The organism is Cardiobacteriaceae bacterium TAE3-ERU3 (assembly GCA_019218315.1).
Classification (GTDB): domain Bacteria; phylum Pseudomonadota; class Gammaproteobacteria; order Cardiobacteriales; family Cardiobacteriaceae; genus JAHUUI01.
In genome coordinates, this window is sequence record JAHUUI010000001.1 from 1 (window position 1) to 57,671 (window position 57,671).

Here is a 57,671-nt window from a genome sequence, read left to right on the forward strand (position 1 = left end):
GCAATAGGCAATAGGCAATAGGCAATAGGCAATAGGCAATAGGCAATAGGCAATAGGCAATAGGCAATAGGCAATAGGCAATAGGCAATAGGCAATAGGCAATAGGCAATAGGCAATAGGCAATAGGCAATAGGAGCTTATCGCCCGTTTTGCCCTTGAGAAAACCACCCACCCAATCGCGATAATGCTTTATCAAAGCAAGGTATTTTCGCTAAAATAGCGGGTTCACCCGACCTCTAGGAATGACTCATGCGCAAAACCCTGCTGCTTCTCGCAGCACTGCTGTTTACCTCGCTTTGCCTGACACTATCAGGCCATGCGCAGCAAGCGCAATACGCGGCTCCCATCGTAGATACCTCAGCGCAAATCGATACTTTGCGCAGCAGCATCAAGCAACGCGAAGAAACGCTAAAAAAGGAGCGAGAACAACTCGCCGCCCTGCATGAGGAAATCAAAGCGGGTATTGATATAGGGCAAGTCGTTTCCCAGCAAGCACTCAGCCAACAGCGCAGCCAACTTGAAGAAGCACAGGTTCATGGCGACAATCTACGCCTGCGCCTGCAAGAAATCACTAAGGACATTGAAGCCAACCGTCAATCACGTGAAGAACTCGATACGCTACTGCAAAAGCAATCCAACCCACTGGCATCCGGTGAAGGCAGTACTGAGAACGATATCGCCAATACCCGCCGTGATATCCAGCGCAACGAAACCTACGCCGCACTGCTCGTCACCCAGCTCACCCAAATCAATCAAGCCATTGAGCTCAATGCCGCATGGAAAGAAGCCCTGGGCCAACGCTATCGCGCCTACAACGAACACTACCTCGAACAAAACAGCACCGAAGATGGCCAACGCCCAGCCAAACTTAACAATACCGAACAACAAGCAGCGCTGACAGCCGAACGCAACCGGCTCACGGCACGGCTTGAGTCCGGCAACATGAACACCAAGGCGCGCCTCGAAACCAACATCGCGATTGCCATCATTAACAAACAAATCCTGTTTAACCGTCTGCTACGCGAAATTGACGGTATCGACAGTCGCCTGCAGGAAATGCAATTCGTCGATTACAGTACCGTGTCACTAGAGCGTATTGAGCGTGTACAGCAAGAAATCATCGACACCAGAGCACGCCTCTCCAGCGCCGACGCACAAATTGAACAAAACTACAGTGTCATCACCGAGCAATACGGCATGCTCACCAACCGTCAGGAAGCCATCCCGGAAAAGATATCCAACCGCTATACCGCAATGGAAAATCAATACCGTGATCTAAAAGAAGAAATCGAGCTCACTGTATCCAACCTCGATTTGCTTGCCAATAAAGTTGATAGCCAATATACCGAGCTGTCTGCCAATTACCTCAAGCAGCGCTTTGCATTCGGCGGCAATATTGACGGAGTCCTCGACATTGCCGCGAACATTGGCGAAGCGTATGGTCTATTTGCCGGTCAGTACGTCGTTTCACTATCAACACTGAGTAATGCATTGCAGGACATGGAAAGCTTGCATTGGGCCATGCTGATCATCACCATGCTGATTGTCCTTGCAGCGACGATCCTGCTTACCATATGGATGAACCGCATTGTGCGCCGCTATCGCCAAGACAGCCGCCTCGGTTTCACCAAGCGCCTATTGCTGTTCCTATTCGGCATGCTCAAATACAACCTCCCTTATATTGGCTTTTTCTGCCTCAGCTTGCTGCTGGTTTCCATCACCTCACTGCCTTCACCAAGCTACGGCTTGCTTTTACTGCCATCAATCGCCTTGCTGATGGTCTCGATTCCCTACTTTGCAATGCGCATTCTGATTGACTCACGCCTGCTCGAAACCACAGATAACCTGCGCATTATCAACATCGTCGGTATTCTATCGGGCATTGGCAGTTTGCTATTCGTTCAAGTCATGCTCGCACAGTGGATTTTAAACGACAGCAACACCATCGACGCTTTCCGCTGGGTATTTGGTGCTTATATCGCTGCCATCAGCATTCCGATGTGGCGATCTGTGATTAAGATGGTGCGCTTCCTCAATGAATATTATGCAGACTACTACGCCTACCGGATTCTACGCGTGGTCATCTTCATCATTCCAATCGGCACAACATTTTTTGGTATCGCCAGCCTGTTTGGCTACCTCAACTTCGCCTGGATCAACGCCGAATTTCTGCTTTATTTCTTGCTCATATCAGTAATTTGGATCGGCTTGCTTGCCGCCTTCAAAGATGCGTCACTGTGGGCAAAACGCTATGCCCTGCTCAATACCAATAACGGCGTTTTTTGGGCGCAAGACGTCATCAATCCGCTACACACGCTGCTGCGCTACACCAGCCTAATTCTGCTCATTGAGCTACTGCTGTATATTTACGGCTGGAACAGCAATACCCCACTGATCAGCGATCTGCTTACCCTGCTCAACGATCCATTGCTCTCAAGCAGCAAAAACACCCAGTTTACCCTGATGAACTTCATCATCATGGGCGTCTTTATTTACTTCTCCTTCCGCATCGGCATTTGGATCAAATCCTTCGCCTACCGTCTGGTTTTCGGCAAAATTGCTGATCTCGGTATTCGGAACAGCCTTGCTGTATTCGGGCAATATGCCGTCGTCACCCTAGGGCTTTTGATCGCCTTACGCGTCATTGGCATCGACTTAACCGCCTTCACCGTCTTTGCTGGGGCGCTCGGTGTCGGGATTGGTTTCGGCTTGCAAACCATCGCCAATAACTTCATCAGCGGCATTATTTTGCTCATTGAGCGCCCGCTGCGCAATGGGGACATTATTTCTGTTGGCGGCTACGACGGTACAGTGGAGCGGATTGGTATGCGCTCTTTGACCATGACCACATTTAACAACGAAAGCGTCATACTGCCAAACTCGGACTTCGTCACCTCTGCCTTTAAGAACTGGTCACATACTGACCAAATCGTACGCGTCATTCTCTACTTTGACGTCAACTACCGCCATGATCCGGATCAAGTTGAAGCGGCACTCACCGCTGAGCTCACCGCCATGGTTGCCGCAGGAGAATTGTCGGAAATACCACCGGATATCATTAATCGCGCTTTTGCCTACAACTGTAGCGAACGCGGCATAACCTACCGTATTCAATATTACTTCCACCTGCTCGACCACGACTTTTTTGGCACGCGCCATCAAGTCATCCGCCGCATGTGGGATGCCTGCCATAAAAACGGCTTCGAGATTGCTTATCCCAAGCAAGATCTCTTCTTCCCAGACCACCCGGATCAACTCGCGCATAGTGTACGCAGCTTGCCCGATTTTCGCGGCCATGACGGTGGTCATCCGGGCTAAAAAAATGGCACATTGGAATAACCAATGTGCCATATCTTGTTGCTGACAAGCAGAACTATTTTTTCTGCTTTTCTTTACGCTTTTTCTTGACCACTTTTTTCGCTTCCGATACTTGCAAGCGGCCTGAAATAAAGTCGAAGATCACATCACGTTTATTCCAGAAAAGGTTCTGCATCTTTTCTTCGGAATAAAGCTTTTTGACCATCATCGGCAAGCCGGCATGAATCATCTTCGCCACTTCGTTATTGTGCACTTCAATATCCATAGCCTCTTTTAAGGTCAAGCTATGCTTATTGAGATAGCTGTGCAGCTGGGTGCGTACACCCGGATTTATATCAAACTGCTTCATCATGGTTTGCTCCTCCTTGAGCACAAGAATACCGGCAACAGGTAAGCTATTGCCGGTGATCACTTAATGATCTGTCGCCAGCGCCGCAATTTCACCGAGTACTACAGAAAGTGTGGCAAGATCAGTGTCATCACGATGATCCAGTTCCGTGACGGCACTATCCACGCGCTTGAGTAAACTACTGCGCGTTTCAGCCCAATCCTCGACCGGATGATCGCTCTCCTTCTCAAGCAGATTTTGTGCAATGGTACGCAAAGTCGCATAGAAGCTGTTCAGCAATGCACCACGTGCGCGGCGCTCCCAATAATTGCTCGCCGGCAATTGATTGATTTGCGCAAGTAGCCATTCACCGTTGAGGCGTCGCTGTACACTGAAATACACTTCTGCGACGTGCTCAAGTGATTGACCACTTTGCTCCGCAATCAATACCACATCAAGCGCAGAGACAAATAACGGCAACGAGGCCAGTGCTTTAGCATTTTGCTCAGAAAAGCCGGCCTGCTCGAGCTGCTCTTGCTTGTCTGCAATCCGCTCAGCAAAATGTGCTGCAAGAGGGCCATCATCGCGAATCAATTGCTCAACACAGCCTTTAAAGCGCTCTGTCATCGCTTGAACGTCTATTGGTGTATTTAGGTTGCGTAAGAACCAGAAAATGGCACGTTCCAATACCTGACGCACACTGATCTCAGCCTCGATCTGAAGCTCCGCATCAACTTGATTGTCCATTGCCTCGATCATCGCCCAGTAGCGACGAGCATGGAATACTTCGCGTGCCAAAGCATAGCAGCTGGCAATGACCGCAGCACCTTCACCTGTTTCTTCCACTGCACGGAAGACAAAACTGATGCCCATGCGATTAACCAGACTATTGGTCAGGTAAGTCGAGATAATCTCACGATGCAAGCGGTGATCCGGCATCACATCTTTAAAGCGCTCGCGCAGCGTTTCTGGGAAATAGCGCGGTAGTTCATTGATGAAATAAGGATTATCTGGCAGCTCAGACGCAAGTAAATGATCGTATACCCACATTTTTGCGTAGGCGAGCAGCACAGCCAACTCTGGATTGGTCAGGCCCTGATGATTTTTCAGGCGCATTTCTGCGTCGCTATCATCAGGCAAGTACTCAATTGCACGGTCAAGGCGCCCTTCCTGCTCAAGCTGGCGAATAATACGCATGTAATCGGCCAGTTTCTGCGGTCGGTACGCACTCACTTCAATGGTCTGCGGTTGCATGTAGTTTTGGCGCAGTACTAATGCCGCCACTTCATCAGTCATACTCGCCAGCAATTCATTGCGCTGCTTTTGGGTCATATCACCCTGTTCAACGATTTTATTGAGCAGAATTTTGATATTGACCTCATGGTCCGAACAGTTCACACCACCAGAGTTATCAATAGCATCGGTATAGACACGACCACCGTTAAGCGCGTATTCAATGCGCCCACGTTGGGTCATGCCGAGGTTACCACCCTCACCAATTACCTTCGCACGAATATCGCAACCATTGACACGCAGCCCGTCATTGGCACGGTCACCAACTTCGCTGTTTGCTTCCTCGCTGTGCTTAACGTAAGTACCAATACCGCCATTCCAAATCAGATCAACCGGTGCTTTGAGTAAGCGATTGATCAGCTGATTTGGGGTCAGTTTGTCTTCTTCAATGGCAAATGCTTCTTTCATCTCCGGCGTAATCGCCACGGATTTATCCTGACGTGAGAACACGCCACCGCCAGCACTAATCAGGCTCTCATCATAGTCAGCCCAGTTTGAGCGCGGCAATGCGAACAGGCGCTCACGCTCGGCATAAGAGGCTTCACAATCCGGATTAGGATCAATGAAGATATGCAGGTGGTTAAATGCGGCTTGCAAGCGGATTTTACGCGACAGCAACATACCGTTACCAAAAACATCGCCGCTCATATCGCCGATACCAACCACGGTAAATTCATCCTGTTCCTGGATATCTTTGCCCATCATGCGGAAATGGCGCTTGACCGATTCCCACGCACCGCGCGCAGTAATACCCATGGCTTTGTGGTCGTAGCCTACCGAGCCACCAGATGCAAACGCATCATCGAGCCAAAAACCGTATTCTGCTGCGACGCCATTGGCGATATCAGAAAATGCTGCCGTGCCTTTATCAGCAGCGACAACCAGATAAGGATCATCCTCATCGTGGCGTACGGTATTTTCTGGTGCAACAATCTCACCTTCTACGAGGTTATCCGTAATATCGAGCATGCCGCGAATGAAGGTTTTATAGCAGGCTTTACCTTCTTCCATAAATGCTTCGCGGCTGTCAGTCGGAGTTTTGACGATAAAGCCACCCTTTGAACCGACCGGTACGATTACCGCGTTTTTAACCATCTGCGCTTTGACCAAACCAAGAATTTCCGTACGGAAATCTTCCATCCTGTCAGACCAACGCAGGCCACCACGGGCAACCTTACCACCACGCAAATGCACCGCTTCGACTTTCGGTGAATAGACGAAAATCTCGAACATTGGTCGTGGCTTAGGAAGTTCTTCAATCGTTGATGCGGCAAATTTGAATGACAAGCGATCTTTGCGGCTACCATCTTCTTCGCGCTGATAGAAATTGGTGCGCAATAGCGCATTGATCAGATTCAGGAACCAACGCAGAATACGGTCTTCATCGAGACTCTTGACCTGTGCAAGCTGGTTTTCAATATCCTTACAAACTGACTTCACGGCTTCCTCGCGCCCTGCGCTTTGCTCAGGATCCATGCGCAAGTGGAACAGCTTGACCAGCGCAACTGTAATATCCCGGTTTTGATTTAGCGTTTGCTGAATGTACTCGCTTGAAAATGGTGCGCGCGCCTGCAGCATATAGCGCGACAAAGCACGTAAAATAACGACATCATCAACATTAAGCTCAGTAGTCAAAACCAATTCATTAAAGCGATCGCTCTCAACTTCACCATTCCAGACTCGGTGTAAGCTTTCTTCAACTTGGCTACGCACCATAGCCATATCCACAGCTTTGGCATTGCGCAGATACAGATCGTATTCCTGCATCCACAGTTTATGCCCATCTTCAAGATTGAATTCATAAGGGAATGCGGCTGACACAGCAACGCCGAAATCTTCAAGAATCGGCAACACATTAGACAGCGAAGCTTGCTTGCCATAACCATACATTTTGAGGTGCAACTGATCGCTGCTTTCCCCAGCTGACTGATAGAGGTACAAAGACAACGGCTCTGCTTCATTGAGCTGGTCAAGCCTGCATGTGTCTTTAACTGCGGTGCGCGTCGAATAAGTATCACGATAAGCCGCTGGCAATGCATCAGCAAAGCGGCGCAGCAAGCGATTTCCTTCAGCCTCACCCATCGCTTCGATCATATCTTGCTGGTAATCGTCATTCCAGTCGTGCATTGCTTCAATCAAGCGCTCTTCAAGTGCCTGATTATCAAACTGCTTGATCGCACCTGGCGTAGTGCGTACATGCACATGGAGGCGTGCGTGATGCACTTCGTTAAACTGAGTCGAAAACTCTGACGAAATACCACCAAAGGCATCCAGTAAAATTTCTTGGAATTTCAGGCGCAATTGCGTATTGAATTTTGCCCTTGGCACGTAAATCAAGCACGAAACGAAGCGCTGATAATGGTCAATACGGGTAAACAGGCGCAAGCGCTTTTTATCGTGTAAATGCAAAATACCCATTGCCATTGGATAAAGCTCATCAATATTAGCCTGGAATAAATCATCACGCGGCAACGTATTGAGGACATGAAGCATTTTTTTATAAGCATGGCCATTTTTAGGCAAACCTGCACGCTCCAATACTTGATCGGCTTTTTCACGCAAAAGCGGAATTTGATTGACTGTCAGCTGGTAAGCAGATGCGGTCAGCAATCCGATAAAGCGGTACTCGCCAATAACGTTACCCTGATCATCAAAACGCTGAATGCCAAGGAAATCCATATATGCAGCACGGTGAACTGGTGAAATATGGCTTGATTTGGACAACAACAATACCTGAGGCTCAAGCAACATACGCTTGAGTTCTGAAGGCAGCTCACTAAAACTCTTTGAGCGCTTGTCTTCACCATCATCCTCAAGCATGCCAAGCCCACTACCACCGGCGATATACAATTCCAGATCATCCTGATTGTGCTCAACACGGTACTCACGGAAGCCTAGGAATGTGAAATTACCGTTGAGGATCCAGTCAATAAAAGCAAGTACTTCACCTTTATCAAAAGACTCATTAGGCAAATTAGAGTGTTCGAGCTCCTTTTTGATGGCTTCAAGCCGATCATGCATAGGCTGCCAATCACGAACCACAACATCGAGAAGGTTAATTTTCTCAAGAAGCTCACGCTTGATCGCACTCAGCTCTTTTTCATCTATCTGGCGATCAACCTCGCAATACATTACTGACAAGTACTTTGCATCACTACTCTGTACAGAATCGATACTCATCAGCTCGCCATGCTCATCACGCTCTACATGGACGATGGTATGTAACAAGCGATGCATGGCCAATCCACGAGCTTCCAAGCACATCATCAGCGTATCAACCAAAAACGGACGATCGCGCACAACCATTTGGATGACAGTGTGTGGCGTATGGAAATGCTCTTCTTCGACTGAAGGATTAAAGACGCGAATTTGAGGTGCGCTGCCATCGTACGCCTTGACCAAGGCAAAATGGGTCAGCAGTACACCAGCAAGATCAACATCATTCATGCTATCTGCTTGATCGTCAGGCAATTGATCAAGATATGGATGAGCAAAGTTTTCCAAAAGTCCCAAATCTTTTTTAGGCACATATTTCCCAGCTTGCGCAACAATCGCCGCAAACCGTTTTTCAAATGACTCGGACATAATTTCTCCCATAAATCTTGATCTATTTTTGGTTGCCTAAAGTGCTGCGCAACCTACCGCAATAAACAAACGCCGTAGCTGAAACTGCTACATCTACAAAAGGATTCCGGCTATCTTTTAATAGATGACAGCAGTATAAAATAGTGCGTCACCGCAACCGATTTGATAGCCCTATCATCCGTGGATATATTCTAGCACTGACATTATATTTATGTATCCTTGCGGCCTTTCCTCACAGTAAATTAAAGCCTTCCAAAGCAACGCCACCATACGCACAACAGCGCAATGAAGAGACGATACTAAAAATATCCTGTTGTTTTAAATAAAATAACCAAAATAAAAGTTGATTAACGCTACAAATATCAACGGTCTTTTTGGGGTACTAGATATATATACCGTCATAGAAAGCAGCATTAAGATACCCTGCTAACAAAATCGGCCTGCAAAAGCAGGCCGATTTTGTATCCAAACCAGTCCAATCACACTATATTAACTTTCAAGGATCGCGTCATCAGAACGGTTTTTTCATATCCCGACAATTTTTGAAGCCAGAACGCCGCATCTGTATCTCAGTTACCAGTAATTGCCTGAACCCCATACTGAGTGAGCAGATTGGCATCTTGATCACGACCAGCCGCGCGCAATGATGAAATCAGCTTTTCAAGTGCCGCTGCAGATTTTTCACCATTTGGTGCTTCACGTAAGTATTGCCCCAAATAACGGTTAGCCAAATCAAATTGGCGCTGGTTGTAATAAGCATCGCCTAGCCAGTAACGTGCAAGATTCAAGCGGCTGCTATCTCCACTGCCACCTTGATTGATGTATTGCTCAAATAGCGTGGCTGCATTAGCCAAGTCACCGGCGCGATACACAGAAAGTGCCTGGTCAAAGCCATCAACCTGACCAGCAGCTTCTCGAATTGGCTGATCATCATAAACGCCGCTACGACGCTGCGAAGGAATTGCTGTGATGCCGGTTGGGACGCGAATCCCACTACTGGCAACCTGCTCGCCAAGTGCCTGCTGCTGAGCTTCAAGCTGTGCAACACGATTACTTAACGCCCGCAACATATCGCTGTTGGACTGCAATTGAGCCATTTGTGCATTATTTGCACCACACCCCGACAACAATAGCGCAAGAGAAAGTCCTGATATACGCAAAAACATCATATCTCCTTAATAAATTCCGTAATTAATAAATAATTACTGCACGACGGTTACGCGCATAACTGTCTTCATCCGAGCCCCATACTGCCGGGCGTTCTTCGCCATAGCTCAGTACACGGATCTGATCCACACCAACACCAGCCTGCTGGAAAACATCCTTGACAGAGTACGCACGGCGCTCACCAAGGCCGATATTGTATTCACGGGTACCACGCTCATCAGTGTGCCCCTCAAGAACAACCATAGTTTGCGGATGTTCGCGCAAATACTTGGCGTGCTCACGGATCACATTCTCAGAACGCTGGTCGATGCGGCTACTGTCATATGAGAAATAAATCACGCGATCTTTTTCACTTGCCTGAGGGCCACCGATGACGTTGACGCCATACGCTGGATCATCATAAAAATTACCATAGCCACTGCTTTGGCCGCCATAACTGCCATAGCTTCCAGTGCCATAGGCATCACTGCCATAAGCACCAGCTTGTCCGGCCGCAGCATTAGGATCCACTTCATATGGCTTGCTACAAGCACTCATGACTGCAGCCAAGCCAACCATTATCAGCACAGTTTTCTTATCCATACTTTTCCTCAAAAATCGTTCAAAATCTTAATTGCCGCGCAAATCCGGACCCCATGCCGGATCGCGAAGTCTCCCTGCAGGATCGCTCAGCGTCATCGCCTCGCCCCCTTGCGTATTGATCACTTTTAATACAGAACGGCCATTTTCACGCGTTGCGTAAAGAATCATCTGTCCATTAGGCGCAAAACTCGCCCCCTCATCCAACCTACCTGAAGTCAGCACGTCAAAGCGGCCACTTGCAAGATCGTATAAGCCAATTTGATAACCGCCACCGCTGCTGCGAGTCAAGACCAGCGATTTACCGTCCGGCGACAAGTCACCATTGGCTGAAAAGCCGTTACCAACCACAGCACGCTCCGCACTACCCCCTTGTCGTGCAACGCGATAAATCTGCGGGCTGCCAGCACGGTCAGAAGTGAAGTACACGTAGCGACCATCCGGAGAGAAGAATGGTTCAGTATCAATACCTGCATGATTGGTCAGGCGAGTTTTTCCGCCACTGGCCAAATCAATAATGTAGATGTCCGGGTTGTTGTTGCTCGACTGCACAAAAGCCAGACTACGGCCATCAGGAGAAAATGATGGTGCAGAGCTGATGTCATCACTCTCTGCAATCACGCGACGTGAACCACTGGCAATATCCTGCACCACAATCTGCGAGCGATTATTGGCATAAGTCATATACGCCAAGTTACGACCATCTGGCGACCATGACGGCGACAGAATTGGCTGATTACTGGCAAAAACTTCGCGGCGGTTCGCACCATCTACATCCGAAATCATCAGCGAGTAACGGCGTGCACCATCTTTTTCCTGCTCAAGGACGTATGCGATTGGTGTAGCAAAAGCACCACGCTGACCAGTCAATTTTTCAATAATACGATCTGCAATTTCGTGTGCCAGCTGGCGCTCACTGCTCGCCGTAATGCGGTCATTACTCAGCACACTGGCTGCTTTAACGTCACTCAGCACTACTTGTGCTGAATTACCACCCTGCAAGCGGCCAAGCACAAGATAGTCTGCCCCAGTCTGGGCAAATGCTGGATAATCAACTTCATTTGGCGCTGCTGGGCGCATACCAATCCGCTTTGGATCAAGAGGCTGCAGTAAGCCACTTTTCTGCAGGTCGCTCGAAATCAAGAAGTCCAACTTACCACTATTGTCACCCTGAAAAGGCAAAACAACAATTGGTTGAGCTGCGCGCTGAGCACCACTGACATCAACCACCACTTGCGCCTGTAGCGCTGACATCATGAGGCATGCTGCGCTCATGATTAAACCCCGCATTACTGTTTTCACCATCATCTACCTCTTATGATTGTCTTGTGCCTATGATAATCAAGGCAAAAAAATAAACCAATAAATTCATTTATAAATTACGTACAAAATCACAGCGTAAAGTTGAACAAGATGCCATCTTTGATGGCTGCATCACGCAGCGCCGAATTTGATGGCAGTGGCAAAGGTGATGCAGACATAATTGCATTACGCGCACTACTGTCAAACAATGGATAACCGCTGGACTTCGATAACTTCACATCCGTTACCTTACCTTGAGCATTAATCTTAATCACAAATTTAGCACTAAGATTGCTCGGAATATTTGCCGGAACACTGTAATAACGTTTGACAACGGAAAGTAGCGTTGCCGAATAAGCATCAACATCGCCCTGACCATAACCGGGAACAGCTGACTGCAAGCCATCCAAAGAAGGTGTGCCGACGTTAAGGCTGGCAAGCTTGGCCTCCGCTTCACGCGCTTCTTTGGCTTTACGCTCAGCTTCTGCTTTGGCCTTTGCCTCTGCTTCAGCCTTGGCTTTGGCTTTGGCTTCCACCTCAGCTTTCTTCTTCGCTGCTTCTTCCTCAGCTTTCTTTTTCGCAGCCGCTTCGGCTTCTGCTTTGCGCTTCGCCTCTTCGGCCTTCTTGCGCTCAGCCTCTTTTTTGCGCTCTGCTTCCGCAGCAGCTTTTTGCTTAGCTTCTTCAGCGCGGCGCTGCTCCTCAGCCTTCTTGCGCTCTGCTTCCTGTTTGGCCTGTTCTATCTTGCGTTGTTCTTCGGCTTTGCGTTTTTCAGCCTCAATACGCTTCGCCTCAGCCGCCTTTCTGGCCGCTTCTTCTGCTTGCCTTTTGGCTTCAGCCTTCCGGCGAGCCTCTTCTTGGCGACGCAGTTCCTCACGCCGTTTTTCTTCTGCAATTCGGCGCAAACGCTCTTCTTCAAGGCGCTGCTTTTCCTTCATCTCAAAATCAATATTATTCATTGTGAGATCAAGTGATGCTCCGTCAATCGCATACACACCGGATGTTGGCAATTTCTGGTCCGTTTCCGTGTATTCAGCCTCAACAGGCATCACCGGATTAGCAGACAAATCCGGCTCGGGAAGTGACTCAGGATCTTCTGTCACTGCGCTACTCTCAGGTGTTGGCTGTGCAGCCGATGCCGGTAGTCCGATCATGGACATATCGACAAAGCGGCCAAGCAGGAAAATCAACGCCAGCAGCAATAACCCCAGCAGTGCAAACGCACCACCGATAATGTTTTCCCAAAAATGGCGAAACGCTTTGCGTTTACTCATTGCTCGCCTGCATCAGGAGAAGTCGCTATACCCACAGCTTCGATGCCGTTTTTGCGCAATTCGAGCACCAAATCAAGTAAAGCATCATACGTCACACGTCGATCACCGCGCACAATGACTGGCAGTTGTGGGTACTGTTGGCGCAAAGTTGCTGCACGCAATACAACTTCAGTCTCACTGCGCCCTTCATCACTACCATCATTAATAAAGTAATTGCCGTTTTCATCAATCGTCAGCACTAATGGCTGTTGGCCTTCAGGCAGCCCGTCCGGCATTTCAAATGCTTCTCCTGGCGCAACCGGTAACTGCACTTCGACCGTCTGATTAATTAGCGGTGCCGCAATCATAAAAATAACTAAAAGCACCAGCATGACGTCGATATACGGCACAACGTTCATCTCTGCTTTTACTCGCCGACCACGCCGGCTACGACGCAACTTCATCATGGCTTAGAGAGTTTTTCGCGGGCGGTAAGGATTTGGCGCTGCAATACATTGGCAAATTCTTCAATAAAAGCCTCGTATTCAACGGCCAAGCGCTCGGATTTACCAATAAAAAAGTTATATGCCAACACTGATGGAATTGCTGCCAACAAACCAATTGCTGTCGCGATCAAGGCCTCTGCAATACCCGGTGCAACGCTGGCAATGCTTGCCTGCTGATTACTCCCGCCAAGAGCAATAAATGAATTCATGATCCCGTAGACCGTGCCTAACAAACCAATATAAGGCGCAGATGAGCCAAACGTGGCGAGCATATTGAGTGATTTTTCTTGTCGCGTACATTCGCGAGAATAAGCAGCTTCCATCGCGCGGCGACAATTACCCACAATCACATCAGGCTGATTCAGATGGCTTGATTTAAAATGTTTGAACTCACGGAATCCTTCCGTAAACATACGCTCAATGCATTCCGCATCACGCTCAAGATAATGCTCATAGAGCTTTTGCAAATCTTTACTGTGCCAGAATGCCTGAGTAAAGCGCCTGACCTTGCGTTGCAAGCGATCAAACTGAACCCATTTTTTCCCGGTAATGAACAGCGTCAGTAAGAACATGCCAAACAGCACTGCCATCAGCACCTGCACAAACAGGCTGGCCTGACCAATCAAATGAGGAATCGATAATCCGCTGTGCAAAGTGAACTCCCTGATCTACGGATAAAGGGAGTATTATACGATACGCATGGCAAAAAACGAGCCAGCGTACATGGCATTTTTTTCACCTCAATCGCTATCGCGCTCAGGTGGCGTCAAACCAAGGTGTTGATAAGCACGTGCAGTTGCCATGCGCCCGCGCGGCGTGCGCTGCAGAAAGCCATTTTGAATCAGGTATGGCTCAACCACATCTTCCAGCGTACCGCGTTCTTCGCCGACGCTTGCCGCCAGCGTATCAAGGCCCACCGGTCCGCCGGCAAAGTGATGAATAATGCGCTCGAGCAAACGGCGGTCAAGCTCGTCAAAGCCCAGCGCATCAATGGCCAACAGTTGCAAGGCTTCATCCGCACTTTGTTTACTGACCACACTATTGGCGCGCACCTCGGCATAATCCCGCACCCGACGCAGTAATCGGTTAGCAATACGTGGCGTACCGCGTGAGCGCTTGCCAATTTCCGCTGCACCAGCAGGTTCAATCGGCACACCAAGCAATTTTGCAGCACGCATAACGATACTGGTCAGTTCTTCATCACTGTAAAACTTGAGGTTCTGGGTAATACCAAAGCGATCGCGCAACGGTGCAGTAAGCAAGCCACTGCGCGTGGTTGCACCAACCAGCGTAAATGGTGGCAAATCAAGCTTGACTGAGCGTGCCGCAGGACCTTCACCGATCATGATGTCAATTTGGAAATCTTCCATCGCTGGATAGAGTACTTCTTCTACCGCAGGAGAAAGACGGTGAATTTCATCGATAAACAGCACATCGTGTGGCTCAAGGTTGGTCAGAATAGCGGCAAGGTCGCCCGCTTTATCAAGAATAGGGCCAGATGTCTGACGCAAGCTTACGCCCAACTCACCGGCAATGATCCCCGCTAATGTGGTTTTGCCCAGCCCTGGTGGACCAAAGAGCAACACATGATCGAGTGCTTCACGCCGCGCCAGAGTTGCTTCGATAAAGATACCAAGCTGTGATTTTAGCGTATCCTGCCCAATGTAATCTGCAAGACGCTTGGGACGCACTGCACGCTCAATGGCCTGCTCGTCATTACCAAGAATATCGCCTTGTAGCAGGCGGTCAGATTCGATCATTGACTACCCCGTGGCAATTGCTTTTTCAATACAGCACGCAGTAATTGATCCGTACTCGGTGCTTCACCATCGGTAAAATCACGCAAAGCTGTTTCAACCATAGTCGCAGCGATATTGGATTTATAGCCCAAAGCAACCAGCGCTTCTTCAGTTTCCAATGCCGCACCACCATAAGGCGTATGCGCCATATCTGCGTCAGTACTGCCAATATCACTGACTGAAACAGCCGCAAATTGTTTCCCGACACGGTCATTGAGCTCAATCAACAGGCGTTCGGCGGTCTTCTTGCCAACACCGGGCAGCTTGACCAACGCTGCACTATTTTGCTCACGCACCACGCGCACAAAGGCCTCGACGCTGAATCCAGACAGGATCAACAAGCCGATTTTTGGCCCAATACCACTGACACGGATTACTTCACGAAAAAGCTGGCGCTGCGCCAATGAGTTGAAGCCATAGAGATAATGCCCATCTTCGCGTACAGCATGATGGACGAATAGCGCTGCTTCCCGCCCTTCTCCGAGTTGCTCAATGACAGATACGGGTACGCTCAATTCATAACCGACACCACCCGTCTCCACAATCACCATATTCGCCTGCTTGACGACCACTGTTCCGCGTAAATAACCAATCATCTCAAGCCTCCCAGGCCGTATTCAAGCCACCGCGCTGTTGTCTGCGCGCAGTTTGCAAGTGATGCGCATGGGTCACGGCCACCGCCAATGCGTCTGCGGCATCACTCTGAATTTTTCCACTACGCCCGAGCAGGATTTTCACCATATGCTGCACCTGCGTTTTGTCCGCGCCGCCTTTACCAACCACAGCCTGCTTGATGCTTTTCGCTGCATATTCGCTAACTGGCAACTGCGCGAGCACCGCAGCACAAATCGCCACACCGCGCGCCTGCCCCAGCTTTAATGCCGAATTCGGATTTTTATGCACAAAAATCGCTTCTATCGCAAATTCCTGCGGGCGGTATTGGCGTACCAATTCTTCAATGGCCTGATGAATCATCATCAAGCGCAATGGCATCTCTTCAGATGCCAAACGCACGCAACCACTATCGACATAGCTCACCGTCGAACCACAGACATCGACAATACCGTAGCCGGTAACGCGTGAGCCGGGGTCGATGCCGAGAATACGGCGCGTGGTTGCTGTCATGATTTAGCCGTTAAAATCTTCAGGGAAGTCAGCGTTGGTGTAAACGTTTTGAGTGTCATCCAATTCTTCAAGGCGATCAATCAAGCGCATCACTTTCTCAGCGTCGTCGGCTGATACTGGCGACAGATTTTCTGCACGCATGGTGACTTCGCTGTCATCAGGGACAAAGCCAGCTTTTTCCATCGTTTCATACACTGCGGCGTAATCTTCTGGTGTGGTCAGTACTTCAGCCGTACCATCTTCAAATTCAACGTCTTCTGCGCCGCCTTCGAGTGCCGCTTCCATCAGTGCATCTTCATCACTAACGGTTTCGTAAAACAACACACCGCGCTCGCTGAACTGGAAGGCTACCGAACCGGACGTGCCGAGGTTGCCACCTGCTTTTGAAAAGGCATGGCGTACTTCACTCACGGTGCGGTTCTTGTTGTCGGTCAAGCAGTCGACCATTACCGCAACGCCGCCCGGGCCGTAGCCTTCATAGCGAATTTCATCCATCTGTTGCCCATCAAGTTCACCAGCACCGCGCTTGATCGCACGCTCCATGGTGTCCTTAGGCATGTTTTCAGCCTGTGCTTTGGTGATCGCGAGGCGCAGACGTGGGTTGCTGTCTACATCAGAACCGCCTGCACGCGCTGCCACGGTCAGTTCCCGGATTAAACGGGTAAAGACCTTGCCGCGCTTGGCATCTTCTTTGGCTTTTTTGTGTTTAATGTTGGCCCACTTACTGTGTCCTGCCATAAAGTCTCTCCATTGTTGTTATAACTGCTACGCGTTGCGCGCGAAGCACTGCCTGAAACGGCAAATCGCGCATTTTAACCTGAAAAGCGGTTATTTGTCCGCATCAAACGATGGATTATCCGCTACTTCGTCATACTGAGCGACCAACATTGCGCTGAGCATAAAGCCACTGCCAAGCAGCATCAGCGGTGTAACCAGCTCACTGAGGAACAACCAGCCAAACAGCAAGGCAAATACCGCTTCGAGCGACAAAATAATCGCAGCATGCGCAGCAGGCACACGACACTGCCCAACTGACTGCATAAAAAATGCCAATGCTGACGAACCAATACCGGTAAACGCCAAATCCCACGCAGTAAAGTGCAGTAATTCAAAATCCAATACACCGCTGATACCGCTTTGTGACAATACCCCGATGATGCTCAATACTGCTACCGTACCAATCTGCATCACTGAAAAAGCAAGAATGTCGCAATGGCGCACCGCCAGCCCCGTCCACAGTACTTGTAGCGTCCAGCACACAGTGCCAATCAGCGTCACGCTGTCGCCGATGTTCCAATTCAGCGCTGCACTGTCACTGCGAATACCAGCAAAGCAGTACAGACCAATCGCGGCGAGTATCACCGCAGCAACCGTTGCTTTACCGGCACGCATACCAAACAACAAGCCAACGACCGGCACCAACACCACATACAATCCGGTCAAAAAACCCGACTTACCCGCGGTTGTATGAGCCAATCCCCACTGCTGCGCCATCATGCCACCAAACATCAGCAAGCCACCGACGATTCCGAACAGTGGGAAACGGCCATGGCTTGCTCGCGGACGAAGCTGCTGTAAAACAAACCAGCACGCGCCTAAAAACAGAGTCGCAATACTAAAGCGCCACGCATTGAACCACAGCGCTGTCGTTGCTTGCGCGGCGTGGCGTTGAAAAATAAATGCCAGACCAAACAGCATTGCTGTCAGCAATAAAGCTGCGTGTCCACGATTGTAATTAAGCACTTTCATGATGTTGCCTATAAAAAATAAAGCGGCTCAAGCTGCGCCATATTGCCACAATCTTGAGCCGAATTGAGTCTGAAGCAACCGAAGTGGCTTCATATTTCTATGATACGTTACGGCAGTTCATCAACAACTTCCTTCTGCTTCGGTAACAAATCTTCATGGCGTACCCCAAGGGTATCAACCAATGAACTTGCCACGAAAATAGACGAATACGTCCCGAAAACGACACCAAAGATCAGTGCAGCTGCAAAACCAAACAGTGTTTCGCCGCCAAAGATCAGCAGTGCCAATACCGCAAGCAATGTGGTCAAGCCAGTGACGATGGTACGCGCCAAAGTCTGGTTCACCGAGATATCGATGATATGACGCGGCGTCTCATTACCAAGCTTGAGAAAGTTTTCACGAATACGGTCATAGACGACCACCGTATCGTTAACCGAATAACCAAGCACTGCAAGCAGCGCGGCGAGTACCGTGAGGTCAAATGTCCACTGCGTCAGTGCAAACAAGCCGGCTGTAACGATAACATCGTGAATCTGTGCGACCACGGCACCAACAGCAAACTTCCATTCAAAGCGCAAGCTCAAGTAAACGATCATACCGATACTGGCAAAAATGAACGCCGTGATGCCTTTCTCAATCAGCTCAGCTTTATACTGACCACCAATTTTTGCTTGCCCAAGTAGTTTGATTTCTGGCTCTTGTGCACGCAAGGTAGAGACGATCTCACCCATCGTGTCGTCACTGCTGATGCCTTCTTTCTCGGCAAAACGGATCTGTACATCACGAGATGAACCGTACTGCACCACAGTTGCATCAGGGTGGATCTCATCAACCATACGGCGAATTTCTGGAATATTGGCCGTGTTTGGATATTGCAGCTCAATGGTGGCACCACCAGTAAACTCAAGACCAAAATTAAAACCACGCACCAAAATCAAGATGATACATGCAGTCGTCAGGATCGCCGAGAATAGCAGGCCTTTGCGGCCATACTTCATAAACGGAATAAATGGCAGATTAAATTTCATCTCGGCCTCACATCTTTAATTTAGGCTGTTCTTTGCGCAGCATGAAAAATTCAACCAATGCTCGAGTGACGTAAATCGCTGAGAACATCGAGGTAATGACCCCAACTGACAGCGTCACCGCAAATCCCTTAATCGGGCCTGCGCCAAAGCTAAACAGCAAAATAGCGACAATCAACGTGGTCACGTTCGCATCAACAATGGTAGAGAATGCGTTATCAAAGCCGCAACGCACCGCTTCTTTTACACTCATCCCTTCACGCAACTCTTCTCTAATACGCTCATATATCAGCACGTTAGCATCAACAGCCATACCCAAAGTTAGAATAATACCGGCGATACCAGGCAAAGTTAGGGTTGCACCAAGTGCAGACATCAGCGCCACCAATAAAATAATATTCGCAGCCAGCGCTATATCAGCAAATACGCCCATTTTTCGGTAATAAATCAGCATGAATAACGCAACCAACATTAACCCGAGCATTGAAGCCTGCATACCCTGCTCGATATTTTGCTTACCAGCACTCGGGCCAATGGTGCGTTCTTCAACGATATACACGGGCGTTGTCAATGAACCAGCACGCAGTGTTGCAGCCAGTTTATTGGCACGTGATACAGGCTCAACGCCAGTAATCTGGAAGTTCTTAGAGAATTGCCCTTGAATCGTTGCCGAGTTAACGACAAATTCTTTCTTTTCAACCGTAGTTTCCGTGCCACCATCAGCAGTCGCCTTGGTCACCGGCAAGTATTCGACATACATGGTTGCCATTGGCTTCTTCAGGTTCTCACGGGTAATGCGCGACATGATTGCGCCACCAGCGGAATCTAGAACAACGTTAACTTGTGGACGACCGTCCTGCCCGTAACCAGCACTGGCATCAACGATATGCTCACCACTCATGATCACACGGCGCTTGAGCAAAATTGGTTGACCATCTTCAAAATAGGCAAGCTTGGTACCGAATGGTGCACGCCCCGTGTGTACTGCTTTAGCAAGGTCACCTTTTTCATCAACCAGATAGAATTCCAGTGTGGCTGTAGAGCCGAGAATTTCTTTGGCACGAGCAACGTCCTGAATACCGGGTAATTGAATCAGAATGCGGTCATCACCAACCACCTGAATTGACGGCTCGGCAACGCCAAGGCTATCAACTCGGCCAGCCATCTGCATGCGGTTTTGCTCTGCCGCTTTACGCTTGGCTGCAGCAATACCTTCATCCGTGTAGCGCAAGTCAATGCCATACAAACCATCAGCTTCTGTATCAATACGTTCGACATCAGCAGGCAAAACAGCAAATAGCGCATTGAGTGCTCGGCTGCGTGTCGCATCATCTGCGAAATACAACACAGCGCCACCTTGTGGTGCCACCTCATGGCGGTCGATATTGATGCCTTCATCACCCAACGTTGAAGTAGCAAGATCAATCAATTCGGCACTTTTCTGCTCAAATAATTGCTGAGAATCAACCTGTAACAGAAAAGACACCCCACCGCGCAAGTCCAAGCCAAGGTTCATTGGCGTTAAGCCCGCATCTTGCATCCACTGCGGTGCATCTGAAAGCAAGTTAATCGCCACCACGGTATCTGGATAAGCTTCGCTTAAGCGATCACGTGCAGCAATTTGCTTGTCCGTATCGGGGAATAGGAAAGAAAGCGTTTGGCCATTTTGCTCCCAGCGTAATGGCGAAAGATTCTCTTGCTCGAGTGTTTGGGTAATGGCCGTCACAGAAGAAGCAGCTTCCTCAGTCGTTTCAAACTGCATCTGAACAGCCGGGCTTTTGCCGAACCAATTCGGCAAGGCAAAAAAGAGCCCCGCCACGAGTACAACCGCAATCAGTGCGTACTTCCAGCGTGCAAAGGGTTTAGGCATGGGGAAATCCTGACAATAGTATCAACAAAAAAGAGGCAATCAGAATACTCTGCTTGCCTCAACATATCAGTGATCAGTACTGACCACTGCGTGTAACCGACAAGCGTTAATCTTGTACCGTCTCGTCATTACTCGCCGCTGGAGCAGACAAGCTGGCTTTAATGCTGCCCTTAGGCAGAACCTGAGTCACGAAGTTACGCTGAATACGAACAACTGTATTTTTAGCAATTTCAAGATCAACTGCTTGCTCATCCAGAGCAACGATACGCCCCATCAGACCACCACCAGTCATGATCTCATCGCCTTTACCCAGTGCTTCAACCATCTTGCGGTGCTCTTTGACACGCTTTTGCTGTGGGCGGATCATCAAAAACCAAATGATTGCAAATAAACCAACCATCATCACCAGCTGAATCATACCACCACCAGCTTGACCAGCTGCGGCTTCTTGAGCGTGAGCTTCCTGAATAAAAAACATTTGTATCTCCTAAATAAACAATCAAAAGGCGCATTATATACCTTAACGCCACCGGTAACCATGCTCGCCCGCATGACTAACTATATAGACGCTAACTATGAACCACGGCGTAATTCATAAAATTCTTTGACGAACGTCGATAGTTGTCCTGCTTCTATTGCGGCACGAAGCTGATGGATTAAGCGTAGGTAATAGCGCAAGTTATGGATAGTATTAAGGCGCGAACCGAGCATTTCATTGCATTTATCCAAATGATGCAAATAAGCGCGCGAATAATGCTGACAAGTATAACAATCACACCCTTCTTCGATTGGCTCAAGGTCATTCTTGAACCGTGCGTTGCGGATTTTGAGTGTACCAAAGCGAGTAAACAGATAACCATTACGCGCATTACGCGATGGCATCACGCAATCAAACATATCTACACCACGCAATACGGATTCAACGATATCTTCAGGTCGGCCGACGCCCATCAAATACCGGGGTTTGTCCGTCGGCATCATTGGCAGTGTAAACTCAAGCGTTTCATTACGCTCTTCCGGCGGCTCGCCAACCGCAAGCCCACCAACGGCATAGCCCGGCAGATCCAGCTCTCGCAGACCTTCAGCCGATTCACGGCGTAAGTCTTCATACACGCCACCTTGAACGATACCAAATAAATTATTTGGGCTGTCACCGTGAGCCGCGACACAACGCTTAGCCCAACGCAATGACAAGCGCATAGAGTCTGCTGCTTCTTGGTGGGTCGCCGGGTATGGCGTGCACTCATCAAACTGCATGACAATATCACTATTTAAATCACGCTGTACCTGCATCGAGCGTTCAGGCGTCAAAAAGACTTCACTACCATCAATTGGCGAACGGAAACGCACGCCCTCTTCGCTGATTTTCCGAATTTTCGCCAAGCTAAATACCTGAAATCCGCCCGAGTCAGTCAGAATAGGTTTATCCCAATGCATGAATTGATGTAAGCCACCATGGGCTTTGACGATATCCTCGCCTGGGCGCAACATCAAATGGAAGGTATTCCCAAGAATAATCTCGGCGCCAAGTCTGTTCAATTCTTCGGGAGACAACCCTTTGACCGTACCCAGCGTACCAACCGGCATAAAAATTGGGGTTTCGACTACTTTTCCATTATCAAAAGTGATCCGACCGCGCCTTGCTGCGCCATCTTGTGCAAGTAATTCATATTGAAGCATATCATTCCACCACCGCGTTCATCATCTTCGCGCAAAAAGCGAAGATTATAGCTCAAGCTGTACACAAGCAATAAAAAAGGAAGGCCGAAGCCTTCCTTTATATTGCTATGACAAAATTCAGATCAACGATTGATACCTAATGAATCAAGTGTTTCCATAGTCACGCCACCAACACCAAGGTTGTTATCACGCTGGTATTTTTCTAGTGCACGGGTTGTTGAAGGGCCTAGAGCGCCATCAACCACACCAGCTTTGTAACCTTGAGCATTCAGAGCACGCTGAACTTCTTCAATGGTGCCCTTGTTTACAGTATTTTCACACAGAACTTTCTCCCAACGCATTTGCGCATCGGAAATCTTATCGTAAACAGTCACTTCTGCATACTCAGCAGGGATCTCTTTACGAACTTCCTCGGCTTCTTTAACCAGCTTCTTGACGCGAACAGTTTCATATTCAGCTTCATAAGGAACTTTCTTAACTTCAGCTGGTTGATCAATAACCTGCTTCTGTACAGTCACGTATTTTGCTTCTACAGGCGTTTCTTTAACTTGAACGTCTTCCTGAACAACGTGCTTGGTAATGGTGCTGTTTTCTGCAGGCACTTCAACCAAACGCAGGACTTCGCCACCATTACCAGCTACGCCACCAGTTGCATTCTGTGGTGCCATATAAGCTGGCTTGGAGAGTACTTCTTCTGTTACTTCAGCAAACTGCGGTTCAATAACTTCTTTCTCAACGACTGCTGGCTCAATTTCGATTTCTTCTTCGATGGTTTTATAGGTTGCAGGAACAACTTCAAGGCGCTCACCAGCTGGCTTGATCATGACCTGCTCTTCAACCCATTCATACTCGGCAGGGATCACTTCAATCGTTTCAGAAGCTTCTTTGACAGTTACTTGCTCAGTTTTTGCTTCAAACTGGGCTGGCACGATAACCAACGCTTGACACTCACCAGCTGAGGCTTGAGGTACGCTCAAGGTATTGAGGGTATCATGACGCTCAGAATTTTGGGCTGAAACTGCAGCATCAGTCTCTTCATTAGCCTGGTTTTCGTTCTGCGTCTGTGCGTGAACCAAAGTTGTAATTGCACCGGCTACTAAAAGTGCCGACATTTTACGCTTCATCATAAACAGCTTCTCCTGTTCTTGTGTATATCTCAAAAGAGCGGCGTCCGTTAATTGGGCGCCATTCAACTTATAATCGTTGCTAATTTTACCGTATCAGCGGACAACCATCACAGTTTTATTACTGTAACGCGAAACCCTTGCAGCATTAGGCCCTAATCCGCCCCCACTACCTGGCTTGGTCGCATTAATCACGATCAAATCCACTTCTCGCTCATCAGCAAGACGATTGATTTCCTCATAAATCGTCCCGTGAGCAATGATGTGCTTGACTTTTGCATCTTTTGGAAAATGCGTTTCACTGAATTCATGCAGCTTTAGTCTTGCTGCTTCAATCATTTGTTTATCATAATCTTTTGGCAAAAACGAAGACACGAAGCCCGCACTAACCGGAGGTACGACACTAACCAGCTGATACTGAGTATTTTCATCACCAATACTCAGAGCCATAGCCACAACTCGGGCTGCACGGCTTTCATGCATCAAGTCCACCGCAACCATTATTTTCTCAAACATTTCTATATCCTTATTTAATGAAGCAGAAACAAATTATTAAGCCATTACAGCTGTTTTTTCTCTGCGGCGAATACGCTTTCTTTGCCACCATGCCAATAGCAGTAATAAAGCGATACCAGGAATATACATCCACTCTTTAGCTAAGTTACCACGTACAGGTAGTGTTGCGCCAAGTAACTGCTGATCCCAATCAAGGCCAACGTCTTGAGCTGGAGAATCGAACGCAACATCATCTATCGTTAAGGCTTTATCGTAAGTCTCACCGTCAAACGTTACTGAGTGAGGATCATCTAGCAGAGTAAGACCAAGCTTCTCCATACGCTCTTCACCTGTCGCACCCTCAGGAATTTCCAGCTTGGCATAGAAAGAAATTTCTTTGCCATATGGACTAACCCCTTTGACATGCAACATCAAATCATCTCCAACCGGCGCCTTAGCAACATCCTGAACCAAATTAACTGGCTCGACTTGCTTGGTACTTGGCGAAATATAATCCATGAAGAAACCAGGGCGGAACAGCATGAAGGTTGCGAGCAATAAAAGCAGTGTTTCCCAAATGCGGTTCTTATCAAAGAACCAGCCCATGGTCGCGGCTGTAAATGCCAGCATGGCTATCGTTGCAACCACAAAAATCAGCATCCCATGCCAGAAATCGACGCCGATCAACAGCAAATCTGTATTAAAGATGAACAAGAACGGCAATAAAGCAGTACGCAGGCTGTAATAGAAAGCAACCAACCCCGTCTTGATCGGGTCACCTCCAGAAACTGCGGCTGCGGCAAATGAGGCCAAACCAACAGGTGGGGTCACATCTGCCATGATACCGAAGTAGAACACAAACAAATGGACGGCGATCAAAGGTACAACCAAACCATTTTGACGCCCCACTTCCACAATAACTACAGCCATCAAAGAAGAGACCACGATATAGTTTGCGGTAGTTGGCAAGCCCATACCCAAAATCAAGCTAAACACCGCCACCATACCGAGCATGATGATCAAGTTACCGCCAGAAAGAGTTTCAATGATATTGGAAAGCTGAACGCCAAAACCGGTCAAAGCAACAACGCCGACGATGATACCTGCAGTTGCAGTCGCGATACCTATGCCGATCATATTGCGCGCGCCCATCTCAAGTCCTTGCTTAAGGTCACACAGCCCTGACTTGAAGCCCTGCTTTAACTCACCGCTTCCACGGAAAAAGCTGATCAATGGACGCTGGGTCAGCTGAATCACGACCAAAGCCATCGTCCCCCAAAATGCTGAAAGGCCTGGCGACAAACGCTCAACCATCAGACACCAAATAAGCACGACTACCGGCAGCAAATAATGCAGACCCGCATTAACCGTCGGCTTGACCGATGGCAGCTTGACCATTTCTTCATCCGGGTCATCCATATGTAGATCCGGGAATTTGGCCACACGCCAAATCAGGCCGACATAAACCACAGCAAGGAAAGCGCATACGATGGTAAATGCCGCATCAGGCGCAACGTCTTTAATCCAGCCAAGGCCATATTTAACTGCAAAGTAAATCAGGCAGATGGCGATGAACGTCCCAATTGCGCGCAATAACGACACCAACAACGGATTTGGCTTATCAGCACGAGGCAAGCCGAGTAGATTTTGCTTACATGCTTCAAGGTGAACGATATAAACCAAAGCAATATAAGAGATAACAGCCGGCAAGAATGCGTGCATGATCAATTCGTTATACGGCATCCCGACATATTCAATCATCAGGAATGCGGCCGCCCCCATAACTGGCGGCATAATTTGTCCGTTTACCGAAGAAGCAACCTCAACTGCACCGGCTTTTTCGGCCGAAAAGCCAACGCGCTTCATCATTGGAATGGTAAATGTTCCGGTGGTAACCACGTTTGCAATCGACGAACCGGAAATCAAGCCAGTCAGCCCTGACGCAACTACGGCTGCTTTTGCAGGCCCTCCACGGAAGTGCCCCAGATATGCGAAAGCCGTTTGGATGAAATAGTTACCAGCGCCTGCTTTATCGAGCAATGCGCCGAATAGGACAAACAGGAAGACGTATTTTGTCGATACGCCCAAAGCAACGCCAAATACCCCTTCGGTGGTGATCCATTGCTGATTGATAATTTGGCTGATTGAACCACTCTTATGCGCAATCATCCAATCAAATGGCAAAAACTGACCAAAGTAGTTATAGAGCAAAAACAGTGTGGCAATGATAACCAGTGGCAAACCCAAGCTACGACGCGTTGCTTCAAGTAAGAGCAGCAAGCCCAAGCAACCGACGATCAAATCCTGCGTATTAGGCGCACCAACACGACTAACGATGCCGTCATAGAAGAACAAGTAATAAGACGCCAGAAAAGTGCCAACAATAGCAAGCAGCCAATCTATACCGGGAATACGGTTTTTAGGCGAGCTTGCGAATGCTGGATACGAAAGAAATGCCAGAAACATGGCAAACGCCAAGTGAATTGAGCGCGCGCGCGTATCATCAACCACCACATTGATGTTATTCAAGCCGGCATGATTAAGCCAGCCCTGGAAGGTAAACGGCAATGGTGATGCATAGTATATTTGGAAAAGTGACCACAAGATCGCCACCCATACAATTACCTGCCGAGCAATCCCGGATGGATTTCGCCCCCCTGTATCCGTCGATGCGACCAAATCTTCCAGATCAGGGACTTGCGTCTTCTGTGTCATGTTCGTTTCCTTAATGGTTTGTTATTATTTACTGTTTCATGCTGGCTGCTTGATTAGAAGCAGTATCTGCGCCTAATCAAGCAGCCGGACAATGCCGGCTGCCAAATCTCAAGATTTCAATCAAAATTGAAATTATTTGATCCAACCTTGCTCTTTGTAGTAACGCTCAGCACCCGGGTGCAGTGGAGCTGAAAGTGCATTACTGATCATTTCTTCCTGCTTGAGGTTTTCAAATGCTGGGTGGAGCTTCTTGAAGCGATCAAAGTTTTCAAATACCGTCTTGGTGATTTCATAAACGGTATCATCAGGTACGTCTGCAGAAGTGACCAATGTCGCATATACACCAAATGTTTCTGTGTCATCAGGTGTACCGTCGTACATGCCACCTGGAATAGTTACCTTGGCAAAATAAGGATTGTCAGCGACGAGCTTGTCAACACCTTCACCTGTCACACTCACCAAATGAGAAGCACAAGAAGCTGCTGCTTCTTTGATTGCACCTGAAGGGTGGCCAACAGTGTAAGAAATGGCATCAAGGTTATTGTCACACAGTGCTGAAGCCATTTCAGCTGGCTTTAACTCAGACGCAACAGCAAATGGGTTTTCGCCCCAATCATTTGCTTCGACCAATACGTCCATAGTCGTACGCGTACCTGAACCAGGGTTACCGATATTAACGCGCTTACCTTTCAGATCATCAAAAGAGCTAATGTTCGCGTCAGTACGCGCTACAACGGTAAACGGCTCTGGGTGTACAGAGAAAACTGAGCGCAGATTTTCGTTTTTCTTGCCCTCAAACTCACCCTCACCATTGTACGCACGGTACTGTGAGTCAGATTGAACGATGCCCATTTGGCGTTCGCCAGCTTCTAAAGCATTGAGGTTATCAACTGAACCGCCGGTAGATGGCGCATTACACTTGATGCCTGTTTCTTGGGTATTGCGGTTAACCAGCTTACAAACTGATTGACCAACAACATAATAAACCCCAGTTTGACCACCAGTACCAATGGTAACGATCTGACCTTCTTGAGCAACAGCGGTATAGCTCAGTGCTACAGCGGAAGCGAGCAGACTGGCTTTAAAAAAATGACGCATAATATCTCCTACTTGGTTAATCGGCGCGCACCGCATTATATTCGCAATACGTTGCACTATTTTTTGTTTTACCATTAAGCAATCACGTCACGCAAGTATCAATACTACAACAACCATGTATTCACCCACCCCTACAGTATCTAAATATATTGGTCGGTTTGCGCCAACACCTAGTGGCGCACTACATTTTGGCTCTTTGATTGCGGCGCTTGGCAGCTATCTTGACGCACGCGCCCACCATGGACAATGGCTACTGCGCATTGAAGATGTTGATCGTGTGCGCAGCAGTATGCGCCATGCCATAGACATCCAAGCCACTCTTGCTGCGTTTGGGCTCACTTGGGATGGTGAAATCCGCACACAAAGCAGGCATATTGATGAGTACTTAACAATCCTTGAAACACTGAAAGATCAGCTCTACCCTTGTGGCTGCAGCCGTAAAATGTGGCATGCAGTCGCAAAAATGGGCGAACTCGGCCCAATTTACCCGGGGACTTGTCGCCAACATCCATTCACTACCCTATCACCACAAGACGCAGCTATCCGCCTCAAGCTACCAGCTCAAACAATCACTTTTTACGATCGGCTTCTGGGTAGCTGCCAATATCACCTGCAAGATGACATTGGCGACCCAATACTGCGTCGCCGTGATGGTGATATTGCTTACGCACTTGCCGTCACGATAGACGATGCTCTCCAAGGCATTACTGATATTGTACGAGGGCAAGACCTTACTGCAGCAACAGCCATACAGCTGTATTTACAGCAATGCCTTGGCTATAAGACCCCACGCTATCTTCATCTACCTCTGGCACTAGACGAACACGGCAGAAAACTCAGCAAACAAAATCACGCCCACCCGGTGGACAGATCAGACCCGCTGCCTGCGCTACAATCTGCGTTAACTTTTTTAGGGTTGGAAACGGCACCTTACCGAAATACCAATGACTTATTAAAATGGGCCACCGTGCACTGGTACGAAAAATACGCCAATAGGGATTCTCAATCCTACAATTAAGAGTATCGCTTCATTAAGAGCTTATAAAGCAGCGCAACTCATAGCCATAAAAAATACTAATAATTACACTTTTATCAATTCAAAGACATAGAGTGTACCTTTACTACGCCCCCTGCTTTTGTAAAGCAAAGCGCCCTTGCGCTTGTCCTCTCAGTCAACTATATTAACCTGATACTATCAATCTGACTGAATCTACCTAAATCATGGAGGCTATGATGGCAGAATTACAAAAGTGCTATGAAGTACCGGCTGAATTTGTTGAAAAAGGACACATCGACGCAGCTGCCTACGAAGAGCTATATCGCTATTCAATTGAGCATCCAGACAAGTTCTGGGCTGAACAAGCCGAGAAGCGACTGAGCTGGTATAAAAAGTGGGACAAGGTACACAACAGTGATCTGAAAGAAGGCCGTATCCGCTGGTTTGAAGGTGCTGAACTCAATGTAGCTTATAACTGTATAGACCGCCATCTGGAAGAACGCGGCCGCCAGACCGCTTTTATTTTCGAGCACAATGAAAAAGGCAAAGCTTATAGCGTCAGCTATCGTGAGCTACATACCCAAGTGTGTAAATTTGCCAACGTACTTAAAAGTATGGGGGTTAAAAAAGGCGATCGCGTGTGCATTTATATGCCAATGATTGAGGAAGCAGCCGTTGCCATGCTGGGCTGCGCACGCATTGGCGCAGTGCATTCTGTCGTATTTGGTGGATTCTCACCCGATGCACTCGCAGACCGTATCGAAGATGCGCAGGCCAAAATCGTCGTCACCTCGGATGCTGGTTACCGCGGCAATAAGTTCACCCACGTTAAGCGCAGCGTTGATAAAGCACTGCGTAAAACCAACATCGTTGAAAAAGTCATCGTCGTACAAGTGAACAAGGAAGAGATCTATTGGCAAGAAGGCCGCGACGTGTGGTATCACGAAGTCATGCGTAATGCTTCGGCCGACTGCCCTTGCGAACCAATGGATGCCGAAGACCCTCTTTTCATCCTCTATACTTCCGGATCAACCGGTAAACCAAAAGGTGTGCTACACACCACGGGCGGCTACCTGCTCTATGCAGCGACCACGTTTAACTACACCTTTGACTACCATGAAGGTGACGTTTATTGGTGTACTGCTGATATTGGGTGGATCACCGGCCACAGCTATTGCGTCTATGGTCCACTTGCCAATGGCGCGACTTCGCTGATCTTTGGTGGCGTCCCAAATTACCCGGACCCAAGCCGTTTTTGGCAAGTTGTCGACGACCACAAAGTTAATATTTTCTACACCGCACCAACCGCCATCCGGGCATTGATGCGCGAAGGTGATGAGTTCGTCCAAAAAACTGACCGCAGCAGCTTACGCATCCTCGGTACAGTGGGCGAACCAATCAACCCGGAAGCATGGCATTGGTATCATGAAACCGTCGGTAATGGTAACTGCCAAGTCATCGATACATGGTGGCAAACAGAGACTGGCGGCCATATGATCACCCCACTTCCCGGCGCGACGCCACTCAAGCCCGGCTCGGCATGCAAACCATTCTTTGGCATTGAGCCTGCGCTCGTTGACCAAGAAGGCAAAGAGCTCGAAGGTGCTGCAGAAGGTATTCTCATCATCAAACAAGACTGGCCCGGCATGATGCGCACTATTTGGGGCGACCAAGAACGCTTTGTACAAACCTATCTTTCAGCCTATCCGGGTAACTATTTCACGGGCGACGGTGCACGCCGTGATGAAGACGGTTACTACTGGATCACTGGGCGCGTTGATGACGTACTCAACGTCTCTGGCCACCGACTCGGAACGGCCGAAATCGAAAGTGCGCTCGTATTGCACAAAGCCGTTGCTGAAGCAGCAATCGTTGGCTATCCACACGACGTCAAAGGCCAAGGTATTTACGCTTACGTGACCTTGATGAATGATGCCGATCCATCTGACGCGCTCAAAAATGAACTGGTCAAATTTGTGCGCAATGAAATGGGGCCAATCGTCAGCCTTGATGTCATCCAATGGGCACCATCGCTACCGAAAACGCGCTCTGGCAAAATCATGCGCCGCATCTTGCGCAAAATCGCAGCCAATGAAGTGGACAGCCTCGGAGACACCTCAACCCTTGCTGAGCCGCAAGTCGTTGATGATCTCATAGAAAACCGAGCTAATCGCTAGTCAAATCTTCCGTCATTTTTTACATTAACCCGAAGCAGATCGACGCAAAATCGATCTGCTTCATGCTATGATCACATGACAATCTCTCAATGTGAGCTTTGCCATGCGCTTTTTATCTGCCGTTTGCTTTTTAGCCCTTTGTACGACATCTGCAACAGCACTTTCTGCGCCCACGTGGAATGCTACGACACTCTCTGACAGTAAAAATAACACCATCAGCGCCATCAATCGCCTGATAGAAGGTGAGAATCCTTGGGCAAGAAATGGCATGTCTCAAGAAGAAGCAAACGAGATCCGCGCTCAAATGGTATTTTCCGGCCAAGCACACACTTTTGACACACTCGATAATCGTACTGAAATACTTGCGCAGCTCAGCGAATCCTTACGCTGGACGGATGAACGCATCCCACTGTTATACCTGATCAGCCAAGCCTACAATGGCAATGACGCACGATCAGAACTCAACTTATACCAAGCCATTCTTGAAAATGACCGCGACAGCGCCGCCTATGCTTTTGCTCAGCTTGATCAGCTCAATCAGTCATTTAATGGCGCACTGACTGACAACATCGCGCAGTTATGGCAATACCATGGTTTCACACTGCGTGATATTTACATTGACCACGGGCAAGATCGCCCTGATATCTGCCTTGATTTCAGCCAACCTTTACGTGGCTTACCGGCAGGCAATTGGCAGCAATCAATTGAAATATCACCAGCGCCAGTAAGTGAAGGCCGCTATCTCGGCGATCAAATTTGCTATCGAGGCCAATACCAGCAAACCTACGACGTCACGATTAATGGCGCTCTCGAAAGCAATAATGACCTCACTCTTGGCGACAGTGAAACCCGCACCATCAATACCGGCGACCGCGATCCGATGATTCGCTTCGGCGAACGCGGCAAAACCCTGAGCAACCTCGCCAATGCACAAAACATCGCCATTGAAAGCAGCAATGTTGACCGTATCGACGTTGATCTATGGCTCATCCCGCAAACGAACTTGAGCAATACCGACCTAACCGACGCTATTGAACATCCACAGGACTACGGCAATTTTCGCTCACCTTCATTCCTCGACAAAAATGCCAGCAAACTCTACAGCGGCTTCTTCACCGTAAGCGGTGAACCCAACACCATATCGAGCAGCAATATCGCTTTCACTGATATGGTCGAGCCAGAGCAACGTAAGCCCGGTGTTTACATCCTGCGTATCAACAACCCTGCTGAAGAATACAGCGACGCACAAATCATCGGCTTTACCGTCAGTGATTATGGGCTAACCGCCTATTCCAGCGACACTGGCCTGTGGATCGACATGCGCCGCCTCGATAACGCCAAGCCTGCAACCGGACAAGAGGTTATTCTCTACGCTTACAACAACAGCGAACTCGGCCGCGCTACCACCGACGACAACGGCATGGCGGCATTCACCCAAGCACAAATCAGCGGCACAGAAGGCGACCGCCCCAGCCACTTGGTCAGCAGCGACGACAGCCAACTCACCTACCTCAATTTACGCGACAGCGGCTATGACCTTTCAGACAAAGGCCTCGATGGCAAAATTGACACCAGTCCACTGCCATCATGGGCGTGGATCGAACGCGGCATCTACCGCCCGGACGACACCCTGCATGCACTGTGGCTGGTCAAAAATCCAGATTTCACCCCGTATCAAAGTACTCCTCTGTGGCTCACTTTGCGCAGACCTGACGACGTAGCGCTGGTCAGCCAACCGCTCACTTCAGGTGACCACGGCAGCTATCAATTTACACACACATTCAGCCCCGACGCCCCGCTTGGATTGTGGACACTGAGCTTAACCCTCGGCGAATACGGACCGGTAATCAGCGAACAAAACGTACGCGTCGATGCCATCGTTCCGCAGCAAATAGAAGCCCGGCTGCAAGCCGAACAAGCACCTCACGACGGCCAGCCCTACCAAACTACCTTGCAAGCAGATTGGCTTTATGGCGCTGCCGCGACAGACATGCCGCTCAGTAATCAATACCGCATCGAAGCCGCCAATCGTAGCGCTTTTGCCGACCAATGGAAAAATTGGCAGATTGGCCGTCACGATGAACAAATTGACGCCACACTAGTATCACTACCCGATGGCACAACCGACGATCAAGGCCGCTATACCATTCGCATTAACCGTCTTGAAACACCATTTACCACCGCACCACTCGTACTCACCCTCAAAAGTGAACTTCATCCGCTCAGCGGACAGTCCATTACAGCCAGCGACACACAAATTATCGAGCGCGATGATCCGTACATCGCCTTACAGGCCGAACAGCGCACTGCCCACATCGCTTCATTAAATAGCGACGGCAACATTCAACCAAGCGAAGTACACTGGCAACTCTCACGCCTCACAGAAGACTACTACTGGTACTACGACGGCAGCAGCTGGCAATACCAAGCCAATACCACCAGTGAACCCGTCAGTAACGGCAACCTCAGCATTGGCGAAGAGCCAGCCCAACTCTCACTCGACATTGATGATGGCCTCTGGCTGCTCGAAGTGGAAGGCGACAACCCACAAACCGCGGCCAGCCTGCGCATTGCTTATGGTGAACAAGCGCCCGATCCGCAGCAAAATGGCCCGCAAACCATCCGCCTAACACCTGAAAAGACCACCTACAGTGACGGCGATACCGTGCGCGTACAACTACAAGCCCTCTTCGATGGCAGCGGCAACATTCATCTTGCCCAACGCGGCATTATCGCAACCTACCCCGTCACCTTCCGCGACGGTCAGGCTGAGCTTGAATTCCCGTGGCAAAATGATTGGCAAAGCGGCATTTGGTTACTCGCCAGCGGCTGGAATCAGGATCAAAATACCCGCACTCACCGCGCGGTTGGCTTGACTTGGCTTGGCGACGATCTTGCCACACGGCGCATCCCGCTCACCATTGACAGCCCTGATATCATCAGCGACAGCGAACAACCGATAACCATCACAGTACACACTGAAGATGCGGATAACGACACGCTGGTCAATATAGCCGTGATTGACGACGGCCTTTACCAGCTCGCAAAAGCCACCTTTACTGACCCGCTCAACGCCCTGTTTGGCAAAAAGCAACTCAACATCTCTTTCCATGATGTTTGGGGCAGCATCATCCGCCAAATTGACGCACGCCAAGCTGCATTGCGCAGCGGCGCAGGCGCTGATGAAGCGGGCAGTGCGCTCGAAGCACTGCCGGATGTGGACGTCTTGCTGCTGAGCAAATGGTCCGGCCCGCTATCTATTGATGAGCAAGGCAATGCAACCTATCAAATTGATATTCCACAGACGTTTAATGGTCGCCTGCGCGTCATGGCTGCCGCATACAACGGCGAACGTACTGGCCATAGCGAGCAAACCGTCACCGTCAAAACACCGCTGATCAGCGAACTCTATACCCCGCGCTTCCTCAGCCCCGGCGATCAAGGCACCATGCGCTTACGCCTGCACAATACCACTGACCAAGCGCAGACTTACACCTACGCCATTGATGCTGATCAGGGTATTGAGTGGCAAAATGCTGCCAATCACGGCAACATCACGCTCAATGCAGACAGTGCCACCGTACTCAACATCCCTTATCGGGTCAGCACACAAAGCGGCACCATCAGCATCAATGCCAATATTGATGACGGCAGCAAACAGCATGTATTTGATACATTCGTCGACGTACGTCCGTTGAGCCTGCCAATCAGGCAAACACGCTATTTATTGCTCGACCCGCAAAGCGACAATACCCTGATGACGGACAGCGAAGTAACCATTGCCATCGCGCAATTGCCGTGGCAAGGCGAACAAGTTCGCCAAGCACTTAATGACTATCCTTACTACTGCAGCGAACAAACCGCATCAAAGATCAACGGTGCGCTGCTTGGCGACGACAGTACCCTGACCAACCTCATTGCCCGACTGCAAAACAAGCAGCAACGCAATGGCGGCTTCAGCTTATGGTCTGGCGGCGAAAGCGACTTATGGCTCAGCGCATACAGTGCGGATACATTGGCAATGGCCAACCCCGATGATGCCGCACTCACGCGCAGCCTCAGCTATTTGAACCAACAAATTAATCAGGTCTCAGCGGACAGCAACATTGATCCAGCCGTTGCCTACGCCCATTACGTGCTCGCGCGCCACACGCCACCTGCACGCAATGCCACTCAAGGCGCACTGATCCGCTACAGCAAAAGCCTTGCCGAGCCATTGCCAAACAACGCATCTAGCTACGAACTCGCCATTGCCCTGTTGCAATTTGGCGAGACCCGCCGCGCGGAACAATTGCTCAGCAATATTGACCCGGACCTCAGCATTGATCCGTTGCCGCAATATGCGGACGCACTCAGCAACCAATTGCACACCCTCGCGCGGATAGACGAACTGCTCAATCATCAGATGCCGATCAATCAGGGCATCCGCGACGAACTGCTCAACCGCTATCAAAACCTGTTAAGCGCGACATTAGCGGCCTTGCAAGACAACAGCGCACGCAGTACGCAAACGCTCGCATGGATGGCGCGCCTCAGCAAGCAGCAGCCACAAAATTCGTCTGCAAGCGCAACCATCGACGGGCAAAGCCTCGCTGGTGACATGCGCAAATTTGCAGCAGGTAACCACAGCATTGCCAACCCGACGGACAGCGTACGCTACGCCATCATCAGCGATTGGCGCACCATTGCCCCTGATAGCGTCGAAGAATCCGGCTGGCGTATTCACATCGATTACTACGACGAACAAGGCAACCCTGTTGCAGACAACGCCACCACGCTGAATGCACAAATAACCGCTGTGGTCGAAATGAGGCGTGAGGATAGCGCCATGCCAGCAGACATCATCTTTGCTTACCCGTTTGCCGCCGGCTTCTCTGCCCCGCCTTTAAGCGACAGCGATCAAGCCCTGAGTAATCTGGAGCACATTGCATCAGCGCCCGAACTCGACTGGCCGGACATGCAGGAAAACCGCGACGACCGACACATCGCGGCCTTCCACCTCAACGCAGATGAAAGCACCATTCACCATGCCTTCACCCTGCAAGCAGCACGCCCCGGCAACTGGTACGCTGCCGGTTACGGTGTAGAAGACATGTACGCACCGGCAAATTATGCTCGCTACAGCGCCCAGTATTGGCGCATCAAAGACAATACGCAGCAATCTGGCATTAACGACTTACCGGTGCCAGAGCTCTCATTACAATCGCTGATTGAACATGATACTGAGCTACCATCAATTCAGCTCGAATCTGCTTCAGAATTAGACGACGGCACCACGTCTGAACCGGTTCTTAAGCTTGAGTCGACGAATAATGAAAGTACTCAATAAATATATGGCGATGTGACTTGCACCGAGCAAACCACGGCCAATCCCGACGACACAAAACCGACATGGATTCAAAACCAGAACTCCATGTCGGCTAACCATTACCGCACATATACTTTATAATATTGTGCGAATCCAATTATGGTTAACCAAGGAGTACAAAATGGGTACACGTACCGAACACGACACCATGGGCGAAGTCCAAGTCGACAGCGAAGCGTATTGGGGCGCGCAAACCCAGCGCAGCTACCAAAACTTCAAAATTGGCGGAGAAACGCTGCCTAAAGCATTAATCGAAGCGATGGCATTGGTCAAAAAAGCCGCAGCGAAAACCAACGTTGGCCTTGGCCGTATCGAAGAAAAGCAAGCTGATTTGATTATCGAAGCCGCTGACGATGTACTTGCAGGCAAGCTCGATAAAGAATTCCCGCTGGTCGTGTGGCAAACCGGTTCCGGCACGCAGTCGAACATGAACATGAACGAAGTACTCGCCAACCGCGCCAATGAAATCGCCGGCACAGGCCGTGGTGCGTACCAGCCTGTTCACCCTAACGATCACGTCAACCACGCGCAGTCCACCAACGACTCGTTCCCAACGGCCATTCACGTCGCAGCAGCGCGCCAAATCAACAGCCTGTTGATTCCAGCGGTCGAAAAATTGCGCGACACGCTCAAGGCCAAATCCGAAGCATTCAGCGACATCGTCAAAATCGGCCGTACCCACTTGCAGGACGCTACGCCACTGACGCTTGGTCAGGAATTTTCTGGCTACGTCAGCCAGCTCGACCACGGTCTTGACCGCCTGCAAGATGCGCTTAAAGGATTGTATGAACTGCCACTTGGCGGCACAGCAGTCGGTACCGGCCTCAACAGCCACCCCGATTATGCGGTCAAAGCTGCGGAAAACCTCAGCGAGCTGACTGGCTTGCCATTCGTCACTGCGCCAAACAAATTTGAAGCACTTGCAGGCCGTGACGCCGCAGTTTACGCTTCCGGCGCGTTGAAGACGCTTGCCGTCAGCCTCAACAAAATTGCCAACGATGTACGCTGGCTCGCCAGTGGCCCACGCTGTGGCTTCGGCGAAATCACCATTCCTGAAAATGAGCCCGGCTCATCAATCATGCCTGGCAAGGTCAACCCAACCCAGTGTGAAGCACTGACCATGGTCTGCTGCCAAGTTGTGGGTAACGACACCACCATCACCATGGCTGGTTCAGCAGGCAACTTCGAGCTGAACGTCTATATGCCGGTCATTGCCTACAACCTGCTGCAATCGATCCGCCTGCTTGGCGACGCGTGCAACAGCTTTGAAGAGCACTGCGCTTCAGGTATCGAGCCGGTACGCGAAAAAATCGACTACTTCCTGCATCACTCATTGATGCTGGTCACGGCACTCAACCGCCACATTGGCTACGAGAACGCCGCTAAAGTCGCGAAAACTGCGTACAAGAAAGACCAATCACTGAAAGAAACAGCGGTTGAGCTCGGCCTGCTCAGCGCAGAAGAGTTTGATAAATACGTGCAACCACAAGACATGGTCGCACCGAAATAAATTACACCATGTACCGAAGTCCTCGCTATAGCGAGGACTTTTTATATCTAACGTAGACATATTTCTACTATCGAAGATAATGTAAAATAGTCCGAACAGACTACAGTTTGAGTCAACAAAGTTTCTGTCGAAACAGCGCAAATTTATTCGCTTCTCTAAACACAGATAAATTTATAGAGTGGCTGTTCCACCAATCAGTTATCTGGAGAACAGCCATGACAAAAACCGTTGTTGTTGCATTTGGCGGCAATGCTTTAATTGACGATTCAGGTGATACTTCTTTTCCACACCAATACGCGTGCCTGACCCGTACCGCCGGTCACATTGCCGACCTCAAGGCAGATGGTTGGAATGTTTTGGTGGTGCATGGCAATGGGCCACAAGTTGGCTTTTCCCTACGCCGTTCGGAGTTGGCAAAAGCAGAAGTTTGCCCGATTCCAATAGATTACGCCGTAGCCGAATCGCAGGGTGCGATTGGCTTTATGTTCCAGCGTGCACTAAACAATGAAATGCGACGCCGCAACATAGATTGTGACGTTGCTGCCGTGGTCACACAAGCGGTGGTAGATGTTGATGACCCCGCATTTCACGCACCCAGTAAACCCGTTGGCAGCTTTTTAACCGAGGCTCAAGCCAAGCACATGCAAGCGCAATTTGGCTGGACGGTGATGGAGGATGCCGGCCGTGGATGGCGGCGTTGCGTTGCCAGCCCGAAGCCGAAGCAAGTGGTAGAAACCGGCATGATTCAGCGCTTATTGGCGCGTGATGCCATCGTCATCGCCGGTGGCGGCGGTGGTATTGCCGTCAGCGAAAATGCCCACGGACAATTAGACAGTCTTGAGGCTGTGATTGATAAAGACCTCACTGCGGCGATACTCGCTACCGCATTGCAGGCAGATTATTTATTGATCCCCACCGGTGTGCCAAAAGTCGCCGTACGCTTCGGCCAGCCCGACCAACAATGGCTGGATCAACTGGATGTTGCTCAGGCGCAAGCCTTAATCGAACAAGGCGAGTTTGGCAAAGGCTCAATGCAGCCCAAAGTCGAAGCCCTGTTGCAATACATCGCCGCCTGCCCACAAGGCTGTGGCGTGATCACCGATCCACCATCCATGCTTGATGCCCTTGCCGGACGCAGTGGCACACGCATTCAGGGCGAACCATGTCCATCAGCTGTGTAGATCAGCGCATTATTGCCGACCTGCCACTGCTACAACACGGTTGGCAGGTCGTATCAGTACACCGCCATGTCGTCAATCTGCGCCACGACCAACACAGCACCCTGTTGGCGTTAGTCGATCACAGCGTGGCTTGTGGCCCTCGACAGCTGCGTTGTCAGGGTTCATTACCGAGTCATCCAGTGGTCTTACGGCGCATACTGTCCCAGCTAGCCACGAATCTACCGACCCCGTTTGACTGCACCTTACAACCACCCGATACGACACTGAATCCAACGTCTTTGACAAGCGCATGGCAGTATTTGGCTGACACAGCAACTACGCCAACGGATACCTTCAACCAACAACTACAACAGCATTTACAACACACCATCCATACGCTGCTAAACGCATTAACCGACAACACGCCACTTGATCCTGCCGTACAAGCACTGATTGGTTTAGGGCATGGTCTCACGCCAAGCGGTGACGACTTTTTAGCCGGATTACTGATTGCTTTGAGCCTGCCGAGCAGCCCATTGGCACACTGCCGCACACAACTACAACACAGCATACTGCGCCACCACTACCGAACCCACCCCGTTTCAGCGGCCTTTTTGGACGATGCCATACGGGTGCAGGTCAGTGAACCGGTGCAGACATGTGTCACCGCCCTACACCAAAACCCCGACACAAACACCGCCACAGCAATCCAAGCACTCACCAACCTCGGCCATCGTTCCGGCCACGACATACTCAGCGGCCTACTCGCCGGGCTACCGCATGATGTAGCGCAGCGTGCGTTATTATGCCCATACCACTAAACACCATTGCCATACATTCACTGATGCCACGACAACCGCACTTCGGCCTGCTGTAAATAATCACGGCACGCTTGAAATACCGGTGTATCGGCTTCGGTCGGCCATGCGTAAAACAAGCGCGTAGCAGGCTTGCTTTCTACCAGCGCTTTTTTCAGCACATCACCACGGTTCAACACCTGCTTAATCAAATGATGCGGCACATAGCCAATGCCAATCCCCTGGCGCATGAACTCAATCGCCACTTCCAAATCCGGTACATAAATAATGTGCTGCCCTTCCAGCGCCCACGCTTTCTGCTTCGCGTATTGAACGGCGGTATCCATCACCATAACCACCGAAAAAGGCCGCACATCATCGGCAGTCAGCGGATGGGTACAGCTCGCCAACGGATGCGCACAAGACACGACAAAATCCCATTCCATTTCCCCCATCAATTCACAGACAATGCCCTCTAATTGTGGCGGATAATTTGGCGCACCAATCACGACGTCGCAACTGTGTTGGTACAGCGCTTCCCAGCAGCCGTTGTACACCTCGGTGCGGATACACAGCTCAATGTGCGGAAAGTGTTCATGCATATGGCGGGTTAAGCCGACCAAACCATCACGGTTGATGATGTTATTGACCACAATATTGAAGGTAATGGATGTCCCACCACCAATAGCCACTGTATTGCGCGCCAAGCTGTCGAAGCTGTTGAGAATCAACTGACTGTGATTGAGGAAATATTCACCAGCAGGCGTTAATTGCACCTTATGACCGCTGCGGTCAAACAATTCAACCCCCAGTCGGCTTTCCAAAGTACGCACGGTATAGCTGACCGCAGACGGCACACGGTGTAGTTGTTCGGCGGCAGTGGCAAAGCTGCCACAGCGGGCAATGGCGTGAATGGTACGGATGTTGTCTTCAGTAAAAGGCATGGTGTACTCGTGGCTGGATGGAGAGAAACGGCCGTGCATCACCGTGAAATTTTTTGATGATCACGGTCATCACACTGCAAACATTGCGCAGTATGGATGCACAAATGCGTGACGTAAAGCATGGCACAAACCATAAAAAGTATCAGCAAAATATTTGATGATAACACGCGATATTTTTCTCTTTATAGGTGATTATCCACATTTTACAATCTGCACCAATGGTACTGGCAATCCAGACCAGAACGACACAACAACACAGGAGTTGGTTATGAGTATGTTTATAGCACAACCGTTCAACCTTGATTTTGATCCAAAACACACTGCATTAGTGATGATCGACATGCAGCGTGATTTTGTTGAGCCAGGTGGCTTTGGTGAAGCATTAGGCAACGATGTTTCATTAGTACGCAGCGCGATTGAACCATGCAAACGGGTACTGGACGCGGCACGCAAAGCGGGCATCATGATTATCCACACCCGTGAAGGGCACCGCAACGATTTGACCGACTGTCCGGCAGCCAAGCTAACCCGTGGCGGCAAGACCTTCATTGGCGAACAGGGCCCCAAAGGACGTATTTTGGTACGCGGTGAGCAAGGCCACGACATCATCCCTGAGCTGTATCCACAAGACGGTGAACCGGTCATCGATAAACCGGGCAAAGGTGCGTTTTATCAAACCGATTTGCACGCCATCTTGCAAAACCGCGACATCAAAACCCTGATCATTTGCGGTGTAACCACTGAAGTCTGCGTCAACACTACCGCACGCGAAGCTAACGACCGTGGCTATGAGTGCATCATTCCCGAAGATTGCGTGGCTTCCTACTTCCCTGAATTCCAGAAATACGCACTGGAAATGATTAAAGCACAAGGTGCGATTGTCGGTTGGGTATCGAACGCCGACAACATTATTTCTGCCCTTGAAGCATAACCCTTCAGCGCGTCTGCCCTAACCCATCCGGCAGACGCGCCACACCCCACATAAAACCATTGCTGCGGCGCTGTTCATGTGCTGCGGTCACTGCACGTTTGTGCATGAAGGAAGGTACATATGTCTGTTCACCATCAAGTTTTCCCCAATCTGTATCAGGATTCCGTCTCACTGATGCAGATTTCTGCCACCCTCAGCGCCGCGGACGGTATCGAACAAGCATCCGTGGTAATGGGTAGTGAAGCCAATCTGACCCGTCTCAGTGCAGCAGGATTTGGCGACATCAGCGCCCGTCCCGCCGATTTGGTGATTGCCGTGATCGGAGAAGACGAAGCGTGCGCGCAAGCCATTGCCCACGCCGAAAGCCTGCTCAAACAAAAACACAGCGCATTACAAGACAGCGATGCCCCGCAGCAAGTGTGGCGCAGCAGCGAACACGTTTGCAGCGAACAGCCGCAAACCAATATGGCGCTGATTTCCGTCCCCGGACAATACGCCGTAGCCGAAACCATCAAAGCGCTCAATCTCGGTTTAAACGTGATGCTGTTCAGCGACAACATCGGCCTCAGCGATGAGCTGGCATTAAAACAACTTGCCGAAAGCAAACAGCGCATCGTCATGGGGCCTGACTGTGGCACAGCCATCATCAACGGCTTGCCACTCGGCTTTGCCAATGTCGTGCGCCGTGGACGCATCGGTGTGGTTGCCGCTTCGGGTACGGGTATGCAGGAAGTCACCTGCCGTATTCATGCATTGGGTGCAGGTATCTCGCAAGCCATCGGTACCGGTGGCCACGATTTGCACGAAAGCATCGGCGGCCTATCCATGTTGCGCGGATTGCGTACCCTCGCCGATGATCCGGACACAGACGTCATCGTATTGGTATCCAAGCCACCGGCAGCCAACGTGGCAGAACACATTCTCAGCCAAGCCAAGCAAGCAGGAAAGCCGGTGGTGGTGCTGTTCCTCGGTGCGGATATGCACAGCGATGACCAACGTATCATCATCGCCAATACCCTCGCCGAAGCTGCCGACAAAGCCGTTGCCGCCTTGCACGGCAATCCGGCTGCCACTCCAGCAGCATCCGATACCATCGATGCCACCTTACCCAGCAAGCGCCGTTATTTACGCGCCGTATTTGCCGGCGGCACATTCTGCTATGAAGCACAGCTTATTGCCCAACAGCACGGCATCACTGCTGCATCCAATACCCCCGTCAGCGGCAATCCCACTCTGGATGCACAAGGGCAAAGCGCCGCACACCTCATCATCGACATGGGCGATGATATGTTCACACAAGGCCGTCCGCACCCCATGATTGACCCGACCTTGCGCAATCAACGCATCGCTGCCGAAGCCAAACGTGACGACACCGCCGTAGTGCTGTTTGACGTGGTATTGGGTTATGGCGCGGCAGCCGATCCATTGGCGGATTTACTGCCCATCATCCACGCGGCACAGCAGCAAGCCGAGCCGCCCCTGTTCATCGCCCACGTCTGCGGCACAGACAGCGACCCACAAAACCGTGATGCCATTTGCGACAGCCTGCGTCAAGCAGGTGTCATCGTTGCCGCACACAATGCCGATGCCGCACGCCTTGCCGCATACATCATTGCCACGAAGGAGTAAACCATGAGTACCACCCTGTTTGGCGAACACACCCACGTTATCAACATCGGACTGGAAGGCTTTGCCACCGACATTACCCGTGCCGGTGGGGATGTCACCCACCTGCAATGGACACCGCCGGCCGAAGGCAACGTTGACAGCGGACGTGAACTCGCCGCCCTGATTAACGACCCTGAAATCGCCCAAGCCAACGAATTGGCCATGAGCCGCTACCTTGCTGCGCAGCCGGTCCTGGTGGACGTACTGCCGGCAGCCGAAGCCATTCCCGTATTGGCCGCCAACAAACACATCCTGCACGCCGGTCCACCCATTGCATGGGCAGACATGTGCGGGCCGGTACAAGGCGCACTGATTGGTGCAGTGCTGTATGAAGGCTGGGCGGACAACGCCGATGATGCCGCCGCCATGTTGGCGTGTGGTGACATCATGCTGGAACCTTGCCACCACCACAATGCCGTTGGACCAATGGCGGGCATCATCAGCCCGTCCATGCCGCTGTGGGTGGTCGAAAACACCGATTCCCCCAACCGTGAACGGGTATTCAGCAACTTCAACGAAGGACTGGGACAGGCACTGCGCTTTGGCGCCAACAACGCTGACGTTATCGAACGCCTCAAATGGATGGGCAGCGAATTGGCAGACGCTTTACAAGCTGCGGTCCGCCACAGTGGCGGCATCGAACTCAAGCCCATTCAGGCACAGGCACTACACATGGGCGACGAAGTCCATAACCGCAACGCCGCCGCCACCGGCCTGCTGCTCAAGCAACTGGTACCGGCACTGTTTGCCGCCAATATTGAGCGTGACGTCATGGCGCGGGTACTGGCCTTCATCATGGGCAACGACCACTTTTTCCTCAACCTGTCGATGGCTTCGTGCAAATCCATGCTCAACGCAGCAGCCAATATCGCCAACAGCACAATGGTCACCGTAATGGCGCGCAACGGCGTAAATTTTGGCATCCAGCTTTCCGGCACCGGCAAGCGCTGGTATCAAGCACCGGCCAACACCATTGACGGCCTGTTTTTCCCATCCTACAGCGCAGAAGATGCCGCCGCCGACCTCGGCGACAGTGCCATCACCGAAACCGCCGGACTCGGTGGCTTTGCGATGGCCGCCTCACAAGCCATCGTCAAATTTGTCGGCGGTACGGCACAGGATGCCATCCGCTACAGCCGCACCATGCAGGACATCACCATCGGCAGCAACCCCGCATTCACCATTCCGTCCATGAATTTCAGCCCCGTAGCGGCCGGCATTGATGCACGAAAAGTGCTGGACAACATGATTATGCCGGTCATCAACACCGGTATCGCCCACAAGCAGGCCGGTGTCGGACAAATCGGCGCAGGCATCACCACTGCCCCCGCATCCTGCTTTATCGCCGCCCTACACGACTTCACCCAAACAAGAACAGGAGCAGCCCATGACTGACATGATTGAACTCGCCGTTAACGGCACACTGATGCGCGGCCTCGAACTCAATCCCAACTTGATCAATGTCGGCGCACAATTTATCCGTGAAGACGAAACCGATGTCCACTACCGACTGTGGAGCATCAACGACAACCACCCCGCGATGATCCGCACCCTTGAAGCCAACCACAGCGTGGCATTGGAAGTTTGGGCAGTACCGGCAAACGGTGTTGCCCAAGTATTACAAAACGAACCTGCCGGACTGTGCATCGGCAAAGTCCATCTGAAAAACGGCACAACCGTTCTCGGTGTCCTCGGCGAACCGTGGTTGGTTGAAGGACAAACCGACATCAGCGCCAGCGGCGGCTGGCGCTCATACATCAACAGCAAGGAGTAGCGCCATGAGAAAAGAACCCAATCAAGCTGAACTCAGCACCGTATCCTGCTGGCAAATTGCCATGATTTTGCTTGGCATCGCCGTCACACCGGTCCTGATTGCCTCATCGGATCTCGGCGGACGATTGGCACTGGACAGAGCCGCCCCCGTCATCCTCTGTGCCAGTATCATCCTGACCATACTCGCTGTCATCAACATATCCATCGGTGAAAAAGCACGCCTGCCCACCTACGGTATCGTCAAATTTTCCTTTGGTGAACAAGGTGCGATTGCCATCAACATCCTGATGGCGATCAGCCTGTTCGGCTGGATTGCCGTGACCGCCAACGCCTTCGGCCACAGCATGCACGACTTGGCAGCCCATGTCGGCATCAACATCGCCGTGCCGGTTTGGGTCGCATTTGGTTGCGTCATATTTGTCGCCTCAACCGCCTTTGGCCTTGAAGTGCTGGGCAAAGTATCCAAAATCGCCGTACCGATTATCGCCATCCTGATGGTGGTGGTGCTGTATCTCGTCCTCAATAAAACCACACAGCAAGTCAGCCTCAGCGAACAAATGAGCTTTGGCGCGGCAGTATCATCCGTGGTTGGTACCATCATCGTTTTGGTCGCCACCTCACCGGATTTCGGCAGCTTCATACACAACCGCAAACATGCCATTCTCGCCGGCATCATCGCCTTTGGCGTAGCGTATCCGACCCTGTATTTTGTCGGCGCACTGCCTTCGGCACTGACCGGCGAACGCTCGTTACTGCAAGCCATGGCCGTGGTTGGTACGACTGTTCCCGCCGCCATTTTGCTCGTCTTCGCCTGCATTACCGGCAACGCGGGAAATATGTTTCAAGGCACACTGGTCGTCTCGACCCTGCTCTCACGCATCGCCAAATGGAAAATCACCCTCGCACTGGGTGTGCTGGCCTTTATTGTCGGCAGCCTGAATATCCAGTCGTGGCTCGTACCGTTCCTGCTCTTTCTCGGCATCGCCACCCCACCGGTAGCGGGTATCTACATCGCCGACTTTTTCCTCAAACGCAAAGCCGGCTACGATGAAGCCGTATTGAGTCAGGAAGCCAAAATCAAATACCCAACCTTTGGCGCATGGTTTGCCGCCTCGGTGGTGGGTTTTCTCACTGTCAACGGTTATTTCACCCTGACTGGCATCGCATCACTAGATTCCATATTGGTCGCATCACTGCTCTATGTCCTCTTTAACTGGCGAAATAAATAACAGCCATACAAAAGCCTCTCTGACTATATACCAGAGAGGCTTTACGAATTAATAACGTTATTCGCTATATTTTTCAGGGAATAAATTTCAGCCCTGTCACATTTTACTAATCTAATCAAAGATCAGTGCAAAAATACCGAATTCCCAAGCCATAAATCATAACTCCCTGCTTCATCAACCACAGAATGTGAGATACCCAGAGCCTGTCCTTTTCATGCACGCCAAATAGGGATGTGGGAAAAAGCCGGCATGTGGATTGCCGCCGGTGCAGGCTTCTGCGGCTCACTACTTGCCTTTGTGTTCAGCTTTATTCCACCGTCGCAAATTTCGGTTGGTAGCCCGGTAATGTACGTTGGTATTCTCGTCGCGCTCACTGCTTTCTTTGTCGCCTTGCCGTTTGTTATCTACGCGGTGAAAAAAGACAGCTGGCGTGATCCACAAGCCGACTTTGCCCCGTTTACCTGGGAAGCTCAAGCTTCCAGTGCTGCGCCGACAGCCACTAAAGTAAACTAAGCTAAAGATGGGGGCGGTACAGAGTACCGCCCCTTTTTCTATAAAGAGAGAAATGTCATGGATACAAATAATCTGCAAGACCTGCTCAACACCATCCACCACAAACATTGCCACGACAAAGGCGGAAAAAACGCCGACTACATTCCCTATCTCGCCAGCGTTCCATCCGACCTCTGCGCCATTGCCGTGGTCACCAACGATGGCAAAATACACAGCGCTGGTGACAGCGATTACGCCTTTGCCATCGAATCCATATCCAAGGTTGCCACACTCGCGTTGGCACTCGAAGACAAAGGTAGCGAAACCATCCGCAAGAAAATTGGCGACAGCCCCACCGGTCTGCCATTTAATTCGGTGATGGCTCTGGAGCTACATCAAGACAAACCACTGTCACCATTGGTCAATGCCGGTGCGATGGCGACAACCAGCATCATCAATGCCAAAGACAAAGAAGAGCGCTGGGCGCGTATTCTCGATTTCCAGCGGCAAATGATGAGCAATGGTGTTGCCCTCTCGGACGACGTTAACGAATCCGAGCAAACCACCAACTTCCACAACCGCGCTATTGCATGGCTGCTGTACGCCGCCGAACATCTGTTCTGTGATGCGATGGAAGCGTGCGAAGTCTATACCCGCCAGTGTTCGACTTTGATTAATACCGCCGATCTCGCCACTATGGCTGGCACGTTGGCAAATGGTGGCGTAAACCCCGTCAGCAAGCAACGCGTCATCAAAACGCAGAACGTACCGCATATCCTCGCCGAGATGATGATGGAAGGTTTGTACGACAGTTCAGGCGATTGGGCGTATAGCGTTGGTTTGCCCGGCAAAAGCGGCGTCGGTGGTGGCATCATGGCTGTTGTACCCGGCGTGATGGGTATGGCTGCTTTTTCACCGCCATTGGATAAGGCTGGTAATAGCGTCCGCGCCCAAAAGATGCTGCGTGAACTCGCACATACCCTTGGCTATAACCTGTTTATGCCCAAATGAAACAAATGTGCCGCAGTACCAGAGGTTGCTGACATGTGATTTTTATCCGCCAAACAGTGATAAATTTTGTTTAGAGCTAACAGGCAGCTCAGAAGATAACTATATCGCCGAGCTAATTAACTCAGCATAAGTGAAATTTAGCCCATTTTGGTAGAAAAGCGGATTATCCTCGCTATCTATTTATACCAAAATCGCTGTAGTGCCATTAATTGTCAACAGACGCTAAACCGGCTTAATAAAAAGCAGAACCGACAACCGGCTCTGCTTTTTTGTATGTTCAATGCCAAACTCAAAGGCCTGGCTTATTCGTACTCAACTTCCGGACCTTCCTTGTCGTCCTCTCTGCTATTTTCACGGTCCTGCTCAAACTCACCCCACATTGCATTCATCACCGCCAGTAAAACGGCAAAGCCAAGCCCCAATAACCAAGTGAAATACCACATAATTATGCCCCTTTAATAACGGCTGTGTGTGTTTGCACGAATATCTTCTTCGGTAATCTTGCCACGCAGAACGTAGAACGCCCAGCTGGTATAAGCCACGATAATCGGCAAAAAGATAATCACGCCGACCAATGTAATCAGCAAAGTGTGATGGCTCGACATCGAATCCCACACCGTCAGGCTTGAGCGCGGATCTGTGCTTGACGGCATCAAAAACGGGAACATTGAGACGCCAGCCGTTGCAATAATGCCAGCAAGCCCACACGATGAGCTGATAAAAGCCAGCCCTGTTTTCCCGATTCGTGCCAGCACCAGCGCCAGCAGAATACCAACGAACCCAAGTGCCGGTATTAGCATGGTCAGCGGATAGGTTTTATAGTTGTTGAGCCACGCCCCACGCTCTAGCGCAACGGTCTTGTATAGCGGATCTGAAGACCCACTCGGATCAATAGGCGAAGTAATCACGTAGCCATCAATCCCATATGCAATCCAAATGCCACCGGCTGCAAATGCCAAAATCGTTATCATCGCGCTATAAGGCAGCGTTTTACGTGTACGCTGATACACATCACCAGCACTGCGAATCATCAGATACACTGCGCCGTGAAACACGAACATAGCAACAGCAAGCACCCCACACAGTAAGGCAAACGGATTAAGCAAGCCCCAAAATGAACCGGTATAGAATGAACGCAATTCATCATTGAGGTAGAACGGTGAGCCTTGCAACAAGTTGCCAAATGCCACACCAAAGACCAATGTAGGCACGAAAGAGCCGACCAACAACAGCCAATCCCATGTATTTCGCCAGCGGTGGGCTTGGATCATGCTGCGGTATTTGAACCCAACCGGGCGAAAAAACAATGCCCACAAAACAGCAAGCATTGCCCAATAATAGCCGGAGAAAGCCGTACCGTAAGCAATCGGCAGCGCCGCGAACACCGAACCCCCAAGCACAACGAACCAAATTTGGTTGCCTTCCCAGTGTGGCGCGATACTGTTAATCACAACACGGCGTTCATCATCATTCTTGCCGATAAAAGGCAGTAGCATACCGACACCCATATCGTGACCATCCATGATCGCAAAACCAATGATCAGAATGCCGATAATCAGCCACCAGATCATTTTCAGAGTCGAGTAGTCAATAATCTCAAACATGGTGCGCCTCCTTTAATGTGTTGCTTCACGGTCATAGCGACCTGTGCCGAGAATACCCGGTCCTTGGCGAATATTGCGCTGCATCAGATACACTTCTACGATCAACAAGACAGTATAAAAGCCGACAAACCCCGCGATAGATCCCATCAGCTCACCTGCGGTGAGCGACGACGCAGAGACAACCGTCGGCAATACCTCAAAGACCGTCCACGGTTGACGACCGTACTCCGAGACGAACCAGCCACATTCGATAGCAACCCACGGCAATGGCAATGCCACCAGCAATATTTTGAGCATGTTGCGACTTTCGACAATTTTATTGCGCAATGAATTGATGAATGCCCAAGCAATGATACCGAGCATCATCACCCCACAGCCAACCATGATCCGAAACGTCCAGTACAGCGGCCACACTGTCGGCACGGTATCGCGCGCGGCATTGTGAATATCTTCTTCTGAAGCTTCGCTGATATCGTCGGTATAGGCTTTGAGCAACATGCCATAGCCCATATCTTCTTCGTATTTTTTGAATTGCTGCAACGCCGCTTCATCATCGCGGTTGGCGCGCAGCTGCTCTAGTGCGATAACGGCTTCTTTACCATTGCGCACTCGCTCGACGTTAGCGGCGATGATTTCCTTGATCCCCGGAATCGGGGTGTCCAGTGAATGCGTCGCGATAATCCCCATCAAATAGGGAATTTCGATCGCGAAGGTATTTTCCATTTTCTCTTCATCCGGCCATGCGATCAGGTTAAACGACGCAGGTGGTTTTTCCGTTTCCCACATTGCTTCGATCGCTGCAAGTTTGGACTTTTGAACGTGCGCCACACTGACGCCGGACTGATCGCCGAGAATCAGGGTCGAAAGGATGGAGGCGATACCAAAAGCAGCGGCAATACGGAAACTTTTCTTGGCAAACTCAACATTGCGCCTGCGCAAAAGATAGTAAGAGGATACGGAAAGTACGAAAATTGAACCACAGACGTAACCAGCCGAAACAGTATGCAAGAACTTATCCTGTGCATCGACGTTCAGAAATACATCGAGAAAGCTGGTCATCTCCATGCGCATGGTTTCATGGTTAAACTCAGCGCCAACCGGATGCTGCATCCAACTGTTACCAATCAAAATCCACAGCGCCGAGAAGTTAGTACCGAGCGCCATCAGCGCAGTAACCACTAAATGCTGACGGGACGAAAGGCGCTGCCAGCCAAAAAAGAATAAGCCGACCATGGTCGATTCCATAAAGAATGCCATCAGTCCTTCGAGTGCCAGCGGCGCACCGAATACGTCACCAACGAAAGATGAGTAATACGCCCAGTTGGTGCCGAACTGGAATTCCATGGTCAAGCCAGTGGTCACGCCAAGCGCAAAGTTAATCCCGAATAATTTACCCCAAAATTGGGTCATATCACGATAAACGACTTTGCCTGTCATGACATAAACCGTCTCCATGATCACCAAAATCCAGCTCAGGCCCAAGGTCAAGGGCACAAATAAAAAGTGATACAGCGTGGTTAACGCAAATTGCAGACGAGATAATTCAACAAAATCCATGATACCTCCTCATGACGCCATCCCTGTCTATTCCTACCCTTCAAGAAAAATATCACTGATGACAATGATTTTTCCGATGGAAATCTTTTTTCTTGCTTGCCAAATATAAATTTATGTTCATCTAGTATAGCGCGTTTCCCACACTCACACTAAAGCAAATAAACACTATATATTCAGTACAAAAGCCACCCTAATAGAGCCAATCTTCTACCCAATACACAGCCGCTTCACACCCTGACCAGCACGCAATTCATGGTGAGTCACCAATATCAAGATGCCATGCTGCTGATGAGCACATAAGCGCTCAAATAGTGCTTGTCGCATGGCTGGGTCTAGCCCGGCAAATGGTTCGTCAAGCAGCAATAGTGGATACGGCTTGAGCAGTAGCCTCGCCAATGCAATACGTCGCGCCTGCCCACCCGAGACAGCAGCACCGTATTCGCCGAGAGGCGTATCCAGCCCCAGTGGTTGCGCACACGCCCAATCGCGCAAATAAACGGCATCCAGTACTCGCCACAGCTCCTCATCACTGGCATGTGGCGAGCCAAGGCGTAAATTCTCCGCTAGGGTCAAGTCAAAAATCATCCACTGCTGCGCCAGATAGCCAATCTTCCCGCGCCAATCCCAAGCATCATACGCTTTGCCGTTGAGCAGAATTTGCCCATCATCCGGCAATAGCTCACCGGCCAGCACATCGAGCAAAGTGCTTTTACCGCCGCCGGACGGCCCATCAATCACCAACACATCACCCTGCTGCAAGGTCAAGCTGACCGCATCGGGGCCGTTAAATGCCTGTGGCTGTCGCGCACTGACCTGCTGCAAATGCAACTGCCAACCATCCTGCGGCAATGGCATCAATTCACGGTTACCATCGATATGCTCAAAATCGAGCAGCTGATTGAGACGATCGCGTGCGGCAATGCTTTTGCCGAGCGCATCAGCTTTGCGTACCAATGGCAGCAGCACTTCTCCTAACCCGAGCAAGCCAAGCAATAAAGCGAGCAGCAGCGGCACGGAAACATCACCGGACTGAACCAACAGCGCCCCGCGCCACAACAACAATCCGATGGTCACAATCAAGCCAAGTTGTTGCAGCAAAGTACACAAATTGATCAGCCGCGCACTGCGCAACTGCGTGTGGTTGTAATCGTGATCACGGGCGAGAAATGCCGCTGCAAAATCTGTCCAGCGCGACCATTGCAGCAACGCGGTCAATGCACCTAGTGGGGTCAGTAATGCACTACGCCGCGCTTCGCTTTGTGCAGCCGAAATACGGGTCAAGGCAATATTGCGCCATGCTGCAAATGCCGGTATCACCACGGCCAGCAACAGGAGTGGCGGCAACAACCACAATAGCAACAGCGGCGAAACCCACGCCACGAACAGGAAATAGCCCGCAAGCAACAGCCCCGCCCAGCCCCACGGCAATAGCATTGCCAACGGCCATTCATTGAGCGTTTCTACATCACTGGTCAAGCGATGCATTTGCTGTGCGGAATAGAGGCGTAATTGCCGTATAGGGCTGCGCTGTAGGCGCACAAACAGTACGCTGCGCAGATCGGCCAGCAATGCCAATACGGCATGGTGCGACGCCAGCCTTTCACCATAGCGCCCTGCAGTGCGCACGATGGCAAAAAATCTGATGATCGCGCCCGGCACAAAAAAATTAAAGCTATACACCGCACCAGCCGTCAGCAATCCCGCCAATGCCGCGGCACTGATGAACCAACCCGAGAGTGCCAACAATCCAACTGTCGCGATCAAAGTCAGCGTACCCAAAACCAATGCCAGTAGCCATGCCGGACGGCGGCTACTAGTGAGTTGGCGTAAGTCTAGCTTGCCGCGCGTGAGAAGCTTGTGCTTATGACGTTGCATCACTATGCCCCTCTAATGCGAACACACGGTCAGCCCACGTCACTTCGGCAACATCATGACTGGCAAGCAGTACCGTTTTTCCGATACTGACGCGCCCAAGTAGCGCCATGATGTCAGCACCGGTTTGCGGGTCAAGATGCGCCGTTGGCTCATCTAACAGCCACAATGGCGCATCACGCAATAGTAATTGCGCAATAGCCAAACGTTGCAATTGCCCTCCGGACAATCCGCGCCCATGTTCACCGAGTACCGTATTGATGCCTTGTGGCAAACGTGCGACCACATCAGCCATGCCTACTTGCTGCAAAGCGCATTCAAGCACCGCATCGTCCGCATCAGCTGCCGCCAAGCGTAAGTTGTCTGCAATACTCATCGCCAGCAAAGGCGGCTGCTGCGCAAGATAGCCGATCTGCGCCAGCCACGCTTCACGCTGTAGTTCGACCAATTCATGTCCGTTCACCTGAACACTCCCGCTGAACGGACGAAAGCCGAGCAATACTTGCAGCAATGTTGATTTACCCGAACCGCTTTCACCACAAATCACCACACGCTCACCCGACCTGAGCGACAAATCCAATGCTGGCAAGCAAACTCTACTGTTATCACCCATTACCGCAACCTGCGCAAAACACAAAGCAGGCGCATGGCAACTATCGAGCACTACACCGCCGGACGGCTGTGGCTCTTGGGCCAATAATGGCAGCAAAGTTGCTACTGCCGCCTCGGCCTTGGCCTTGTCGTGGTAGTCCGCGCCAAGCTGACGCAGTGGTTGATAAAACTCCGGTGCAAGTAGCAAGATAAACAGCGCACCTTGAAATGGTACCGGTATCTCGCCTTTCGCCCACGGTAAAATACCGAGCAATCCCAAGCCGAGATAAACCGCGACCAGCGCGATTGCCAACGAAGCAAACAGCTCCAATACCGCTGTAGAGAGGAAAGCCAATTTAAGCACCGACATGGTGCGTCGCTGATAATCACGCGCCGCCTCGTCGATTGCTTTTTGTGCCTGTTCGCCAGCTTGCAGGCGCTGTAGGGTCGCCATACCACGCACCAAATCGAGAAAGCGCCCACTCAATCGCGCCAATGCGTGCAACTGTTCGCGATTTTTATTGGCTGCGGCATGACCAACCAAAATCATGAATATGGGTACTAATGGTGCAGTCAGCAATAATAGAATAGCGGCGAGCGGGCTGTAATAGTATGTCGCGCAAATCAGCATCAGCGGCACAATCGCGACCAGCTGCTTCTGTATGTAATAGCGGCTGATGTAGCCATCTAGCGCATCGACCTGATCAAGTAACAGTGAAGACAACGCGCCATCGCTACCAAAATAACGTCGTGCCGGGCCAAGTACTTCAAGAGAAGTCAGCAGGCGCTCGCGCAAGCCAGTGCGCACATCGAGGCTGACGCGTAACAACATATCACTGCGCCAATGCTCAAGCACACTACGCAAGGCAAAGCAGCCGAGCAACCACGGCAAAATTTGCCACAACAACGCCATATAATCGCCACCACCCGCAACGGAAAACGACAGCCATGTCGCAAACAAATAGGCAATCAGCGCATTTTGCACAATCATCACCACCGCAGCAACAAGCGCAATCAGCAGCGCCAGCGATAGTTTCGCGCGATGTGGACGCGTCAAAGCCAATAGCGCCTGGCGCACAGAAACGTCACGCGCCATTATGTTCTCTTTTGATCCATTGTTGTGGTCATGGCCTGAATACCTTTAAGAGTGAACGCGGTCAGGCAAGGCAAATACTCGCGAAAAATGAAGCACAGCGCAATACTAACACCCACTTCACTGCGGCTACCCTCCCCTGTATATTCAGGGTAACGCTGTATCAGCATCCAAGCAATTAACCATCAAGCACAATGCGCCCAAAGGCCAATTGATCTACTCTACGGTGACATGCACCTCAGCCAGCTCGACCACACCATCAGCAAAATCAATCACGCGCACCAAGCAACCCGGCAACTCTACTTCTGTGCCTGGCTCAGGGAAATTCCCCAGCGTCTCAATAATTAAGCCCGAGAGCGTGTTTGGCCCGTCAAGTGGGAGCTTCAGGTCCAATTCACGGTTAATTTGGCGCAGACTCATGCTGCCTTCCACGCGATAAACCTGATCCTGCTGATGAATAATCTCCGGGCTTTGATCATTTTCATGCTCTGAAGCCAAATCACCGACGATATGGGTAAGGATATCCTCAAGCGTGATCAAGCCCTGAATATCGCCGTATTCATCGACGACCAACCCACTGCGGGTTTTGTGTTGCTGAAAATGCAATAGCTGACGACGCAATGGCGTCCCTTCCGGCACATACAAACAAGGGCGTAGTGATTCGAGCAATGATTCTTTGCTCAAGTGCTTATCGTGGAATAGCTGAATAATATCGCGGACATGTAGCATACCTTCAACTTGATCCAGATTATCGCGATAGGCAACCAAGCGACCATGGCGACTGGTCGTAATCTGCTCAATAATCTCATCCCATGGATCACTGAGATCCACGCCTTCAAGTTCATTGCGTGGCACCATCGCCTCATCAACTGAAATATCTTCCAATTCAAGCACACCCATCAGCATCTCCTGACGCTCAGGCGAAATCGATTGGGTCGAAGACGATAGCACAATACTTTTCAGCTCTTCATTGGTAATGGCCTCATCACCACTGGTCACCGAACGGATACCCAGCGGACGAAGCAGTAACAGCACAAACCAGTTGATCATCGCCACCAATGGGTAAAGCAGGAATACGAGCCCTTTAAGCGGGCGAGATGCAGGAAATGCAATTTTCTGTGGCGCAATCGCCGCCAGCGTTTTTGGTGCTACCTCAGCAAAAATCAACACAAGAATGGTCAAAATAATCGTTGATAACAACACGCCGAGATCACCGAGTAAACGAATGCCGATAATCGTCGCCAAAGATGTCGCGGCAATATTGACAAAATTGTTGCCGAGCAAAATCGTGCCCAATAAACGATCTGGACGCTTGAGCAAATTCAGCGAACGAGTTGCAGAAGGATCGCCCTCGTCAGCGAGATGCTTAACCTTATAGCGGTTGAGCGACATCATCGCCGTCTCGGAAGAAGAAAAGAATGCCGAAATCATCAGGCACAAAACAAGACAAATCAAAAGAACCCATATGGGTACGTTATCCACGAATACTCCTTAAGCGCGAATCACAAATTGCAAAATAACATTACTCACCACATACCCGGCGAGGAGCAGCGTGTAGCCCAGCGCATTGATCAAAACGATCTTCATACCACGCTGGTGGCCAATGAAGTAGGCAAAGCACAGCCATGAATAAACCAGCCATGCAATTATCGTCAGGACCGTCTTATGCCACAAATGCTGAGCAAACAAATCATCGACAAACAGCCAACCTGAAAATAACGACAAGCCAAGCAGGCACACACCGATCGCCGTCAGCCACATCATCATCCGCTCAAGCCCAACCAGCGAAATGACGTTATTACGCGTCAGTTGTTTTTGCTTTAACCGCTGGAACAGCCAGCCGTAAAGCAGCGCATTGATCAGCGCCACAGAAAGCACCACCCACGCCGCAATTGAGGACAAAATATGCCACAGCATACCCTGCTCAAGATTTGCAAGAAACGGTTTTTCCGCGTGAAATACCAAAGGCAAGCCAACCAGCACAGCATTGAGCAGGCAAATCATCACCCCAGCCAAAGCCAACTGCGCCCGCCATAGCCAGATGACGGACAAACACGCCACGCCCCAGCCATAAATGGAAATCACATTAAAAATAGAGAGATTAATAACCTCCCCTGCACTAACCTGCATAATCAAAACAGCCGCATGAATCTGGCACGCCAGCACCATCACACCCAGTGCCCAGAGCGCACTGAACTCTCCACGATTCACACGCAGGAACAAATAAGCAGACAGCAAATATATAAAAGAAGCGGCTATGGGCAGCCAAAGCTGCATAAGAAAGACCCTGTGTCATTGTCAAAACGAAGCCGCTATAATACACCAAACACATATAAATATGCCAAGGAGCCACGCGCATGTTTGAGAATTTAAGTGATCGCCTGCAAGGGACGATCAAAAAACTAAAAGGCCAAAGCCGCATCACCGAGGCAAACATCAGCGATGCCCTGCGCGAAGTGCGCATGGCACTGATTGAAGCGGACGTTGCCGTCCCTGTCGTCAAAGACATGGTCGCACAAATCAAAGAACAAGCCATCGGGCAAGAAGTCGGGCAAAAACTCTCACCTGATCAAGCATTCCTAAAAATTGTACAAGCTGAGCTCACTCGCGCCATGGGTGAGGAAAATAGCGCGCTAAACCTCGCCACCCAACCGCCAGCCGTTATTCTTATGGCTGGTTTGCAAGGCTCGGGTAAAACCACCTCAACCGCAAAACTCGCCAAAAAACTCATCAAAGAGAAAAAGAAAGTTGCTGTGGTCAGTGCGGACGTCTATCGCCCCGCTGCGATCGACCAGCTGCAAACCCTTGCAGAGCAAGTTGGCGCGACCTTTATCCCGTCAAGCACAGACGAAAAGCCGCAGACCATCGTCCAGCGCGCTCTCGATACCG

Annotated in this window: 44 protein-coding genes (1 of these 44 running past the window's edge); 15 read left to right on the top strand and 29 right to left on the bottom strand. The window is 50.4% G+C overall.

Translation table 11 applies throughout. The features are described from left to right. Nucleotides 1-249 precede the first annotated feature (249 nt). Nucleotides 250-3,318: a mechanosensitive ion channel gene (locus KRX19_00005; GenBank protein ID MBV7433401.1), complete on the top strand. Its 3,069-nt coding sequence runs from the start codon at nt 250-252 to the stop codon at nt 3,316-3,318. 55 nt (nt 3,319-3,373) lie between these two features. Here the strand turns inward: KRX19_00005 and KRX19_00010 are convergent, their stop codons facing one another. The 21 genes from KRX19_00010 to KRX19_00110 form a co-directional block, all read right to left on the bottom strand. Beyond that, nucleotides 3,374-3,670, bottom strand: a complete 297-nt coding sequence (locus KRX19_00010; GenBank protein ID MBV7433402.1) for a hypothetical protein — start codon at nt 3,668-3,670, stop codon at nt 3,374-3,376. A 60-nt stretch (nt 3,671-3,730) separates the two neighbouring features. Then, the gene (locus KRX19_00015; GenBank protein ID MBV7433403.1) at nt 3,731-8,524 is read right to left on the bottom strand and encodes an NAD-glutamate dehydrogenase; all 4,794 of its coding nucleotides are present in this window, start codon (nt 8,522-8,524) and stop codon (nt 3,731-3,733) included. Nucleotides 8,525-9,093: 569 nt separating this feature from the next. Continuing rightward, on the bottom strand, nt 9,094-9,690 hold the full coding sequence (locus tag KRX19_00020; protein MBV7433404.1) for a hypothetical protein: 597 nt from the start codon (nt 9,688-9,690) through the stop codon (nt 9,094-9,096). 25 nt (nt 9,691-9,715) lie between these two features. Then, nucleotides 9,716-10,273, bottom strand: coding sequence for a peptidoglycan-associated lipoprotein Pal (pal, locus tag KRX19_00025; GenBank protein ID MBV7433405.1), 558 nt, complete (start codon nt 10,271-10,273; stop codon nt 9,716-9,718). Between the two features lie 27 nt (nt 10,274-10,300). Beyond that, entirely contained in the window at nt 10,301-11,575 is a 1,275-nt protein-coding gene (tolB, locus tag KRX19_00030) for a Tol-Pal system beta propeller repeat protein TolB (GenBank protein MBV7433406.1), read from the bottom strand. Nucleotides 11,576-11,661: 86 nt separating this feature from the next. Then, nucleotides 11,662-12,843 carry a cell envelope integrity protein TolA gene (tolA, locus tag KRX19_00035; protein ID MBV7433407.1) on the bottom strand — a complete coding sequence of 394 codons (1,182 nt, stop codon included), beginning with the start codon at nt 12,841-12,843 and terminating at the stop codon, nt 11,662-11,664. After that, on the bottom strand, nt 12,840-13,289 hold the full coding sequence (locus tag KRX19_00040; GenBank protein ID MBV7433408.1) for a biopolymer transporter ExbD: 450 nt from the start codon (nt 13,287-13,289) through the stop codon (nt 12,840-12,842). Before KRX19_00040 ends, tolA begins: the two co-directional genes overlap by 4 nt. Beyond that, nucleotides 13,286-13,981, bottom strand: coding sequence for a protein TolQ (tolQ, locus tag KRX19_00045; GenBank protein ID MBV7433409.1), 696 nt, complete (start codon nt 13,979-13,981; stop codon nt 13,286-13,288). The genes KRX19_00040 and tolQ overlap by 4 nt, the downstream gene beginning before the upstream one ends. An 87-nt stretch (nt 13,982-14,068) precedes the next feature. Continuing rightward, nucleotides 14,069-15,088 carry a Holliday junction branch migration DNA helicase RuvB gene (gene ruvB / locus KRX19_00050; protein MBV7433410.1) on the bottom strand — a complete coding sequence of 340 codons (1,020 nt, stop codon included), beginning with the start codon at nt 15,086-15,088 and terminating at the stop codon, nt 14,069-14,071. Beyond that, entirely contained in the window at nt 15,085-15,723 is a 639-nt protein-coding gene (ruvA, locus tag KRX19_00055; protein MBV7433411.1) for a Holliday junction branch migration protein RuvA, read from the bottom strand. Before ruvA ends, ruvB begins: the two co-directional genes overlap by 4 nt. Before the next feature lies 1 nt (nt 15,724). After that, nucleotides 15,725-16,252 (bottom strand): crossover junction endodeoxyribonuclease RuvC, encoded by a 528-nt coding sequence (ruvC, locus tag KRX19_00060; GenBank protein ID MBV7433412.1) that lies wholly within the window; start codon nt 16,250-16,252, stop codon nt 15,725-15,727. A 3-nt stretch (nt 16,253-16,255) separates the two neighbouring features. After that, entirely contained in the window at nt 16,256-16,990 is a 735-nt protein-coding gene (locus tag KRX19_00065; protein ID MBV7433413.1) for a YebC/PmpR family DNA-binding transcriptional regulator, read from the bottom strand. 90 nt (nt 16,991-17,080) lie between these two features. Further along, nucleotides 17,081-18,001 carry a DMT family transporter gene (locus KRX19_00070; GenBank protein ID MBV7433414.1) on the bottom strand — a complete coding sequence of 307 codons (921 nt, stop codon included), beginning with the start codon at nt 17,999-18,001 and terminating at the stop codon, nt 17,081-17,083. A 107-nt stretch (nt 18,002-18,108) separates the two neighbouring features. Continuing rightward, the gene (gene secF, locus KRX19_00075) at nt 18,109-19,029 is read right to left on the bottom strand and encodes a protein translocase subunit SecF (protein ID MBV7433415.1); all 921 of its coding nucleotides are present in this window, start codon (nt 19,027-19,029) and stop codon (nt 18,109-18,111) included. A 7-nt stretch (nt 19,030-19,036) separates the two neighbouring features. After that, the gene (secD, locus tag KRX19_00080) at nt 19,037-20,896 is read right to left on the bottom strand and encodes a protein translocase subunit SecD (GenBank protein MBV7433416.1); all 1,860 of its coding nucleotides are present in this window, start codon (nt 20,894-20,896) and stop codon (nt 19,037-19,039) included. A gap of 106 nt (nt 20,897-21,002) precedes the next feature. Then, the gene (gene yajC, locus KRX19_00085) at nt 21,003-21,374 is read right to left on the bottom strand and encodes a preprotein translocase subunit YajC (protein ID MBV7433417.1); all 372 of its coding nucleotides are present in this window, start codon (nt 21,372-21,374) and stop codon (nt 21,003-21,005) included. A gap of 95 nt (nt 21,375-21,469) precedes the next feature. Beyond that, nucleotides 21,470-22,576, bottom strand: a complete 1,107-nt coding sequence (gene tgt / locus KRX19_00090) for a tRNA guanosine(34) transglycosylase Tgt (protein MBV7433418.1) — start codon at nt 22,574-22,576, stop codon at nt 21,470-21,472. A gap of 122 nt (nt 22,577-22,698) precedes the next feature. Continuing rightward, nucleotides 22,699-23,703 carry a peptidoglycan-binding protein gene (locus KRX19_00095; GenBank protein MBV7433419.1) on the bottom strand — a complete coding sequence of 335 codons (1,005 nt, stop codon included), beginning with the start codon at nt 23,701-23,703 and terminating at the stop codon, nt 22,699-22,701. Nucleotides 23,704-23,796: 93 nt separating this feature from the next. Beyond that, complete coding sequence (locus KRX19_00100; GenBank protein MBV7433420.1) at nt 23,797-24,216, bottom strand: universal stress protein; 420 nt, start codon at nt 24,214-24,216, stop codon at nt 23,797-23,799. Nucleotides 24,217-24,252: 36 nt separating this feature from the next. Then, nucleotides 24,253-26,910 (bottom strand): TRAP transporter permease, encoded by a 2,658-nt coding sequence (locus tag KRX19_00105; protein MBV7433421.1) that lies wholly within the window; start codon nt 26,908-26,910, stop codon nt 24,253-24,255. A gap of 132 nt (nt 26,911-27,042) precedes the next feature. Further along, entirely contained in the window at nt 27,043-28,008 is a 966-nt protein-coding gene (locus KRX19_00110) for a TAXI family TRAP transporter solute-binding subunit (GenBank protein ID MBV7433422.1), read from the bottom strand. A 115-nt stretch (nt 28,009-28,123) separates the two neighbouring features. Here KRX19_00110 and gluQRS point away from each other — a divergent pair, with 115 nt between their 5' ends. The 6 genes from gluQRS (at nt 28,124) to KRX19_00140 (ending at nt 40,041) form a co-directional block, all read left to right on the top strand. Beyond that, on the top strand, nt 28,124-29,026 hold the full coding sequence (gene gluQRS / locus KRX19_00115; GenBank protein ID MBV7433423.1) for a tRNA glutamyl-Q(34) synthetase GluQRS: 903 nt from the start codon (nt 28,124-28,126) through the stop codon (nt 29,024-29,026). Between the two features lie 215 nt (nt 29,027-29,241). After that, complete coding sequence (gene acs / locus KRX19_00120) at nt 29,242-31,182, top strand: acetate--CoA ligase (protein ID MBV7433424.1); 1,941 nt, start codon at nt 29,242-29,244, stop codon at nt 31,180-31,182. 103 nt (nt 31,183-31,285) lie between these two features. Continuing rightward, nucleotides 31,286-36,511: a hypothetical protein gene (locus tag KRX19_00125; protein ID MBV7433425.1), complete on the top strand. Its 5,226-nt coding sequence runs from the start codon at nt 31,286-31,288 to the stop codon at nt 36,509-36,511. A 160-nt stretch (nt 36,512-36,671) separates the two neighbouring features. Further along, a complete protein-coding gene (fumC, locus tag KRX19_00130) occupies nt 36,672-38,060 on the top strand; it encodes a class II fumarate hydratase (protein MBV7433426.1) in 1,389 nt (462 codons plus the stop codon). Nucleotides 38,061-38,275: 215 nt separating this feature from the next. Then, complete coding sequence (locus KRX19_00135; GenBank protein MBV7433427.1) at nt 38,276-39,241, top strand: carbamate kinase; 966 nt, start codon at nt 38,276-38,278, stop codon at nt 39,239-39,241. Then, nucleotides 39,223-40,041: a DUF2877 domain-containing protein gene (locus KRX19_00140; GenBank protein MBV7433428.1), complete on the top strand. Its 819-nt coding sequence runs from the start codon at nt 39,223-39,225 to the stop codon at nt 40,039-40,041. The genes KRX19_00135 and KRX19_00140 overlap by 19 nt, the downstream gene beginning before the upstream one ends. Nucleotides 40,042-40,058: 17 nt before the next feature. Here KRX19_00140 and KRX19_00145 read toward each other — a convergent pair whose 3' ends face one another. Further along, nucleotides 40,059-40,961, bottom strand: a complete 903-nt coding sequence (locus tag KRX19_00145; GenBank protein ID MBV7433429.1) for a LysR family transcriptional regulator — start codon at nt 40,959-40,961, stop codon at nt 40,059-40,061. 268 nt (nt 40,962-41,229) lie between these two features. Between KRX19_00145 and KRX19_00150 the strand changes: the two genes are divergently transcribed. The 7 genes from KRX19_00150 (at nt 41,230) to glsA (ending at nt 48,065) form a co-directional block, all read left to right on the top strand. Continuing rightward, entirely contained in the window at nt 41,230-41,892 is a 663-nt protein-coding gene (locus KRX19_00150) for a cysteine hydrolase (GenBank protein MBV7433430.1), read from the top strand. A gap of 120 nt (nt 41,893-42,012) precedes the next feature. Continuing rightward, nucleotides 42,013-43,521: an acyl-CoA synthetase FdrA gene (gene fdrA, locus KRX19_00155; GenBank protein MBV7433431.1), complete on the top strand. Its 1,509-nt coding sequence runs from the start codon at nt 42,013-42,015 to the stop codon at nt 43,519-43,521. A 3-nt stretch (nt 43,522-43,524) separates the two neighbouring features. Beyond that, nucleotides 43,525-44,955 (top strand): DUF1116 domain-containing protein, encoded by a 1,431-nt coding sequence (locus tag KRX19_00160; GenBank protein ID MBV7433432.1) that lies wholly within the window; start codon nt 43,525-43,527, stop codon nt 44,953-44,955. Then, nucleotides 44,948-45,334, top strand: coding sequence for a hypothetical protein (locus KRX19_00165; protein ID MBV7433433.1), 387 nt, complete (start codon nt 44,948-44,950; stop codon nt 45,332-45,334). The genes KRX19_00160 and KRX19_00165 overlap by 8 nt, the downstream gene beginning before the upstream one ends. Before the next feature lie 4 nt (nt 45,335-45,338). Beyond that, a complete protein-coding gene (locus tag KRX19_00170; GenBank protein MBV7433434.1) occupies nt 45,339-46,562 on the top strand; it encodes a cytosine permease in 1,224 nt (407 codons plus the stop codon). A 231-nt stretch (nt 46,563-46,793) separates the two neighbouring features. Then, on the top strand, nt 46,794-47,075 hold the full coding sequence (locus KRX19_00175) for a hypothetical protein (GenBank protein MBV7433435.1): 282 nt from the start codon (nt 46,794-46,796) through the stop codon (nt 47,073-47,075). 57 nt (nt 47,076-47,132) lie between these two features. Next, a complete protein-coding gene (glsA, locus tag KRX19_00180) occupies nt 47,133-48,065 on the top strand; it encodes a glutaminase A (protein ID MBV7433436.1) in 933 nt (310 codons plus the stop codon). Between the two features lie 302 nt (nt 48,066-48,367). Here glsA and cydX read toward each other — a convergent pair whose 3' ends face one another. The 7 genes from cydX to ccsA all read right to left on the bottom strand — a co-directional run bounded on the left by cydX (nt 48,368) and on the right by ccsA (nt 57,059). Next, nucleotides 48,368-48,508: a cytochrome bd-I oxidase subunit CydX gene (gene cydX / locus KRX19_00185; protein MBV7433437.1), complete on the bottom strand. Its 141-nt coding sequence runs from the start codon at nt 48,506-48,508 to the stop codon at nt 48,368-48,370. A 12-nt stretch (nt 48,509-48,520) separates the two neighbouring features. Continuing rightward, a complete protein-coding gene (gene cydB, locus KRX19_00190; GenBank protein MBV7433438.1) occupies nt 48,521-49,660 on the bottom strand; it encodes a cytochrome d ubiquinol oxidase subunit II in 1,140 nt (379 codons plus the stop codon). A 21-nt stretch (nt 49,661-49,681) separates the two neighbouring features. After that, nucleotides 49,682-51,226: a cytochrome ubiquinol oxidase subunit I gene (locus KRX19_00195; protein ID MBV7433439.1), complete on the bottom strand. Its 1,545-nt coding sequence runs from the start codon at nt 51,224-51,226 to the stop codon at nt 49,682-49,684. Nucleotides 51,227-51,433: 207 nt separating this feature from the next. Next, entirely contained in the window at nt 51,434-53,101 is a 1,668-nt protein-coding gene (gene cydC / locus KRX19_00200) for a thiol reductant ABC exporter subunit CydC (GenBank protein ID MBV7433440.1), read from the bottom strand. After that, nucleotides 53,088-54,785, bottom strand: coding sequence for a thiol reductant ABC exporter subunit CydD (gene cydD, locus KRX19_00205; GenBank protein MBV7433441.1), 1,698 nt, complete (start codon nt 54,783-54,785; stop codon nt 53,088-53,090). Before cydD ends, cydC begins: the two co-directional genes overlap by 14 nt. Nucleotides 54,786-54,998: 213 nt before the next feature. Beyond that, a complete protein-coding gene (locus KRX19_00210) occupies nt 54,999-56,264 on the bottom strand; it encodes an HlyC/CorC family transporter (GenBank protein ID MBV7433442.1) in 1,266 nt (421 codons plus the stop codon). A gap of 9 nt (nt 56,265-56,273) precedes the next feature. Further along, entirely contained in the window at nt 56,274-57,059 is a 786-nt protein-coding gene (gene ccsA, locus KRX19_00215; protein ID MBV7433443.1) for a cytochrome c biogenesis protein CcsA, read from the bottom strand. A gap of 80 nt (nt 57,060-57,139) precedes the next feature. Between ccsA and ffh the strand changes: the two genes are divergently transcribed. Then, a protein-coding gene (gene ffh / locus KRX19_00220; protein MBV7433444.1) for a signal recognition particle protein crosses the window boundary here: on the top strand, nt 57,140-57,671 show its 5' end (the start). The gene runs 845 nt beyond the window's last position; the window shows 532 of its 1,377 coding nt (coding positions 1-532); its start codon is at nt 57,140-57,142; the stop codon falls past the right edge of the window.

Excerpts from the sequence above, each read along its gene's own strand:
- KRX19_00005 (MBV7433401.1), top strand. The coding sequence starts at position 250 with ATGCGCAAAACCCTGCTGCTTCTCGCAGCACTGCTGTTTACCTCGCTT.
- KRX19_00010 (MBV7433402.1), bottom strand. The coding sequence starts at position 3,670 with ATGATGAAGCAGTTTGATATAAATCCGGGTGTACGCACCCAGCTGCAC.
- KRX19_00015 (MBV7433403.1), bottom strand. The coding sequence starts at position 8,524 with ATGTCCGAGTCATTTGAAAAACGGTTTGCGGCGATTGTTGCGCAAGCT.
- KRX19_00020 (MBV7433404.1), bottom strand. The coding sequence starts at position 9,690 with ATGTTTTTGCGTATATCAGGACTTTCTCTTGCGCTATTGTTGTCGGGG.
- pal (MBV7433405.1), bottom strand. The coding sequence starts at position 10,273 with ATGGATAAGAAAACTGTGCTGATAATGGTTGGCTTGGCTGCAGTCATG.
- tolB (MBV7433406.1), bottom strand. The coding sequence starts at position 11,575 with ATGGTGAAAACAGTAATGCGGGGTTTAATCATGAGCGCAGCATGCCTC.
- tolA (MBV7433407.1), bottom strand. The coding sequence starts at position 12,843 with ATGAGTAAACGCAAAGCGTTTCGCCATTTTTGGGAAAACATTATCGGT.
- KRX19_00040 (MBV7433408.1), bottom strand. The coding sequence starts at position 13,289 with ATGATGAAGTTGCGTCGTAGCCGGCGTGGTCGGCGAGTAAAAGCAGAG.
- ruvB (MBV7433410.1), bottom strand. The coding sequence starts at position 15,088 with ATGATCGAATCTGACCGCCTGCTACAAGGCGATATTCTTGGTAATGAC.
- ruvA (MBV7433411.1), bottom strand. The coding sequence starts at position 15,723 with ATGATTGGTTATTTACGCGGAACAGTGGTCGTCAAGCAGGCGAATATG.
- ruvC (MBV7433412.1), bottom strand. The coding sequence starts at position 16,252 with ATGACAGCAACCACGCGCCGTATTCTCGGCATCGACCCCGGCTCACGC.
- KRX19_00065 (MBV7433413.1), bottom strand. The coding sequence starts at position 16,990 with ATGGCAGGACACAGTAAGTGGGCCAACATTAAACACAAAAAAGCCAAA.
- KRX19_00070 (MBV7433414.1), bottom strand. The coding sequence starts at position 18,001 with ATGAAAGTGCTTAATTACAATCGTGGACACGCAGCTTTATTGCTGACA.
- secF (MBV7433415.1), bottom strand. The coding sequence starts at position 19,029 with ATGAAATTTAATCTGCCATTTATTCCGTTTATGAAGTATGGCCGCAAA.
- secD (MBV7433416.1), bottom strand. The coding sequence starts at position 20,896 with ATGCCTAAACCCTTTGCACGCTGGAAGTACGCACTGATTGCGGTTGTA.
- yajC (MBV7433417.1), bottom strand. The coding sequence starts at position 21,374 with ATGTTTTTTATTCAGGAAGCTCACGCTCAAGAAGCCGCAGCTGGTCAA.
- tgt (MBV7433418.1), bottom strand. The coding sequence starts at position 22,576 with ATGCTTCAATATGAATTACTTGCACAAGATGGCGCAGCAAGGCGCGGT.
- KRX19_00095 (MBV7433419.1), bottom strand. The coding sequence starts at position 23,703 with ATGATGAAGCGTAAAATGTCGGCACTTTTAGTAGCCGGTGCAATTACA.
- KRX19_00100 (MBV7433420.1), bottom strand. The coding sequence starts at position 24,216 with ATGTTTGAGAAAATAATGGTTGCGGTGGACTTGATGCATGAAAGCCGT.
- KRX19_00105 (MBV7433421.1), bottom strand. The coding sequence starts at position 26,910 with ATGACACAGAAGACGCAAGTCCCTGATCTGGAAGATTTGGTCGCATCG.
- KRX19_00110 (MBV7433422.1), bottom strand. The coding sequence starts at position 28,008 with ATGCGTCATTTTTTTAAAGCCAGTCTGCTCGCTTCCGCTGTAGCACTG.
- gluQRS (MBV7433423.1), top strand. The coding sequence starts at position 28,124 with ATGTATTCACCCACCCCTACAGTATCTAAATATATTGGTCGGTTTGCG.
- acs (MBV7433424.1), top strand. The coding sequence starts at position 29,242 with ATGGCAGAATTACAAAAGTGCTATGAAGTACCGGCTGAATTTGTTGAA.
- KRX19_00125 (MBV7433425.1), top strand. The coding sequence starts at position 31,286 with ATGCGCTTTTTATCTGCCGTTTGCTTTTTAGCCCTTTGTACGACATCT.
- fumC (MBV7433426.1), top strand. The coding sequence starts at position 36,672 with ATGGGTACACGTACCGAACACGACACCATGGGCGAAGTCCAAGTCGAC.
- KRX19_00135 (MBV7433427.1), top strand. The coding sequence starts at position 38,276 with ATGACAAAAACCGTTGTTGTTGCATTTGGCGGCAATGCTTTAATTGAC.
- KRX19_00140 (MBV7433428.1), top strand. The coding sequence starts at position 39,223 with ATGTCCATCAGCTGTGTAGATCAGCGCATTATTGCCGACCTGCCACTG.
- KRX19_00145 (MBV7433429.1), bottom strand. The coding sequence starts at position 40,961 with ATGCCTTTTACTGAAGACAACATCCGTACCATTCACGCCATTGCCCGC.
- KRX19_00150 (MBV7433430.1), top strand. The coding sequence starts at position 41,230 with ATGAGTATGTTTATAGCACAACCGTTCAACCTTGATTTTGATCCAAAA.
- fdrA (MBV7433431.1), top strand. The coding sequence starts at position 42,013 with ATGTCTGTTCACCATCAAGTTTTCCCCAATCTGTATCAGGATTCCGTC.
- KRX19_00160 (MBV7433432.1), top strand. The coding sequence starts at position 43,525 with ATGAGTACCACCCTGTTTGGCGAACACACCCACGTTATCAACATCGGA.
- KRX19_00165 (MBV7433433.1), top strand. The coding sequence starts at position 44,948 with ATGACTGACATGATTGAACTCGCCGTTAACGGCACACTGATGCGCGGC.
- KRX19_00170 (MBV7433434.1), top strand. The coding sequence starts at position 45,339 with ATGAGAAAAGAACCCAATCAAGCTGAACTCAGCACCGTATCCTGCTGG.
- KRX19_00175 (MBV7433435.1), top strand. The coding sequence starts at position 46,794 with ATGTGGGAAAAAGCCGGCATGTGGATTGCCGCCGGTGCAGGCTTCTGC.
- glsA (MBV7433436.1), top strand. The coding sequence starts at position 47,133 with ATGGATACAAATAATCTGCAAGACCTGCTCAACACCATCCACCACAAA.
- cydX (MBV7433437.1), bottom strand. The coding sequence starts at position 48,508 with ATGTGGTATTTCACTTGGTTATTGGGGCTTGGCTTTGCCGTTTTACTG.
- KRX19_00195 (MBV7433439.1), bottom strand. The coding sequence starts at position 51,226 with ATGGATTTTGTTGAATTATCTCGTCTGCAATTTGCGTTAACCACGCTG.
- cydC (MBV7433440.1), bottom strand. The coding sequence starts at position 53,101 with ATGCAACGTCATAAGCACAAGCTTCTCACGCGCGGCAAGCTAGACTTA.
- cydD (MBV7433441.1), bottom strand. The coding sequence starts at position 54,785 with ATGGCGCGTGACGTTTCTGTGCGCCAGGCGCTATTGGCTTTGACGCGT.
- ccsA (MBV7433443.1), bottom strand. The coding sequence starts at position 57,059 with ATGCAGCTTTGGCTGCCCATAGCCGCTTCTTTTATATATTTGCTGTCT.